This window comes from Massilia sp. ZL223, assembly GCF_018119395.1.
In the GTDB taxonomy this organism is placed as follows: domain Bacteria; phylum Pseudomonadota; class Gammaproteobacteria; order Burkholderiales; family Burkholderiaceae_D; genus Telluria.
In genome coordinates this window covers 1-57,671 of the sequence record NZ_JAGPWD010000019.1, presented here as the reverse complement: position 1 = coordinate 57,671, position 57,671 = coordinate 1, and the positions used below count along the sequence as shown (strand labels likewise).

The window sequence follows — 57,671 nt, the reverse complement described above, 5'->3', positions numbered from 1 at the left end:
CCGTCCCACCAGCTGGCCAGCACCGGCACGATGATGGTCACCATGAAGGCGCCGATCTTGGCGAAGAACAGGCGGTAGCCGTTGGCCGACAGGCGCTCCTGCGGGTCCGAGGTCAGGCCGCTGATCAGGGAGATGTAGGGAATGCCCACGCCCGCCGTCATCAGGGTCATCAGGATATAGGTCGAATAGGCCCAGAGCAGCTTGGCGTCGTAGTTCCAGTCCGGCGTCGAGAACACCAGGAACACGCTCAAGCCATAGGGCACGGCGAGCAGCAGCAGCCAGGGACGGTAGCGCCCCCAGCGCGTCAGGACGCCATCGGTGATCTGTCCCATGATCAGGTCGGCGATCGCCCCCACCACCTTCACCGCCACAAACAGGGCGGCCAGGTCCGCGGTCCGGAGTCCGTAGATGTCGGTGTAGAAGAAGGTAATGATCAGCATCATCGACGAGATCACCACGTTGAGCGCCATGTCGCCTGCGCCGAAACCCACTTTTTCGAGGGTGGAGAGTTTTTGTGTTTGCATATAGCCTTCCCTTCCGAACGACCCGGGGGCACTGCCGGATACCTCCGTGCAGTGCCCCCCTTCCACTTAGGCGCCCCTGTCGGGGCTTACATCTTCCACCGCAAGGCGACCGAGACCGAACGTCCGACCTGGACCGTACCGAAATTGGTCAACTGCTGGTTACCCGCTTCGCCGAAGTGGTAGTACTGCCGCTGCATTTCGTTCGTCAAGTTGATCGCAGCGATATCGACCGACGTCCTGTCGTTGATTTTGTAGGAAACCTGCATGTCCACGCTCTTTTCCGGGTGACGCCAGATACCGATCGGATTGGCGAACAAGGCGGCTTCGTTGGCGGCCAGGAAGCCGGAACGCCAGACATAGGACAAGCGCGCGCTGACCGGGCCCTTCTCGTACGCCAGGGTGGCGTTGTAGGAACGGTCGGACACCCCGAAGAACGGCGTCTCGAGCTGAGCGATGATCTCGCCGGCACTATTCGCCTCGGGAACGTTCTGCGACGAGCTGAGTCGGGTATAACTGCCCTGGAAGCCCAGGCCGTCCAGCGGGCCCGGCAGCCATTTCGGGAAGTAGATCAAACCAATCTCGACGCCTTTGATCGTGCCGTCGGAAGCGTTGACCGGCGAGTTGATGACGTAGTCATAGCCGTTCGTATGGTCGCCGCCCGAGGTCGAGTTGCGGAACGGGTCGTCCGCCGGGTCGACGTGAATCTTGCGGCGCAGGGGCACGACCAGGCCGTCGATCTTGCGCTTGAACACAGTGCCGTAGAGTGCGCTGTCTTTCTGGAAATACCACTCACCCGTCAGATCGAAGTTCGTCGAGAGCGTCGGTTTCAGGTCCGGATTGCCGCCGGTGCCCGAGCCATAACCCACCCGCGACACGTCGTCGGCGAGTTGCAGGACAGGATTCAGGTCACCGAAGTTTGGACGGCGCAGGGTTTTACCAAAATTGAAGCGCGTCACGACGTCCTTGGCCGGGTCGTAGGTCAGCGTCAGGCTGGGCAGGAACTTGCTGGTCGACTTGCTGGCGCCGGACGCAGTGACCGCCTTGGTGGTGGCATCGACCTTATAGAAGGTCATGTCGGTATCGACTTTGGTGTAGCGCACGCCGGCATTGGCGCGCAGGCGATTGCCGAACAGCTCGCTTTGGAAGTTCCCCATCAGGTAGAGATTGCTCGTCTTTTCCTCGATCTCGAAGGTCTTCTGCAGGCTCAGTTTGTCCGTGGTCAGGAAGTTGCTGTTGACCGAGTTATAGAGCTTGCGCCACTCGTCGATATTGTCGCGGATATAGTAGGCGTTGGGCTCCACCCACGAGCGCGGAACGTCCGAGATGTCCGTGCCGAAGTTCGAGTTGGTAATGGCATACTCAGGCCCCAGCGAGGCGAGGTTGCGGCCCAGGAAGGCCGATTGCGTCCGGTTGGCTTCCGACGCCTTGCGTATGTCGTGGCGCACGCCGAAGTTAAGCGTTTCCAGCGGACCCCAGCCGGCATCGAAGACGCCCGCCAGCGCGGCCGTCGCGGCGCTGCCCTTGTTGCGGTTGGCGTTATCGTAGAACTCCGCCACATTCCACTTGCTCGGGTCGGCCAGCTCGGCATTGTCGTTGAAACGGAAGGCCGTATCGCCGCCGGCATTGAAGTCGACGTCGATAGACGGGGCGACGCGATCGATCCGGGTGGCGGTGAATTGCGTGTCGAACTCGCTCGTCTGGTAGGACAGATCACCGTCCAGCTTCAGGCGGTCGCCAATATTCCACTTGCCGTTCAGGGCATACACGAAGGAATCGGTTTTCGACGTGGTGTAGTCGCCGCTGTTGAAGCCATAGACGTTATTGACCGAGCGGCTCTTGATGACGTTCGTTCCCGGGAAGGTCGTAATCGTCCCCGCCGGGTTGCTGCCGAGGTCGCCCCACCAGTCGACAAAGCTGAACAGCAGCTGATTGAAGGCCTTGTCGCGATAACCGTTGTACATCGATTCGAAGGTGTAGACCGCATCGCTGTTCGGTTTCCACTGCAGGGCGATATTGGCGGCGGGACGCTTCCGTTCACCCTGGACATCGCTCTGGAAGACGGCGTCGCGCGCCAGGTAGTAAGGATAGGCCTGGCCGTTGAAATTCAGCGTCGAACCCGCTGCCATCGGCAGGCCGGTACGGGTACCGGGCGCCCAGATATTGTTGTCGAAGATGCGCTGCAGGGGCACGTAACCTGGTGGAACTTCGGCAGCATTGGGGCTGGTGAACGGCACCATGGCGCCCGGCGTCACGCTTTCGTTGCGGTATTTCGTCTGGGTACCCGCCAGATTGACCAGGGCGCCGACTTCGCCGATGCCGGTTTCCCAGCGGTTGCTGAACATGGCGCTGAGCTGCGGGTTCCACCTTTTCGCCGGATCCAGATAGGTCTCGCGCGCTGAAATCGACACTTGCGAACCCTTGAAATCGAAGGGGCGCAGCGACTTCACGTCGATCTGGCCTGCAATGCCGGTTTCCAGCTGGCTGGCGTCGCGCGTCTTGTAAACGTCGATCTGGCGAACCAGGGTCGAGGGAATGTCCTGAAGCGCGACCTGCGTGCCCGACGCGGTAAAGATATTGCGGCCGTTCCAGGTGGTCTGGACGTCGGGGAGGCCACGGATGGACAAGGTTCCGACTTCGCCGCCGGCGCGGTTGGTGACCTGGATGCCCGTCACGCGCTGCAGCGCTTCGACGACATTGTTATCGGGGAGCTTGCCGATGTCTTCGGCAACGACCGATTCCACGACCTGGTCGTTGAGGCGCTTGTTCGTCAGGCTCTTGATGAGCGATGCCTTGACGCCCGTGACGACCACGGTCTGCGTGTCGCCCGGCGCCGTCGTTTCGGCGGCCGCGGCGGGGGAGATTTCCTGGGCGCCGACCGTGGCGGCGCTCATCAGTCCGGCGCCGGCGAGTGCGGCGACGGTGGCGCGCAACATGAAGGTACGGGTGGGCGCAGCTTGGCCCGATGCTAAGCGTTTCATACGTCTCCTCTGTCGTTATTTTGGTGCGCCGGCGCTGGCTGCTCGCGGCTGCTTTTTTACATGCTCGAGAGGAATGGTAGGCGCTGCACTGAGAACGATCCAATCAATTTTTCCGCCGTTCCGATACCGATTTTAGTATCGACAAAGCAGTATAAATATGTTAGCGCTATCGTATTAAAGACAAGACTAGCGGAAATTGTGTACAATTCGCAACGCTCATTTTGCGAAGACACAATCAGCATAAGTATAGTGCTAAGGGTTATTGGTAAAGCAAGTGCTCACCTGTTATGGTACGGGGCAGCGATGTTTCCTTTTCGCAACTAATCCTGCCTTTCTCCCGGGCGGGGCAATGACAAACCGCTATCCTTCGTGTAATGATGGATTGGCATTTCAAATTAACTACTGGAGAGACTCATCCATGAATAAGAAGATCCTGGCAGCTGCCCTCGTTTCGAGCCTGCCCCTGTTCGCGCAAGCCCAGACCTCGGTCACCATGTATGGCGTGGTTGACGCGTCGTTCGGCATCGAAGACCGCGACATCGCCGGCGAAGACCACGCAGTGGTGGTTCAGTCGGGCACCCAATCGACCAGCCGTATCGGTTTCCGTGGCACCGAAGAGCTGGGCAACGGCCTGAAGGCGCTGTTCAACCTGGAAGCTGGCGTCGCTGTCGACTCCGGCGCCGGCGATTCGACCCTGTTCCAGCGCCGCGCAGTCGTCGGCCTGCAGGGCAACTTCGGTACCGTGACCGTGGGCCGTGAATACAGCCCGATCGCTGCAATCGCTCAAGCGACCGACGCACTGGGCCATGGCTTCTACGGCAGCAGCCTGGCAGCCTTCGCTACCCCGGCCGGCGCACTGCCGCGCGCTACCCGCCGCCTGTCGAACTCGGTCAACTACAAGAGCAACCCGTGGAACGGCGTTGTGATCGGCGCAGCCTACGGCGCCGGCGAGCGCCAGAGCGGTCCGTCGAACGACGTGCTGGGCATCTCGCTGGAAGCTACCCAAGGCAACCTGTACCTGGGCGCCGCCTACCAGGAAGTCGAGCGCCTGGCCGCCGGCAACGACAAGGAATACGCATCGGGCATCGGCTACAAGTTCGGCGCCTTCGAAGCGCGCGCTGGCTACCTGGTCGCTGACCCGACCGGCGCCAACAACGCCTACGAGCAGATCAACGTCGGCGGAACCTGGACCACCGGCCCGAACAAGTTCTTCCTGCAATTCCAGCGCCAGGAACTGGGCAACGGCGGCAAGGGCAACGGCTTCACCCTGGCCTACACCTACACCCTGTCGAAGCGTACCAACCTGTACGGCACCTTCGCCACCCTGCGCAACAACGACGTCGGCAACTTCGGCCTGACCTCGGCTGGCGGCACCCTGCTGTCGCCGCTCGTCGGCGCGGATCCGAAAGCCATCAACGTGGGCGTGCGTCACTCGTTCTAATCGACGCGCTCCAACGAAAAACGGCAAGCCCTCGGGCTTGCCGTTTTTTTTAGTCCTCGCCGGACGCCTGGATCAGAACTCTTCCCAGTCCCCGGCGGTGGCGCTTGCCTTGGCCTTCGCCGGCGCACGCGCAGGCACAGGCGCCGCAGCAGGCTTCGGCAGCGCCGGCGTCTTCACCTGAGCCGCGACCGGCGCCGCCTGGGCCGCGCCGATCTGGAACACGGCCACCGCCTTGGCCAGCATCGCGGCCTGCTCCTGCATCTGGCTCGACGCGGCCGCCGCCTCCTCCACCAGGGCCGCGTTCTGCTGCGTGGTCTCGTCCATCTGCACCACCGCCTGGTTGATCTGCTCGATGCCCGAGGTCTGCTCCATGCTGGCGCTCGAAATCTCGGCCATGATGTCGGTCACGCGGCGCACGCTGTCCACGATCTCCTGCATCGTCGCGCCGGCTTCGGCCACCAGCTTGCTGCCGCTGGCCACCTTGTCGGTCGACGCGCCGATCAGGGCCTTGATCTCCTTGGCCGCGTTGGCCGAGCGCTGCGCCAGGTTGCGCACCTCGCCCGCCACCACCGCGAAGCCGCGGCCCTGCTCGCCGGCGCGCGCCGCTTCCACCGCCGCATTCAAGGCCAGGATATTGGTCTGGAAGGCGATGCCGTCGATGACGCCGATGATGTCGTTGATCTTGTTGGCCGAGTCGTTGATCTCGCCCATGGTGCCGACTACCTGGCCGATCACCTGGCCGCCGCGCGCGGCGACGTTAGCCGCCGCTTCGGCCAGCACGTTGGCCTGGCGCGCGTTGTCGGCGTTTTGCCTGACGGTCGAGGTCAGCTCTTCCATCGAAGACGCGGTCTCCTCCAGCGCGCCAGCCTGCTGCTCGGTGCGCGAAGACAGGTCCTGGCTGCCCGCCGCCACCTGGGCCGCGGCCACCGCGATGGTGTCGGTGCCGGTGCGGACCACGCCCACGGTGCGCGCCAGGTTCTCGTTCATGGCCTTGAGCGCCTGCAGCAGCTGGCCCATCTCGTCGCGGGTGTCGACCTGGATGCGGCTGGTCAGGTCGCCGGCGGCGACGGTGTTCGCCACCTCCAGCGCCTTGGCCACCGGACGCGTGATCGAGCGCGTGATCGACCAGGCCACTGCCGCGGCCAGCGCCAGCGCGCCAAAGCCCAGGCCCCACATCAGGATGCTGGTGCTGCGGTAGGTGCGGGCCGCCTCGGCGGCGGCGTCCATGGCGATCTGCTTCTGCAGCGCGCTCTGCTCGGCGGTGGCCTTCTTCAGGCGCACCAGCAGCGGGCGCAGCTCGCTCTTGAGCAGCGAGCGCGCGGCGTCCAGCTCGTCGAGATTGATCAGGCGGATCAGCTTGTCCTGGCCGCTCACGTAACCGGCGGTTTCCTGCTTCATCTGCGCCAGCAGTTCCTTGCCGCGCGCGCTCACGAGCGACTTGTCCAGCTCAGCGAGGATCGCATTCATGCTGCGGCGGTGCTCGATGACTTCCTCGGCCAGCTTCTGGCGGTCGGCCGGGTCGTCGGTCAGCATCATGTTGCGGATCGCGATGGCGATGTCGTTGATGTCGGCCTGCATCTGGCCGGTCATTTCGATCTTCGGCATGCGCCCGTTGACGATTTCGTCGGTGCCGGCGTTGACGCGCGCCAGCATGGCATTGCTCAGTGCGACCATCAGCACCAGCATGGCGCAGACGATGCCAAAGCCCAGCGCCAGGCGCTTGCCGATCTTGAGGTTGGCGAGTTTCATGTTCTTGTTTCCTCCGTGGCTTCAGGCGGCGTGCGGCAGCGACGCTACCAGCCCCAGTTCGTCGGACTGCATCAGCTTGTCGATGTCGAGCAGGATCAGCATGCGCTCGCCCACCGTGCCCAGGCCGAGCAGGCAGTTGGTCTCGACGCTGGCGCCCATGTCGGGGGCCGGGCGGATCTGGTCGCTCGCCAGCGTGACCACGTCCGAGACGCTGTCGACCACCATCCCGATCACATGCTGCGCGATGTTCAGGATGATCACCACCGTGAACGAGTCGTACACCGGCTCGCCCAGGCCGAACTTGATGCGCATGTCGACGATCGGCACGATCGCGCCGCGCAGGTTGATGATGCCCTTGAGGTAGGCCGGCGCGCTGGCCAGCCGGGTCGGCGCGTCATAGCCGCGGATCTCCTGCACCTTGAGGATGCTGATTGCGTATTCTTCTTTTGCAAGGCGGAACGACAGGACTTCCTGTTCTTCCGCCGTCTTTACCGATTCCATGTGGGCTCCAGATGCGTCAATGTTAAGTCTTGCTACTCAGCAAGATACATTACGGCCAAGCGGGCGCAAATTCGATGGAGAAATCACAATTTCGGGAAAATATTTCACGTTCGGGCTGCGCGCTATGGCGCGCCTGCAACGGATGAGCGTCCGCGCGCCCCAGGTGCAGGCGCACCTGTGGCCGTCCATGCAAGTGGCGCGTACTGAAATCGGCGTCTTGTCGGATTGCACGTAGAATTCCGCTGTCCAGCCCACCCCGGAAAACAATGTGAACGGTGACGATGTGTCGACCATCCGCAGACCGCTGCGGGCCTACCTGCTGTGGCTGGTGCTGGCCACCCTGCTGCCGGGGATCGTCGGGGCCTCGCTGCTGTTCGTCCACCAGTACCAAAAGGCGCGCGCCCAGTTCGAAAAGAACACCATGCAGACGGTGCGCGCCCTGGTCCATACCGTCGAGAGCAAGCTGCTGCGCGGCCAGGCCATCGCCCAGACCCTGTCGACCGCCGAAGCCCTCGAGCGGGAGGACTTCGCACGCGTGCACCGCCAGGCGCGCGAGGCCTTGTCGCTCACCGGCGCCAGCATGAACGCGGTCCTGCGCGACCGGCGCGGCCAGCAGGTCATGAACACCGCGGTCGACTTCGGCGCCGCGCTGCCGCTCGACCATTCGCCGCAGATCGACAAGGTGTTCTCGACCGGCAGGCCCTCGGTGGCGAACGTGTTCACCGGCGCCGTGCGGCGCCGCCCGACGGTGAGCGTGGACGTGCCGGTGCTGGTGCGCGGCGAGATCGCCTACGTGCTGAGCATCGGCCTGCGCCCGGACTACTTCGACGACGTATTGACGCCCAAGTCGGTGCCGGAGGGCTCGGTCGCCTCGATCTTCGACGCCGCCGGCGTGATCTTCGGGCGCAACGTGAGTGCCGACGTTTTCATCGGCAGGCGCGTGACCGAAAGCCTGTTCAAGACCATCCAGCGCTCGCGCGAAGGCGTGTTCGGCGCCACCACCCAGGAAGGCGTGGACGTGCTCACCTTTTATTCGCGCTCGGAGCTGACCGGCTGGGGCGTGGCGGTCGGGGTGCCGCGCGCCGCCCTGATCCAGTCGCTGCTGCAGCCGCTGGCGGTGCTGCTCACCGGCCTGGCGCTCTTGTTCGCCATCGGCTTGTGGCTGGCCTGGCAGATCGGCGGCCGCCTGGCGCGCTCGGTGCGCGGCCTGCACGAGGGCGCGGTCGCCCTCGGCCGGGGCGAGCCGGCCCCGCCCTTCCGCGAAGCCTATGTCAGGGAAGCCGCCGAAGTGGCCGAATCGATCGGCACCGCCTCGCGCCTGCTGGCCGAGCGCGCCCAGGCGCTGGCGGCCAAGGAGAGGAGCTGCGCGAATCGCACCTGTTGGCGCGCTTCGGCACCTGGCACTGGAACCTGGCCGACGACAGCATCGAGACCTCCGATTCGGTGCCGGCCATCTTCGGACGCCCGGTGCCGCCCTTCCCCCGGCTGCGCGGCTCCCTGCTGCCCGAGGCATCGTGGCAGCGCATGGACGGCCTGCGCCGCGAGCTCGAACGCAAGGGAGGCAGCGGGCGGCTCGAACTCGAGGTCAACCACGCCGACGGCCGGCACATCTGGATCGACTGGCGCGCCGACAGCATCGCCGCGCCCGATGGCCGCGTGAGCGCTTTGCGCGGCACCCTGCAGGACATTACCGAGCGGGTCAAGGCCGAGCAGGCGCTGCGCCAGGCGGACACCCGCAAGAACGAATTCCTGGCCATGCTGGCGCACGAGCTGCGCAACCCGCTGGCGCCGATCGCCTCCGGCGCCCAGCTGCTCGGCCAGGGACGGCTGGAAGCCGCGCGCATCAAGCAGATCAGCGAGATCATCGCGCGCCAGGCGCGCCACATGGCCGGGCTGGTGGACGACCTGCTCGACGTCTCGCGCGTCACGCGCGGCCTGGTGACCATCGCCAAGCAGCGCCTCGACATCAACGAGGTCGTGGCCGACGCCGCCGAGCAGGTGCAGGAAGCCGTGCGCCGCAAGGGCCACCGGCTCGAAGTCCGGCTGCTGCCCGAGCCGGCCTGGGTGCTGGGCGACCGCAAGCGCCTGGTGCAGGTGGCGGGCAACCTGCTGCACAACGCCGTCAAGTTCACCGCCGACGGCGGACGCATCGAGGCCGCGCTGAGCGCCGATCCTGAATCCGTCCGGCTGCGCGTGAGCGACAACGGGATCGGCATGTCGCCGCCCGAGCTGGAACGCGCCTTCGACATGTTCGTGCAGGGCGAGCGCACGCCGGACCGCGCCTTGGGCGGACTGGGCATCGGCCTGGCCCTGGTGCGCAGCCTGGTGCAGCTGCATGGCGGAACGGTGGCGGTGGAGAGCGCCGGCGCGGGGCTGGGGAGCAGTTTCACGGTCACCCTGCCGCGCTGCGCCGAACGCGGCGCCCAGGGACCGGACGCGGGCGCGGATGCCGGCGCCGCCGCCGAGGCGCGCCGGCTCAGGGTGATGGTGGTGGACGACAACCAGGACGCGGCCGAGGTGCTGTCCATGTACGTGGCCGCCAACGGCCACGAGGTGCTGGCCGAGAATGCCTCGCCGCGCGCCCTCGAGCTGGCGCCCGGCTTCGGCCCGGAAGTCTGCCTGCTCGACATCGGCCTGCCCGACATCGACGGCCACGAGCTGGCGCGCAGCCTGCGCGCGGACCCGAGGACGCGCGGCGCGATCCTGGTCGCCGTCACCGGCTACGGCCAGGACCAGGACCGGCGCGCCAGCGCGGCGGCCGGCTTCGACCATCACCTGGTCAAGCCGGTCGACATGGCGAACCTGGGCCGCATCCTGGAGCAGGCCGCGGCCCGCACGGTCAGCGTTTGACTTGACCGAAGCTGTCGCCCTTCTTCCACGTAGGCATGGCCGGCGCGTTGGCCACGGCGTAGCCGAGGTTGAGCGTGAACTGGGCCTGCTGCACCATGCCCGACAAGTCCCAGTCCGGGCGGTATTCGTCGCTGATCTGGTGGTAGTGCTGCTTGAAGCCCACCATCTTCTGGCTGGACGTATCCTGGCCGTGCTCGAACTCGAAGTGGCCGTCGCCCGAGAACACGGCCGAGCCGACATTAAAGGCCGGCACGCCGGCCTTGGCGAAGTTGAAGTGGTCGGCGCGGAAGTAGGCGCCGGACAGGTCGGGAATGGTCGGCGCCAGCTTCAGGCCCATCTTCCGCGCCACCGCCTTCGCCGTGTCGTACAGGCTGCTGCGTTCGGCGCCGGGCACGCCGATGTCCCTGGTGCGGCCGACGAAGTTCAGGCTGTCCAGGTTCAGGTCGGCGGCGGTGCGCGCCAGCGGCACTACCGGATTCCTGACGTAGGCGGCGCTGCCCAGCAGGCCCTGCTCTTCCGCCGCCGGCCACAGGAAGACCTGGGTGCGTCGGGTGGGCTTCTTCACCGCCTCGGTGGCCATCGCCAGCAGCGCCGCCGTACCCGAGGCGTTGTCGATGGCGCCGTTGTAGATGCGGTCTTTCTTGCGTTCGGCGGCGGGACCTTCGTCCATGCCCAGGTGGTCCCAGTGCGAGGAATACACCACCGCCTGTTCCTTCAGCCTGGGGTCGGTGCCGGGCACGATACCGACCACGTTGAACTGCTCGACCTGGCGGATCGCCGACTTGAGCTCGACGTGGGCGCCGATCTTCAGGTCCACCGGGCGGAAGTCGCGCCTTTCGGCTTGCGCGCGCAGCTGGTCGAGGTCGTGGCCGGCCGCCGCGAACAGCGCGCGCGCGGTATCCTCGTGCAGCCAGCCTTCGACGGGATTGCCGGCGCCGGCCAGGTGGAAGCGCTCGTGCGAGAAGCCGTTGGCCGGCACGCTCCACGGATAGGAGGACGACGGCAGGGTGTGGATCAGGAGCGCGCCGGCCGCGCCCTGGCGCACCGCTTCCTCGAACTTGTACAGCCAGCGGCCGTACCAGGTGTAGGCCTTGCCGGCGAAGCGGTTCGGTTCCTCGCTGGTGGGCTGCGGGTCGTTGACCATCATGACCAGGATCTTGCCCTTCATGTCCTGGCCCTTGTAGTCGTTCCACTGCTCTTCCCCGGCCGTGACGCCGTAGCCGACGAAGACCAGCGGCGCGTCGAAGGCCAGCGCGGTCTTGCCGCTGGCGGTGCCGAACACGATGCCCTTGCCGATCTCCGGGCTGATGCGCTTGCCGCCGGCCTCGAAGCTCACGCTGCTGCCCGGCAGCAGCCGGGTGCCCTCGATCCTGACCGGCTGGCGGTAGCCGCCCCCCTGGATCGGTTGCAGGCCTATCAGGGCCGCCTGGGTCTCGAGGTAGCGCACCGTGAGGTCGCCGCCGCGCTGGCCGGTGCCGCGGCCTTCCAGCAGGTCGTCGGCCAGGAAGGACAGGTGGGCGCGCAGCGCCGTCTCGGAGATCGCGGGAGCGGCCTGCTGGGCGTGAAGGGAATTGGACAGGGCGGCGGCGCCGGCGGCCAGGGCAAGGGAAGAAAGTCGCATCGCGGATTCGCAAGGGTTCGAAAAAATGCATCTTACTCCAGCATGCATATGTTCGCGAAAGCGCTTGGCCACGCGTGCGCCGCGTCCTATACTCCACCTTCACCTTCACCTTTCCACAAGGACGCGCCATGGCTGTTTCCCGACGCACCGCGGTGGCCGCACTGGCCGCCCTGCCGCTGGCGGCGCCAGCCGCCCTGGCCGCTCCCGCCACCAAGGACACGCCTCGCATGTACGGATTGATCGGAAAAATGCGCGCCCAGCCGGGCCAGCGCGACGCGCTCATCGCCATCCTCCTCGAAGGCACGGCCGCCATGCCGGGCTGCCTGAGCTATGTCGTCGCCAAGGACCTGGCCGACGCGGATGCGCTGTGGATCACCGAGACCTGGGACAGCCGCGAAAGCCACAAGGCTTCGCTCTCGCTGCATTCGGTGCAGCAGGCGATCGCCAAGGGGCGGCCGCTGATCGCGGGCTTCGGCGAGCGCTTCGAGACCGAGCCGGTCGGCGGCCAGGGACTGATGGGTAAATCGACAGCCTAGGCGGCCGTCGGCGCGCCTGCGAAGGGGCGCGCGTCGGTGGGGACGTCGATGACGAAGCTGGTGCCCTCTTCCTCGGAACTGGACATCAGGACGCTGCCGCCGTGGGCTTCGGCCACGCGCCGCACGTAAGGCAGGCCGACGCCCCAGCCTTCGCCCGCTTCCTGGTTGCCGGCGCGCCGGAACAGCTGGAAGATGCTTTCGCTGTCTTCGGGCGCGATCGGCTTGCCCTGGTTGTGCACCAGCACCTGCACGCGTTCCGTGGTGGTGGTGACGGCCAGGCGGATCGGCGCGTTCGAGCCGTACTTGATCGCGTTGTTGACCAGGTTCTCGATGGCGCGCTGCATTGCTTCACGGGACCACCAGCCCGTGACCGGTTCGACTTCGAGCTCCAGTTCCACTGCATGAAAATTCTGGGCGTATTGCGCCACTTCGCGCGCCACGTCGGCCATGTCGACGTGGGAGATGTCCAGCGTGAAGGGGCCGGTCTTGCAGAACGAGATCCGGTCCAGCAGCTCGCGCGTCATGACATCGATGCGCTTGGTGCTGGCGACGATCTTGTCCGCGTAGCGCTTGACCGTCTCGTCGTTCGAGGTATGTTCGATCATCTGGGCCGCCATTTGCGCGGTCGAGAGCGGCGTGCGCAGGTCGTGCGCGACCGCGGCCACGTACTGCTCGCGCAGCGCGGCTTGCACCACGGCGAAGGAATTGGCGCTTTCGCGGATGGTGGCGTCGATGCTGGCCACCAGGTTGGCGCGCTCGTCCTGGGTCAGCGCCACGCCGGCCTGCTCCAGCGCCGCGAACAGGGTATCGCGGAAGATCTGCAGCTCGTGGATCAGGGCGGTGGCGTCGTAGACCGTCATGCGGGCGCGCTCGCCTCCGTGCTCGCTGGCCACCGCGCCCAGGTCGTTGTGGGCGCGCGCCGAATAGCCCGGCGTGAGCAGCGCGGCCAGGGTGTCGTAGTAGGCCGGCAGCGTGTTCTCCAGGATCGGCACCGCCAGGGAGCGCGCCTGCAGCACGGTCTTGCGCACGTTCGCCATCCATTGTTCCATCACCTGGGCGCGCAGGGACAGCATGGCACGGGTGGAGGGAGACAGGTCTTCCTGGTCAGGCGACAGGTGTCCGGTCAGGTTGGCATTCACGCAGTGCTTCCTTAGTTAAAAAATGAACAACGAAGGTGAGCAGAGTCTACACGAGGGAGTGCGCGCACGGCGCGTGACTGGGCTTGAGGGTGGAATGCTGGGATGCAACTATTTGTGGGGAGAAGGCGAAAAAAAAGCCGCCCTCAGGCGGCCCTCCACGAAGATCAGCGCACCGGCTGCCCCTTCAACCACTCCATATACTTCGCCACCCCGCCCGCCACGTCGGTGAAGGTCTCCGCATACCCCGCCTCGCGCAGCGCGGAAATGTCGGCCTGGGTGAAGCTCTGGTACTTCCCTTTGAGCTTGTCCGGGAACGGCAGGTACTCCAGCAGCCCCTTCTCCACGATCTGTTCGAGCGACATGGGCGCCCCGCCCTCGTTGGCGAGCGCGTTGACGGTGGCCACCGCCAGGTCGTTGAAGGGCTGCGCGCGGCCGGTGCCCAGGTTGAAGATGCCGCGCTGTTCCGGGTGGTCCAGGAAGAACAGGTTCACCTTGACCACGTCCTCGATGAAGATGAAGTCGCGCATCTGGGTGCCCGCCTCGTAGCCTTCGTTGGCGCCGAACAGCTTGACCTTGCCCTCTTTCTGAAACTGGTGGAACTGGTGGAAAGGCACCGAGGCCATCGTGCCCTTGTGGCCTTCCAGCGGGCCGTAGACGTTGAAGTAGCGCAGGCCCACCACCTGCGGGCCGGTGTCCTTGCCGCGGCTGCGGCCCAGCCAGTGGCGGCGCACGTACTGGTCGAACAGGAACTTGGAATAGCCGTAGACGTTCAGCGGGCGCTCGTGCGGGCGCTCTTCCTTGAACACCGTGCCGCCGCCGTACACCGCCGCCGACGAGGCGTAGATGAAGGGGATGTTCTGGCGCTGGCAGAACTCGAACAGCTCGATGGTGTACTCGTAGTTGTTCGCCATCATGTAGCGGCCGTCGGTCTCCATGGTGTTGGAGCAGGCGCCCTGGTGCAGCACGGCGGTGAACTTGCGGTCGAACTGGCCGGACCGCAGGCGCGCGATGAAGTCTTCCTTGTCGAGGTAGTCCGCGATCTCGGCGTCGACGATGTTGTGGAACTTCTCCGGGCGCGACATGTTGTCGACGCCGAAGACGGAAAACGGCTGGCGTGCCGACAATGCGTGCACCAGGTTCGCGCCGATGAAGCCTGCTGCGCCTGTAACCAGAATCATGGTGGGTCCTTTTAAGTAGTCGTGACGCCCGCGCCGGCGAGCATGGGTTGCAAAGGCTGCCACACGGCGGCCGGCGGGATCTGCTTCATGCAGTTCTGGTGCCCCAGCGGGCACTCGCGCTGCTGGCAGGGCGAGCATTCGATGTGCAGCCACAGCACCTTGGCCAGCTCGGACAGCGGCGGCGTGTGGCGCGGGTCGGTCGGGCCGTAGATCGCCACCACCGGGCGGCGCAGCGCGGCGCCGATGTGCATCAGGCCCGAGTCGTTGGTCACCACCGCGGCCGCGCGCGAGATCAGGGCGATCGCTTCGCTCAGCGAGGTGGAGCCGGCCAGGTTGTGCGCCTCCGGCACCACGGCCGTGATCTCCTCGCACACCGCGCGGTCTTTCGGAGAACCCATCAGCAGGATGCCGACGTCAGGGCGCTTGGCGCGGATGGTCTGGGCCAGCTCGGCGAAATAGGCGGACGGCCAGCGCTTGGCCGGGCCGAATTCGGCGCCCGGCGCGAAGGCGACGTAGGGACCCGCCGGCAGGTTCAGGCGCGCCAGCGCGGCCTGGGCCTGGGCGCCGTCGACCCACATCACGGGCTCGGGCAGCTTGTCCGGGCGCGGCAGGTGGCGCACCGGCTCGTCCGCCAGCGCGGCGTAGAACTGGGCCATGGGACGCGGCGCGGCCTTGTCGTCGTGGTGCATGACATTCACCAGGCCGTAGCGCATCTCGCCCTTGTAGCCGACCCGCTTCGGGATGCCGGCCAGCCACGGGATCAGGGCGAATTTCAGGGTGTTGGGCAGCACGTAGGAATCGGCATAGCCGCGCGCCTTCAGCATCCCGGCAAAGGCGCGGCGCTCGCCGAGCTGGAGCTTGCCGTGCTTGAACGGCGCCTCGAGCACCGAGTCGACTTCGCGCATGGCCTGCCATACCGGCGCCACCCAGGTGGGCGCCAGCACGTCGATGGGCCGGTCCGGATGCAGCTCTTTCAGCCGGCGCAGCAGGGGCTGCGCCATCACGGCGTCGCCGATCCAGTTGGGGGAAATGACAAGGGTGCGCAACATCGTCGTTCTTCGTGGGAATTCGTAACCCCGGATTATAGCAATCGCCAGCCATCCGGCGCGGCCCGCAGGCGCTGCGTCAGTCCAATGCGCTCCAGGAAGACGGCATCGTGCGACACCACCGCCAGCGCGCCCTGGTAGGCGTTCAGCATCGCTTCCAGCGCGGCCAGCGAGGGCAGGTCGAGATGGTTGCCCGGCTCGTCGAGCAGCAGCAGTTCCGGCGGCTCGTCCGCGTACAGCACGCAGGCCAGGGCCGCCTTCAGGCGCTCGCCGCCGCTGAGCAGGCCGGAGGGGCGGCGCACGGCGTCGGCGTCCAGTCCCAGCTGGACCAGCCAGGTGCGCAGCATGTCCTCCCCTACACTGCGGTTGCGCTCCAGCAGCTGGTCCAGGGTCGAACGCGCCGGAGCGAGGATGCCGAGCTGCTGGTCGAGCCAGGCCACGCGCGCCGGCAGGCTGACTTCACCGGCCAGCGGGGCGAGCACGCCGCCCAGCACCTTCAGCAGGGTCGACTTGCCGCAGCCGTTCGGGCCTTCGATGCCGATGCGCTGGCGGCCCGTCACGCCCAGGCTGACGCGGTCCAGGGGCGCGCGTGCGAACGGCAGCACCACGTCCTCCAGCAGGGCCACGCGGCGCTGGGCGGGCGCCGCGCCGCCCGCCGCATGGATGCGCACCGCCGCGTCCTCGCGCAGCTGCAGGGCGGCCTCGCGCAGCGCCCGCGCCCCCTCCTCGCGCGCGGCCTCGTGCTGCACGCGCAGCCGGCCGGTGCTGCCTTCGCTGCGCTCCTTGCGTCCGCCCAGCAGGATGGCGGCCTGGTTGGCCGTTTTGCCTTCGCGCTTGCCCTGGGCCTGGCGGCGCGCCTGGCGCTCGCGCTGCTCGCGCCGCTCCTGCTCGTCGCGCCGCAGGGCCAGGCGCGCGTGTTCGAGCTGGCGCGCGGCGCTGTCCTGTTCCTGGCGCCGGACGGCTTCGTAGAAGGCGTAGTCGCCGCCGTAGCTGCGCAAACCCTGCTCGGACAGCTCGACGATGCGCTCCATGATGCCCAGCAGTTCGCGGTCGTGGCTGATCACGATCAGGCCCTTGCGCCATGCCAGCAGCTGTGTGGCGAGCGCCTGCCGGCCCGCCCGGTCGAGGTGGTTGCTGGGTTCATCCAGGATCAGGACATCCGGGTCGCGCAGGGCGGCGCCGGCCAGCGCCACCCGCATCGCCTGGCCGCCGCTCAGCGAGGCCACCGGCGTGCTTGGTGCAAGATGGCCCAGGCCGGCGCGCTCCAGTTCCTGCGCCAGGCGCTGGCGGATGTCCCAGCCCTCTCCCACCGCCTCGAAGTCGCCGGGCTCCAGGCTGCCGGCCTCGATGCGTTCCAGCGCCGCCAGCACCGGGCCGGCGCCGGCCAGTTCGGCCACAGTGCGCGCGCCGCCCTGCCCCGCGTGCTGGGCCAGGTAGTAGACGGAGCCCGGACGCAGGCAGCGTCCCGCCGCCGGTTCCAGTTCGCCCGCGAGCAGGCGCGCCAGCACGCTCTTGCCGGCGCCGTTGCGCCCGACCAGGCCGGTGCGGCGGGTGTCGAATTGTTCGGTGAGATCGGAAAACAGGTTCCTGCCGTCGGGCAGGACGAAGGATGCGCGGTCGAGCGCGAGTACGGTAGTCGTCATGGATGCTCCAGGATGCCGGCGAACTTCCCTGCGCGAGCGGGAAGGCGAAGAACGGGCCGTCAACTGACGGCGGCATCAATGGCGCATTGGACGAGTACCTCCTGGATGGAATGGATGCGATGTTAGCAGAGCGCGGCGGCCGCGCCAACCGGATCAGGGACGGACGTCGTAGGCGGCGAAGACCTCGACCGCCCAGTCGACGAACACGCGCGCCTTGCCGTGCAGGTGGCGGTTGGGCGGATACATGATGTAGAGCGGATGGCGCGGCTGGCGCCACTCGGGCAGTACCCGCACCAGTTCCCCGCTGTCGAGCTGATGCCGCACCGAGAATTCGAAACACTGGCCGATGCCCAGGCCCGCGATCAAGGCCCCGACCAGGGCCGTGCTTTCGTTCACGGCCATGTGGGCGCCGCCCTGGACCTCGATGGTCTCCCCGCCGCGCGTGAACACCAGCGGAAAGGGCTTGCCGGTGAGCGAAGAGAAGTAGCTCACCAGCGCGTGCCCGGATTCCAGCTCGCCCGGATGCGTTGGCAGGCCGCGCCCTTGCGCATACGCGCGGTGGGCGCAGACCAGCATCTCCAGCTCGCACAGCTTGCGCGCGACCAGCGAGGTGTCGGGCAGCGCGCCGCCACGGATCACGCAGTCGATGCCCTCGCCCACCATGTCGGCCGGACGGTCGCTCACGCCCAGGAACAGCTCGATGTCGGGATAGCGCTCGCGGAAGGCCGGCAGCGCCGGAATCAGGATCAGGTTGGCCAGCACCGAGCCGACGTCCACCCGCAGCCGCCCCTTGGGCTGGGCGCGGCTGCGGCGCGCCTCGGCGTCCATGTCTTCCAGCTCGGCCACCAGCTTGAGCGCGCGCTCGTAGTATTGCGCGCCTTCCGGCGTGACCGTGATGCGGCGCGTGGTGCGGTGGATCAGCTTGGTGCCCAGGTGCTCTTCGAGATCCTGGATGATCTTGCTGGCCGTCGAGCGCGGAAGGTTCAGCTGGTCGGCAGCCTTGGAGAAGTTGCCGGCCTCCGCAATACGCACGAAGGTCTTGAGCGCGAGTAATTGGTCCATGCACCGATTGTACAGATTGATGGATAGTCATTCCATCGAAACCGGATTTATCTACGCATATGGAGAATCTACACTTCTTCCATCAACCCACCACATGGAGGAAGTCATGAAGAAACTCGAAGGCAAAATCGCACTCGTCACCGGCGGCTCGGCGGGCATCGGCCTGGCAACGGCCCAGCTGTTCGCACAGGAAGGCGCACGCGTCTTCATCACCGGCCGCCGCCAGGCCGAGCTGGACGCCGCGGTCGACAAGATCGGCCCCAACGCCACTGCGATCCAGGCCGATTCCACCAGCATGGCCGACCTGGACCGCGTCTACGCCACCGTTGAGGACGCCGCCGGCCGCCTGGACGTGCTGTTCGCGAACGCCGGCGGTGGCGACATGATGCCGCTCGGCCAGATCACCGAGCAGCACGTGGACGACGCCTTCGATCGCAACGTCAAGGCGGTGCTGTTCACGGTGCAGAAGGCGCTGCCGCTGCTGTCCCAGGGCGCATCGGTGGTGCTGAGCAGTTCCGTCACCGGTGTGACCGGTACCCCGGCCTTCAGCGTCTACAGCGCCACCAAGGCGGCGGTGCGCAACTTCGCGCGCAGCTGGATCCTGGACCTGAAGGAGCGCCGGATCCGCGTCAACGTGGTGAGCCCGGGACCGGTGCGTACGCCGGGGCTGGTGGAACTGGCCGGCGACGATGCCGCCGCCCAGCGAGGCCTGCTGGACGCGCTGGCCAGCCAGGTGCCGCTGGGCCGCGTGGCCGAGCCGGAAGAGATTGCGAAGGCCGTGCTGTTCCTGGCCTCGAGCGACGCCAGCTACGTCAACGGCGCCGAACTGTTCGTCGACGGCGGCATGGCCCAGGCCTGAGGCTTACAGCGCCGTGACCCAGTGATCGGCCAGCAGCGCCGCGAACAGCAAGGCCAGGTAGACGATGGACCAGCCGAAGGCCTTGCGCGCCACCTGGTCGCTGTAGCGGCGGTGCACCAGCCAGGCGTGGCGCAGGAACACCGCATCGAGCGCCGCCGCGGCCAGCAGGTAGAGCAGGCCGCTCATTCCCACCACCCAGGGCAAGGCGGTGCCCAGCGCCAGCGCGATGCTGTAGCGCCACACCATGCGGCCCGTGTGCGCCATGCCGTGCGTGACCGGCAGCATCGGCAGCCCGGAGCGCGCATAGTCCTCGCGCCGGTACATGGCCAGCGCCCAGAAGTGCGGCGGGGTCCACAGAAAGATGATCAGGACCAGCAGCCAGGCCTGCAGCGGTGTCTCCCCCGCCACGGCCGCCCAGCCCAGGGCCGGCGGCATCGCCCCGGCCAGCCCGCCGATCACGATGTTCTGCGGCGTGTTCGGCTTGAGCAGGAGGGTGTAGACGAAGGCATAGCCGACAAAGGTCGCCAGGGTCAGCCACATGGTGAGCGGATTGACCATCCAGTACAGCGCGGCCATGCCGGCGCCGCCGATCAGGCTGGAAAACGCGATGGTGTGCAAGGGCGTCAGTTCGCCGCGCGCGGTGGCCCGGCGGGCGGTGCGCGCCATGCGCGCGTCGACCTTGGCCTCCAGCAGGCAGTTGACCGCGAAAGCGGCGCCGGCCAGCAGCCAGATGCCGGCCGCGCTCCAGAACAGCACGCCCCAGCCGGGGAAGCCGTCGGCGGCGAGCAGGCTGCCGATGACGGCGCAGAACACGGTCATCAGGGTGACGCGCGGCTTGGTCAGGGTCCAGTACTGGGCCAGGCGGCCGGGCTGCGTGGAGACGCGGGCGCAATCGGCGTCCGCAAGGGCGATTTCGAGATTCGGCATGGTGTTCGGTGGAAGGCGCCGCAGCCGTCGCTGGCGGCGAAGCTGCCATGCTATCGCAATCCGCAGCACGTTTGAGGTGGGCAAATCGTCCCAGTTGACGGACCGGCAAGCCGCACCAGCCCCTGAACCGCTTTCGAACCGGCCTCGCCAATCGTGACACAGTCTCGCCGGCAAGCTTCCATGTAGGATGCAAAACGAACAATGCACCAGGCAGGCTTCTGTCGGCATTTGCATCAAACAGGTAAGAAAATTGTCTGTTTAGCCGGCAAGACCAGATTTACAACAGCCCGCGCGCATTTACATGCATTAACGTTTTTTCAAGATTGTTTCAGGTAAGATCGGCTGGACGACCGTCCGGTTCCCTCTCCCAGCACTCTGCAAAGGAATGGCGCATGACAACTCAGACAAGGCGGTTCGGCGGCCCGGACAGGGACCCACGCGACGAGCTCGCAGGCATGCGCCAGGAACTCGAGGAACGCATCGCCTTCCTGCTGGCCGATGGCGAGCACCGCGGCCACGCCGACATGCTGAGCCTGGCCATGCGGGCGGGCGCGCTCAGCGCCGGCAAGCGCATGCGTCCCCTGCTCCTGATGCTGGTGGCGCGCGACCTGGGCTGCGCCTCGCCGGCCGTGATCGACGTCGCCTGCGCGGTCGAACTGGTGCACGCGGCCTCGCTCATGCTCGACGACATGCCCTGCATGGACAACGCCATGCTCCGGCGCGGCAAGCCGGCCGTCCACGTGCAGTACGGCGAGGACGTCACCATCCTGGCGTCCATCGCCCTGCTCAGCCGGGCCTTTTCCATCCTCGCCTCGATCCAGGACGTCGCCCCGCTCACCCGCACCCGGCTCGTGAACCGGCTGGCCGAGACGATCGGCGCGCAAGGCCTGGTGCGCGGCCAGTTCATGGACCTGCGCGGCGGCGCCCATTCGGTGGCCGAGATCGCGGCCACCAATGAACTCAAGACCGGCGTGCTGCTGGGCGTCGCAGTCGACATGGCGGCCATCCTGGCCCAGACCGAGGACAGCGTCGGCGACGCCCTGCGCGCCTTCGCGCTGGCGGCGGGCCAGGCCTTCCAGATCCGCGACGACTTCCAGGACGGCGCCGACAGCAGCCTGACCGGCAAGGACACCGGCAAGGATGAAGGCAAGAGCACCTTCGTCAATGCGCTCGGCAGGGACGAAGCCAGGCGCCGCCTGAGCATCCACCTGATGGAAGCCGACCGCCACCTGGGCGCCGCCCTAAAGGGCAGGCAGCGCACCCGCGGCTTCGTGCGCGCGCTGTTCTCGCAGGGCGTGCCGGATGCCTTCCACGCGCCCGGCATCGGCGCCCTGGTCCATGCCGAGGCCGGATCGACGCGCGACGCACGCATCGGCTGACCATGGCGCACTTCGCAGTCGTCACTCCTGCGTTCTATAGCCACTTCAACGCCATGTCGGCGCTCGCCGTCGAGCTGATCGACCGCGGACACCGCGTGAGCTTCCTGCACCGCCCGGACGCCGCGCAATGGGTGGCGGACGAGCGCATCGGCTTCCACGCCGTGGGCCTCGACACCCATCCGCCCGGATCGGTACAGGCGGCGCTGCGGCGCGCGGCCAATCCCGGGGGGCCGCTCGGGCTGCGGCGCGTGATCGAGGACATGGCCGACAGCACCGCCATGCTGTGCCGCGAACTGCCGGCCGCGCTGGACACCCTGGGCATCGACGCCATCCTCGCCGACCAGATGGAAGCGGCCGGCGGCCTGGTGGCCGAGGCGCTGCGCATCCCCTTCGTTTCGGTGGCCTGCGCCCTGCCCGTCAACCGCGAGCCGGGCGTGCCGCTGCCGGTGATGCCCTTCGAGTACGGCCAGAGCGAACGCCACCTCAAGATGGCCGAGGGCAGCACCCGCGTCTACGACTGGATGATGAGTCCGCACCGCCGCGCCATCGCCCTGCAGGCGCGCCTGCTCGGCCTGGGCGAGCGCGACAACCTGCAACACTGCCTGTCGCCGCTGGCGCAAATCAGCCAGACCACCTCGGCCTTCGATTTCCCGCGCCGCGCGTTGCCCGCGCATTTCCACCACGTGGGACCGCTGCGCTTCACGAAGCGCGCCGCCAGCGCCAGGGACCGCGACTACTTCCTGCCCGAGATCGCGAGCGATCGTCCCTTTGTATTCACCTCGCTGGGCAGCATGCAGGGCGCGCGCTTCGGCCTGTTCCGGCGCATCGTGCGCGCCTGCCGCGCGCTCGACGTGCAGCTGCTGGTGGCCCATTGCGGCGGCCTGGATGCTCACCAGGAGCAGGTCTTGCGGGGCGAAGGCGCCACCTGGGTGTGCGCCTTCGCCCGCCAGGAAGCGGTGCTGGCGCGCGCCGACGCCGTGGTCTCGCATGCGGGCGTGAACACGGTGATGGACGCGATCGCGGCGCGCACGCCGATGCTGGCGCTGCCGATCGCCTTCGACCATCCCGGAGCGGCGGCCAGGGTGGTCCATGCCGGCATCGGCCTGCGCATGTCGCCGCGCTTCGCCCGCGCCTCGGCCATCCGCCGTCAGGTGCGCAGGCTGCTGGACGAACCGGGCTTCCGCCAGCGCCTCGAACCGCTGGCCGCGAACCTGGCCCAGGCCGGCGGCACGCCGCGCGCGGCCGATATCGTCGAAGCGGCGCTGCACCTGCGGCGCACACCGGACAGCGTGGCCTGCCTTGGATAAGTCCTACGACCTGATCCTGGTGGGCGGTGGGCTGGCGAATGGCCTGATCGCCTGGCGCCTGCTGGCCCGGCGCCCGGAGCTGCGCATCCTGCTGCTGGAACAGGATGCGCAGATCGGCGGCAACCACACCTGGTCCTTCCATGACGGCGACCTGGATGCGGCCCAGCGCCAATGGATCGCGCCCCTGGTCTCGGCGCGCTGGCCGCGCTACGACGTGGTGTTTCCGCTGTACGCGCGCACGCTCGACAGCGGCTATGCCAGCATCGCCTCGCAGGATTTCGCGCGCGTGATCGCCCCGGCGCTGGGCGCATCGCTGCGCCTGAATGCGCGCATCGAGAGCCTGAATCCGACGCAAGTCGGCCTGGCCGACGGTTCCACCCTGCGTGCGAAGGCCGTCATCGACGGCCGCGGCATGCGCGCCAGCAGCCGCCTCAGGCTCGGCTACCAGACCTTCCTCGGCCAGGAAGTGCGCCTGAACTGGCCGCACGGCCTCAAGGCCCCGGTCATCATGGACGCCAGCGTCGCCCAGCAAGGCGGCTACCGCTTCGTCTACGTGCTGCCCTTCGGGCCCGACCGGCTGCTGATCGAGGACACCCATTACGTCGACACCCAGGTCTGGGAACCCGAGCGCCTGCGCGCCAATATCGCGGCCTACGCGCGCGAGCAGTGCTGGGACATCGCCGAGGTCCTGCGCGAGGAACAGGGTTCGCTGCCCATCGTGCTGGCGGGCGACTTCGAGGCCTACTGGAACGACCTGCAGGGCCAGCCCTGCGCCGGCCTGCGCGCCGGGCTGTTCCACTCCACCACCGGCTATTCGCTGCCGCATGCGGTGCGGCTGGCCGAGCGCATCGCCGGTTTGCGCGAGCTCGACGCGCCGCAGCTGTTCGCCGCCATCCGCGACGAAGCGCGGCAGGAATGGCGCCGCCAGCGCTTCTTCCGCATGCTCAACCGCATGCTGTTCCTGGCCGGCAGTCCGGACAGCCGCTGGCGCGTGATGCAGCGCTTCTATCGGCTGCCGGCGCCGCTGATCGCCAATTTCTACGCCGGCCGCCTGAGCCTCGGGGACAAGGCGCGCCTGCTGTCGGGCAAGCCGCCGGTTCCCGTGCTGCAGGCCTTGTCGGCCGTGTGCAAGACCCACCCTCGCCAATTCGGGAAGCAAGAATGAACGCCACCAAAAAAGCAGTCGTCGTGGGCGCCGGCTTCGGCGGCCTCGCGCTGGCCATCCGCCTGCAGGCCCGGGGCGTGCAGACCACCCTGCTGGAGAAGCGCGACAAGCCGGGCGGACGCGCCTACGTGTACGAAGACCAGGGCTTCGTGTTCGACGCCGGGCCGACCGTCATCACCGACCCTTCCGCCATCGAGGAATTGTTCACTGTGGCCGGCAAGCGCATGCGCGACTATGTCGAGCTGCTGGAAGTCGCACCCTTCTACCGCCTGTGCTGGGAAGACGGCAGCCATTTCGACTACGCCAACGACCAGGACGCGCTCGACCGCCAGATCCACGCGCGCAATCCGGCCGACGTGGCGGGCTACCACCGCTTCCTGGCCTATTCGAAGGCCGTGTTCGAGGAAGGCTACATCAAGCTGGGCGCCGTTCCTTTCCTGTCCTTCCGCGACATGATCCAGGCCGGGCCGCAGCTGGCGCGTCTGCAGGCCTGGCGCAGCGTGTACGGCATCGTGTCGCGCTTCATCCAGGACGAGCACCTGCGCCAGGCCTTCTCCTTCCACTCGCTGCTGGTGGGCGGAAACCCCTTCGCCACCTCGTCGATCTACACCCTGATCCACGCGCTGGAGCGGCGCTGGGGCGTGTGGTTCCCGCGCGGCGGCACCGGGGCGCTGGTCAGGGGACTGGTGCGGCTGTTCGAAGACCTCGGCGGGCGCATCGAGCTGAACGCGCCGGTGGCGCGCATCGAAACGGCGGGTGCGCGCGTGAGCGGCGTGCGCCTCGAGGACGGCCGCCTGTTCGCCGCCGACGCGGTGGCCTCGAACGCGGACGTGGTCCACACCTATGGCTCCCTGCTGGGCCAGCATCCGCGCGGCAGCGCCGAGGCGGACAGCCTGCGCAAGAAGCGCTTCAGTAATTCGCTGTTCGTGCTCTACTTCGGGCTCGATCATCACCACCAGCAGCTGCGGCACCACACGGTCTGCTTCGGGCCGCGCTACCGGGAACTCATCAAGGAAATCTTCCAGGGCGACGCCCTGGCCGAGGATTTCTCGCTCTACCTGCACGCGCCCTGCGTGACCGACCCGTCGCTGGCGCCGCCCGGCTGCGGCAGCCACTACGTGCTGGCGCCGGTGCCCCACCTGGGCAATGCCCCGATCGACTGGGAAGTCGAAGGTCCGCTGTACCGCGATCGCATCTTCGACTACCTGGAACGGCGTTACATGCCGGGCCTGCGCAGCCAGCTGGTCACCAGCCGCATCTTCACGCCGCTCGACTTCCGCGACCAGCTCAACGCCCACCTGGGCTCGGCCTTCTCGCTGGAGCCGATCCTGACCCAGAGCGCCTGGTTCCGGCCGCACAACCGCGATGCGGCGCTGCCCAACCTCTACCTGGTGGGCGCCGGCACCCATCCCGGCGCCGGCGTGCCGGGCGTGATCGGCTCGGCCAAGGCGACGGCCGGCCTGATGCTGGACGAGGTGGCGCCATGAGCGAAGTCCTGCTTGAGCACGCGACCCGGGCCATCGAGGTCGGCTCGAAGAGCTTCGCGGCCGCCGCCAGGCTGTTCTCGCCTGGAACGCGGCGCAGCGTGCTGATGCTGTACGCCTGGTGCCGCCACTGCGACGACGTGGTGGACGGCCAGGAACTCGGCTTCCACGCCGCCGCGCAAGCGCCGCACGACGCCAGGCGCGAGCTGGCCGAACTGGTCGAGCAGACCCGGCGCGCCTATGCGGGCGAACCGATGCGGGCGCCCGCCTTCGCCGCCTTCCAGGAAGTGGCGCTGCGCCACGCGATGCCGCAGCGCTTCGCCTTCGACCACCTGGCGGGCTTCGCGATGGATGTCGGGGAAACGCGCTACGAGAGCATCGAGGACACGCTGCGCTACTGCTACCACGTGGCCGGCGTGGTCGGCCTGATGATGGCGTCGATCATGGGCGTGAAGGATGCGGCGGTGCTGGACCGCGCCTGCGACCTGGGCCTGGCCTTCCAGCTGACGAACATCGCGCGCGACATCGTCGAGGATGCGGCGAATGGCCGCTGCTACCTGCCGGCCGCATGGCTGCGCGAGGCCGGCATCCCGCCGGCGGAGGTGGCGCTACCCAGGCACCGCGAAGCGCTGGCGCGGGTGGCGGCGCGCCTGGTCGACTACGCGGAACCCTATTACGACTCGGCCAACGCGGGCATCCGCGACCTGCCCCTGCGCTCGGCCTGGGCCATCGCGACCGCGCGCAACGTGTACCGGCAGATCGGGATCGAAGTGAAGCGGCGCGGCGCGCGCGCCTGGGACGAGCGCTGCGGCACCTCGAAGGCGGAGAAGCTGTGGCTGCTGGGGAAAGGCGGCGTGGCCGCGCTTACTTCGCGTCTCGGCTCTGCGCCGCCACGTCCGCCTGGCTTGTGGCAGCGGCCTGGCGCGGCGCACGCAGCGGTCCCGGATGCCGCGCTTGCAGTTGACGCTTGAGGGTCTCGACCGGCGGCGCGTACAGGAAGCCGAAGGACACCGCGCCGTCCTTGCCCTCCACCGCGTGGTGCATGCGGTGCGCCTGGTAGAGCCGCTTCAGGTAGCCGCTCTTCGGCACGTAGCGGAAAGGCCAGCGGCGGTGCACCAGACCGTCGTGGGCGACGAAGTAGAGGAAACCGTAGGCGGTCATGCCCGCGCCGATCCATTCGAGCGGATGGGCGCCCTCGGTGCCGAACCAGATCAGGGCGATGGCGACGCCGGCGAAGACCACGGCGTACAAGTCGTTCTTCTCGAACCAGCCGGTGCGCGGTTCATGGTGCGAACGGTGCCAGCCCCAGCCGAAACCGTGCATGATGTACTTGTGCGCGACGATGGAAAACAGTTCCATCATCACGACGGTGAGCACGACGATGAAGGCATTCCAGAGCATGGTGGTCGGTGGCGGATCGGCAGGCAATGGCGGAACTCCAGCCTACCATAAGCCCCCCGGGCGCACGGCTTCCTCTGCATGACAAACACGGTTCACCACTCGACAGGAGACGTATGACCCGCTATCTACTTGCCCTGCTCCTGCTGCCTGCCGCTTCAGCGGCCGTGGCGGCCACCATCGAAGTGCGCGTGTCGAACGTCGCCGGCGGCAAGGGAACCGTCAACGTGGCGGTCTGCGACAAGGAGCGCTTTCTGAAGCAGTGCGCCTACAGCGCTTCCGTGCCCGCGCAGGCGGGAGAAACCGTCGTGCTGGTCGAAGGCGTGCCGACGGGGACCTGGGCGGTGCTGGCCTACCAGGACGAGAACGGAAACAAGGAACTGGACCGCAATGTGATCGGCATCCCGAAGGAGAACTACGGGTTCAGCCGCGACGCCAAGGGCGCCTTCGGTCCCCCTTCGTTCGAGGCGGCGGCCATCCAGGTGGACGGCGAGCGTGCGGTCGCCGCCATCCGGCTGCATTAAGGCTGGGCGAGGAAGGGCAAGGCGCGCTCGAGCAAGGCGTCCGGCGCTTCCTCCGGGATGTAGTGGCCGCAAGGCAGCGCCTCGCCGCGCACGTCGTCGGCGATCCGGCGCCATTCCTTGAGCGGGTCGAAGCAGCGGTGGACCACGCCGTCTCCTCCCCAGAGCACCATCAGCGGCGTGGCCAGGCGCTTGCCGGCGTCGCGGTCGGCGCGGTCGTGCTCCAGGTCGATGGTGGCGGAGGCGCGGTAATCCTCGCAGATGCCGCGCGCGGTGTCGGGCAGCGCCAGGCAGCGCTGGTATTCCGCCAGCGCGCGCGGATCGAAAGGCGCCAGGCCGCTGCTGCGCCGGCCCATGACATCGGTGACGTAGGCGCGCGGATCGGCCTCGATCAGGCGTTCCGGCAGCGGCGCGGGCTGGATCAGGAAGAACCAGTGCCAGTAGGCGCGTGCGAAGGCTTCGCTGGTCTGTTCGTACATCGCCAGGGTCGGGGCGATGTCGAGCAGCACCATGCGCCGCACGGCGTCCGGATGATCGGCCGCAAGGCGGTGCGCCACGCGGGCGCCGCGGTCGTGGGCCAGGACACTGAAATTGTCGAAGCCGAGCGACTGCATGACGGCCAGCATGTCGGCGGCCATGCTGCGCTTGCTGTAGTTGCTGTGCGCTTCGTCGGCCGGCGGCTTGGACGAGTCGCCGTAGCCGCGCAGGTCGCAGGCGACGACCGTGAACTGCCGGGCCAGCCTTGGAACAACGCGGTGCCAGATCGCATGGGTCTGGGGATGGCCGTGGAGCAATAAGAGCGGTGCGCCGCTTCCCCCGATGGCCGCGCGAATCCGTATGCCCGGCGCGGTATCGACGTCACGTGGTTCGAAATCGGGAAGAAGCGTTGTTGTCATGCGCGAAGTTCCGGTTGGCAAGTTTAAGAAAAAACGTCCCAAACGGAACGCCATTCCTGTGTGAACGAGGCATACTGCCATCATGCGGCGTCACTGCCTTCGCTCGGCTTTCGCCACCATCATACCGTGCCTCCCCGAAGCAAGCATGTGATGAACAGCCCTGACCACTCCCTCGCCGTATCGCCGGATTTCGAGCTGCTGTTCCAGGCGACGCCGATGCCTTACCTGATCCTGCGGCCGGACCTGACGATCGTGGCCGTCAACGACGCCTACCTGAACGCCACGCTCACCACACGCTCGCACTTGATCGGGCGCTACATGTTCGACGCCTTCCCCGACAACCCTTCCGATCCGAAAGCCACGGGCGTCAACAACCTGCGCGCATCGCTCAACTGGGTGCTCGAGCACAAGACGCCGCATCGGATGGCGATCCAGAAGTACGACATTCCCATCCGCGACTCGCCGCATGGGGAATGGGAAGAGCGCTATTGGTGTCCGCTCAACAGCCCGGTGCTGTCCAGGTCGGGAGAACTCGCCTATATCATCCACCAGGTGGAAGACGTGACCGAGCAAACCCGCAGGCAGCAGGTGGCCGAAGCGGGGGAAGCCTGGTTCCGCCAGGTGGCCGACGCCATGCCGCAGATCGTCTGGTCCACGCTGCCGGACGGCTATCACGACTATTTCAACCGCCAATGGTTCGACTTCGTCGGGGTCGCCGAAGGCAGCACCTTGGGGAATGCATGGAGCGAGCTGTTTCATCCAGCCGACATGGAGGAAGCTTGGAAACGCTGGGCGCACAGCCTCGCCACCGGCGATCCTTATGAAGTCGAATACCGGCTGCGGCACCGGTCCGGCCAGTACCGGTGGGTGCTCGGACGCGCCCTGCCCATCCGTAACGAGGCCGGCCAGATCACCCGCTGGATGGGAACCTGCACCGATATCCATGAGTGGAAGCTGACCCAGGCCGAGCTGGAGGATGTGCGATACCGGCTGGAAGCGGCGCTGACCGCCGCCGAGATCGGCACCTGGACCTGGGACGTCCGGGAAGACCGGGTCTATGCCGACTGCAATTTTGCGCGGCTCTTCGAAATGAGCGCCGGCGACGCGAACGGCGGGCCGATTTCGGCCTACCTGAACAAGATACATCCGGACGACGTGGAGGAAGTGCGGGCGGAGATTTCTTCCATCCTCGCCAGCGGCGGGCCTTATCAGCGCGCCTATCGCCTGGTGCGCGCCGACGGAGGCGTACGTTACGTGCAGGCGCGCGGCAAGGTCCACCTCGACGCCGACGGCAAGCCGGCCTGGCTGCCTGGCGTGGTCCTGGACATCACCGAGCAGAAGCTGGCGGAAGAAGCCCGCGCCAAGACCGAATCGAAGTTCAGGACGATTGCGGAATCGAATACCATCGGCATCGTCCAGCACCGCGAGGACGGCAGCCTCGCCGAGCCGAACGAGGCCTTCCTGCAGATGGTCGGACTGACACGACAAGGCTTCGAGGACAGTCACCTGTCCTGGACCGCATTGACCTCCTGCCAGCCGGAGGTATTCCAGCGCAAGTGGGCCGAACTGCGCTGCAAGGGACTGATCGAAGCCTTCGAGGCCGAGTTCTGCCGGCCCGACGGAACGCGCCTGCCGGTCTACATCGGGGCGGCGAACTTCGACCGCACGCGGGGCGAAGGCATCGCCTATATCCTCGACATCAGCGAAGTGAAGCAAGCCCAGCAGGCGGTGGCGGAAAGCGAGACCAAATTCCGCACCCTGGCCGACAATATTCCCCAGCTGGCGTGGATGGCGGCGACCGACGGCCGGATCTTCTGGTTCAACAGCCGCTGGACCGCCTATACCGGCAAGGGCATCGACGAAATGCGCGACTGGGGCTGGGAGACGGTGCACCACCCCGACCATGTGGACTCGGTGAAGGCCAGGTATGTCGACATGATCGTGAACCGGCAGGTGGTGTGGGAAGACACCTTCCCCTTGCGCAGCGCGAGCGGCGAGTACCACTGGTTCCTGTCGCGGGCGGTGCCGGTGCACAATCCGCAGGACGAGATCCTGTACTGGCTCGGCACGAATACCGACGTCACCGTGCAGCGCGAAGCCGAAGCCGCGCTGGAGCGGGCCAACCGGCGCAAGGACGACTTCCTGGCGATGCTCGCGCACGAGCTGCGCAATCCCCTTGCGCCGATCAGCACGGCGGCCCAGCTGCTCAAGCTGCCGGGACAGGATGAAAAGATGGTCAAGCGCGCCAGCGAGATGATCGGGCGCCAGGTCAAGCACCTGACCGAACTGGTGGACGACCTGCTGGACGTGTCGCGGGTCACGCGCGGCCTGGTGTCGATCGACAAGAAGGACGTCGATATCAAGACGGTCGTCAACAATGCGGTCGAGCAGGCTTCGCCGGTGATCGAGTCGCGCCAGCACACCCTGACCATGCGGCTGGCCTCGGCCCATCCCTATGTGCTGGGCGATGACACGCGCCTGGTGCAGGTGCTGACGAATCTGCTGAACAATGCGGCCAAGTACACGCCGCAAGGTGGCGAGATCCAGCTGTCCGTGGAGATCCAGGGGCTGCAGGTGTGCATCTGCGTGAGCGACAACGGGATCGGCATGGATGCGGCCTTGCTGCCGACCGTGTTCGATCTGTTCACGCAGGCGGAACGCACGCCCGACCGGTCCCAGGGCGGGCTGGGGCTCGGGCTGGCGCTGGTCAAGAGCATCGTTCACTTGCATGGCGGCGAAGTGACGGCGCACAGCGATGGGCCGGGAAAAGGGAGTACGTTCACAGTGTGCCTGCCTTTGCTGGACCGGCAGCTGGCCGACAGCGGGCCGGCGGCGCGTGAGCATGGCCCGAGCGATGGAGCGCCCTTGCATATCCTGCTGGTCGACGACAACCAGGATGCGGCGCAGTCGTTGGCGGCGGTGCTGCAATCGTACGGACACGAGGTGACGGTGAAGTCGGATGCCAACGATGCGCTGGAGGAAGCGCATGCCGCGCCTCCGGATGTGTTTCTGCTGGATATCGGTTTGCCGGATATGGATGGGTATGAGCTGTCGCGGCAGCTGCATGCCCGGCCGGAGAACAAGGATGCGACCTATGTGGCGGTCACGGGGTATGGGCAGGCGCACGACAAGGTGCTGGCAAAGCAGGCGGGGTTCGATCATTACTTTGTCAAGCCGGTGGACTTGCCGGCATTGCAAAGTGTTCTGGCGGCGAAACATCATCGCCCCTGACAGCACTGAGCTGTGCAAAAAAGAAAAGGCCCTTGTAAACAAGGGCCTTGGAATTTTGGCGGAGAGAGGGGGATTCGAACCCCCGATAGGCTATGAACCTATACACGCTTTCCAGGCGTGCGACTTAAACCACTCATCCATCTCTCCTGATGGGGTTTCGTGGGTATCCCACGAAGCCGCCTATTATAGCAAGGATTTCCAGCTCTACAAGGCCTGTCACGCGCCAGGAGCAACTTGCCAGCGCCGGCGCCACGGGCGCAGGACGTGGCGGACCGGGTTGACCTGGGTGCCGACCTCCTCTTCCCCGATCAAACCGCGGCGCTTCAGGTGGCGCAGGGCGACCTGGACGGCCGATTTCGACAGGCCCGTTTTGACGGCGATCGTCTGCAGGCTGGCCGGTACCTGGTCGCGGCCCAGGGCGTGCGCACTGTGCAGCAGGTAGAGGTAGACGACAAAGGCAGCCGGACGGCGGTCGTGGCCGACCAGGTCGGGCATCAGCACGTCGAAGACGTAGGCGTCCATCTCGGACTGGCGGGTAGTCATGGATACTATAGTTTTTAGAATCACACAGCCAGTGATGGTGCCACGATAATGGTGCATCTCGCAACTACGGCAGGCATGCCTACTCATGATTACTCAACTGAAATTCGTCAGCGTCCCGGTGGCAGACCAGGACCGCGCCCTCGCCTTCTATACCGAAAAACTGGGCTTCGACATCGCGACCGACCAGCCGATGGGGCCGGGCAAGCGCTGGATCGAGCTGCGGATTGCGAACTCGGGGACGCGGGTGGTGCTGTTCACCATGGATGGGCAGGAGGACCGGATCGGGACCTTCTTCAATGGGGCGTTTGCCTGCGATAACGTGGAGGCGACGTATCGGCAGCTGAGCCAGCGGGGGGTGGAGTTCCTGGAGCCGCCGACCTCGCAGCCGTGGGGGTCGTTTGCGAAGTTTAAGGATTCGGAGGGGAATACCTTCGTGTTGTCGTCGTCCTGAGCGCTGCTCGGCACTGCTGGCGTTACGGCTGTGCTGAGAACATAAAAAATGCCCACCCCTCTTGCGAGGGCGCGGGCATTTTTCCGCCGAATGCGGCGAACGAAGCTTAAGCGCTTTCCTTCAACTGCTCCAGAATCGCCGGATTCTCGAGCGTCGACACGTCCTGGGTGATCGTCTCGCCCTTGGCCAGCACGCGCAGCAGGCGGCGCATGATCTTGCCGGAGCGGGTCTTCGGCAGGTTGTCGCCGAAACGGATCTCCTTCGGCTTGGCGATCGGACCGATCTCCTTGGCCACCCAGTTGCGCAGTTCGGCCGCCAGCTTCTTGGCTTCCTCGCCGGTCGGGCGCGCCTGCTTCAGCACCACGAAGGCGCAGATCGATTCGCCGGTGGTCTCGTCCGGCTTGCCGACCACCGCGGCTTCCGCCACGATCGGGTTCGCCACCAGCGCCGACTCGATCTCCATCGTGCCCATGCGGTGGCCCGACACGTTCAGCACGTCGTCGATGCGGCCGGTAATCGTGAAGTAACCCGTGTCCTTGTTGCGGATCGCACCGTCACCGGCCAGGTAATACTTGCCGCCCAGTTCTTCCGGGAAGTAGCTGGTGCGGAAGCGGTCCGGGTTGTTCCAGATGGTGCGGATCATCGATGGCCATGGACGCTTGACCACCAGGATGCCGCCCTGCCCGTTCGGCACGTCGGCGCCCGCTTCGTCCACGATCGCGGCCATGATGCCCGGCAGCGGCAGGGTGCAGGAACCCGGCACCAGCGGGGTCGCGCCCGGCAGCGGGGTGATCATGTGGCCGCCGGTCTCGGTCTGCCAGAAGGTGTCGACGATCGGGCAGCGCTCCTGGCCGACATTCTTGTGGTACCACATCCAGGCTTCCGGATTGATTGGCTCGCCGACCGAACCCAGCAGGCGCAGGCTGGACAGGTCGAAGCTCTTCGGGTGCACCTTGGCGTCCGCATCCGAAGCCTTGATCAGCGAACGGATCGCGGTCGGCGCGGTGTAGAAGATCGAGACCTTGTGCTTGGCGATGGTTTCCCAGAAGCGGCCGGCGTTCGGATAGGTCGGCACGCCTTCGAACACGATCTGGGTCGCGCCCACGGCCAGCGGACCGTAGGCGATGTAGCTGTGGCCGGTCACCCAGCCGATGTCGGCGGTGCACCAGTAGACGTCGTCGGGCTTGATGTCGAAGGTCCATTTCATCGTCATCGCGGCCCACAGCAGGAAGCCGCCGGTCGAGTGCTGCACGCCCTTCGGGGTGCCGGTCGAACCGGAGGTATAGAGGATGAACAGCGGATGCTCCGCATCGACCCATTCCGGCTCGCATTCCGCGCTCTGGCCTTCCAGCACCTCGTGCAGCCAGATATCGCGGCCTTCCTTGAAGGCGATGTTGCCGCCGGTGCGCTTGTAGACGATCACGTCCTTGATGGTGTCGCAGCCGCCCAGCGCCAGCGCTTCGTCGACGATGGCTTTCAAAGGCAACGATTTGCCACCACGCAGTTGTTCGTCGGCGGTGATGACAGCCACGGCGCCGGCGTCGATGATGCGTTCCTGCAGCGACTTGGCCGAGAAACCGCCGAACACCACCGAGTGGGTGGCGCCGATGCGGGCGCAGGCCTGCATGGCGGTCACGCCTTCGATCGACATCGACATGTAGATGACGACGCGGTCGCCCTTCTTGATGCCGCGCGATTTCAGCGCGTTGGCGAATTTGCAGACGCGCTCGTGCAGCTCGCGGTAGCTGGCCTTGGTGACGGTGCCGTCGTCCGCCTCGAAGATGATGGCGGTCTTGTCGGCGTTGCCGTTCTTCAGGTTGCGGTCCAGGCAGTTGTACGAGGCGTTCAGCTGGCCGTCGGGGAACCACTTGTAGAATGGTGCGTTGGATTCGTCGAGGACGGTGTTGAAGGGCTTGTGCCACTCGATATGCTCGCGGCCCTGGCGGCCCCAGAAACCTTCGTAGTCGCTTTCCGCCTCGGCGCACAGCTTCTCGTACTCGGCCATGCCCTTGATCGCCGCCTTCTCGGTAAACGCCGCCGGCGGCGGGAACACACGGTTTTCCTGAAGCGTGAATTCTTCGTGATTCGTCTCGTGCTCAGCCATTCCAGTCTCCATAGTTAGTAGTAAGTTTTATCAGACACCTTAGGGGTGCTCGCTTACTGAGCCCTTACAGGCCCTTCGTCCACTGTCATTCTACCAACGCCCGCCGGGAACAGATCAAGACCCGGCAAAAGAGCCCAGCTTTACGAGCGCGCCGCTTCCATGTCCCGGCGCAACAAAGCCTCTAACTGATCCGCCGGCACCGGACGGCTGTACAGGTAGCCCTGCATCTCGTCGCAGCCGTAGCCTTGCAGGATGTGCGCCTGCTCGCGGGTTTCGACCCCTTCCGCCACTACCGAGAAATTGAAGGCGCGCGCCAGCCGCGTGATCGCGTCGACGATGGCCGATTCGGTGTTACTCTCCTTTAATGCGCGCACGAAGGACTGGTCGATCTTGATCGCGTCGAAGGGAAAGCGCTGCAGGTAGCCCAGGCTCGAATAGCCGGTGCCGAAGTCGTCGATCGCCACCTTGACGCCCAGCGCGTTGATGCCGCGGATCAGGGTTTCGAACAATTCGGTATCGTGCAGCATCTGGCTTTCGGTCAGCTCGATCTGCAGGTAGCCTGGCGCCAGCCCGGTGCGCCGCAGCACGCTCGCCAGGTAAGCCGGGAACTGCTCGATCTGGGCATTCGCCGCCGACAGGTTGACCGCCACCGGCACCGCGGGCAGGCCGGCATCCTGCCAGGCGCGGTTCTGGCGGCAGGCGGTCTCCAGCACCCAGCGGTCGATGCGGCCGATCAGGCCGCTGTCCTCGGCCACTTCGATGAACTCGCCCGGCATGACCAGGCGGCCGCCCGGCTGCTGCCAGCGCACCAGCGCCTCCATGCCGGTCAGCGCGCCGGTACTCGGCGCCACCTTGGGCTGGTAATGCAGCACCAGTTCGTCGTTGCGCAAGGCCTGGTGCAGCGCGCTCTCGATCGCCAGGCGGCGGTCGGCGCGCTCGCTGATCTCGCGGGTGAAGAAGTGATAATGGTTGCGCCCGCTCAGCTTGGCGCGGTGCATGGCCGCGTCGGCATGCTTGAGCAGCACGCCGGCTTCGGCGCCGTCGGCCGGATACAGGGCGATGCCGACGCTGGCCGTCAGGTTCAGTTCCGCGTCGCCGATGTGGAAAGGCTGGCCGACCGCCTGCAGGATGTGCTCGGCCACCCGCACCGCGTCGCTGCTGCTGCGGATCTCCGGTTGCAGCACGGTGAATTCGTCGCCACCCTGGCGGCTGACCGTGTCGACCGAGCGCACGCTGTCCAGCAGGCGCTGCGTGACTTCCTGCAGCAGCAGGTCGCCCACCTCGTGGCCGAGCGAGTCGTTGATGTGCTTGAAACCGTCGAGGTCGATGTACAGCAGGGCTAGTTCGCCGTGCCGGTCGCGCGCCTGGCCGATGGCGTGCGCCAGGCGCTCGTGCAGCAAGGCCCGGTTGGGCAGGCCGGTCAGGTGGTCGTGGCGGGTCAGGTGCGACATCTTCATGTGCATGGCGCGCGACTCGCTGACGTCGTGGAACACCACCACGCCGCCAACCACCTCCCCTGCCCGGTCGTGCACCGGCGCGGCGGCATCCTCGACCGCGCGCCGCGCGCCGTCGCGCCGCACCAGTTCGGTGTCGATGCCCAGCCCGACCCGGCGGTTGCCCTGGATCGCCAGGGTCAGCGGACAAGGCAGCGGCGCGCCGCTGGAATGGGCAACCAGCCGGAACACGTCCGTGACCGGCTTCCCTTCGGCCTGCATCAGGTACCACCCGGTCAGGACCGAAGCGGCCGGATTGAGATAGGTGACCCGCCCCGCGGTATCCGTGACGATCACCCCGTCGCCGATCGAGTTGAGCGTGACCTGGGCGCGCTCCTTTTCTTCGAACAGCGCCGCTTCCGCACGGCGCCGCGCCACGAACTGGCCGAGCAGGCTGCCGACGGTCTCCATCATCTTCAGCAGGCCCTCGTCCGGCTCGGCGACCCGGCGCGAGAAGAATTCGACCACGCCCAGAAGGTCGCCGCCGGCCGTCACCGGGAAGGCGAAGGCCGCGTGCAGGTCCGCGCCCAGGGCCTCGCGCACGCGCGGGAAGCCGCCGTCGGTCGCGATGTCGGTGATCCACTCGGGCTGCCGGCTGTTCCATACCCGGCCGGGCAGCCCTTCGCCGCGGGCCATGCGGCGCACCCGCGAGACGCCTTCGAAGGCCGCGGTCTCGTGCTCGCGGCTCCAGAACTCGCAGCAATGCAGGTCGTCGCGCTCGGTGTCGAGCATCCAGATCGCCCCCACGCACCAGCCGATCGCCTCGCAGATGGCCTGCAGCACCTTGGGTCCCGCTTCGGCCAGGTTGTCCGATGCGACCAGCGCGGCGGCGGCGGCTTCCTGCGCGGCCAGGCGCCGCATGGCCGCGCGGCGGCTGCTGATGTCGTGCAGGAAGGCGTGGAAACGCCGCTCCTGCCCGTGCCCGGTGGTCCAGACGGTGAGCTCCACCGGCAGCTGCTGCCCGTCGCGGTGCCGCACCATGGTTTCGATGCGGCGGTTGAGGAAGCGCGTGCGCCCGCTGGCGAGCTGGCGGATCAGGCGGCCGGCGCGCGGGCGGTGAGGACGCGCCGGCAGCAGCAGCTCGGGCAGGTTGCGGCCGATCGCCTCGTCGCGCGGCCAGCCGAAGGTGGCCTCGGCCTCGCGGTTCCAGGCGACCACCGTGCCCTTCACATCCATTGCGATATAGGCGTCGCGCGCGGTCTCCAGGACGCTGCGGGCCTCTTCCTCGCTCTGGCGCAAGGCCTGCTCGCTGCGTTCCAGGTCGGCGTTCAGGCCTTTCAGCGCGGCGTTGCTGTCGCGCAGTTCGGCGGTGCGCTCGCGCACCTGCCGTTCGATGGTGACGGTGCGCCCGACCATGACCAGCAAGAAGGTGCTGAGCAGGCCGGTGAACATCAGCGCCACCACCCGTGCGCTCCAGGCCATCGGCGAGCGGTAAGGCAGAGGGTTGTTGCTGTCGAGCGTAAAGGTGAATTCCCAGGGCCGGCCGCCGACCCCCATCGTGACGCGGTGGACCATGCCGACACGCTCGGCGGCGAGCTCGGTATAACCGGAGGAGGAAGCGCCCGCGGACGGGCGCGGGGTTTCGACCAGCAGGCGCCCGCCGGGCGTGCCGCGGTCGGTGAGGCGGATCCGGATCCCGGTCAGGTCGATGCCGCGCAACAGGCCGCTCAACATCTGCTCGACGCGCAGCGCGGCGCATACATAGCCGCGCAGCGCCGCGCGGCGCTCCTCGACGGTGGCAAGCGGTTCGCCGGCCAGGTAGGCGGGCGCCAGGATCAGCACGCCGCTGCGTTCGCTGGCCAGGTCCACCAGGCCGATGCTGACGCTGGCCGTCGCGCGGCCGCTGTCCCGCGCCTGCTGCAGGGCCGCCAGGCGCGCCGGGTCGGAAGACAGGTCGAAACCAAGGACGCTGTTGCGGACCGGCTCCATGAAGGTGACCGGCGTGTACTCCGCACGCCAGTCCGCCGGCACCAGCGCTCCCTGCGGGCCGAGCACCCGGATGCCGGCCGGCGCGTAGCCCTGCATGCGCATCGAGGCTTCGTAGTCCGGGCGCTGCGCGGCCGTGATGCGCGGGACCCAGGAAATGGCGTGCAGGTTCGGGTGGCGCCTGAGCAGGTCGCCCACCAGGCGGCGGAAGCTGTCGCGGTCGAGCGGCGCCTCGCTGAGCGTCAGGAAGCCAGCCACCGCATGCAGGGCCTCGGTGTATTCGGTCAGCTTCTGCTCGAGGTTGTTCGCGATCAGTTCGCTGCGCCGGGAGAATTCCGCCTGCGCCTGCTCGCGCTCGAGCGCGCTGGTGCGCGTGAACAGCAGCGAGATCACGGCCAGCAGCACCAGCATCGGCAAGGTGGCCAGCATGCGGCTGCGCGGGGTGATCGAGCGCGGATCGGCGGTCCAGAGCAGGTACAGGGGCAGCCCGATCAGCACGCCGATGGCGTCCGCCACCCACCAGGTGAACCAGTTGAAGCCGGCGTCGCCGCGCGCCAGGACGCCGGTCGCCCACAGGGTGGCGATGCCGGCCGAGGCGCCGATCAGGCAGGCGAACGGCCCGCCGAGCGCAAGCATGGCCGCGATGCGCCCCACTCCCGCCGCCTCGCCCCCCAGGCTGCAGCGGCGCACCAGCGCCGCCCCGGCCAGCGCCTGGACGGTGGCGCCGGCCGCGATGCCGGCCGCGGTGAGCGCCGCGGGGACCAGGTCGCCGGTGGTACCGAAGGTGACTTGCAGGCTGAGGAGGAAAGAGCCGAGCGCGACGCCCGGCCAGGCGCGGTAGCCGAAATGCAACAGACCGACAAGCGCGATCCCCGCGGACGGCCAGACCGATGCCGCGTAGCTCGGCGGAACCGCCGACAGCAGCGCCAACCACCCGAGCAGGTAGTATTCCGCTGCCAACATCACGATGGCAGCGATCCGCTGCGGGGTCGAGGAGGCCATGGCCTTTCGATTGCGTGAAGGTGACAGCCAGTATAACGCTCCCGCTTAGGAAGGATGATTTGTTTGCAAATCGCTATCGTGCGGGCACCTCTCCCTCGCCGCGCCCCGGCGAAGGCCCTCGTTCGACGTTGCTAAGCAGCAATAAGCACTTTCCGAAGCCGGGGAAACGGGTCCCGGCCCCGGACATGAATGCACTTGCCGGTGTAGAATGCTCAGCTGTTTTGTCGCATTCCTGGAGTCCTTGCCTCGATGTCCCAGCTTTCACCGAACAACCAAGCCCCCAAGCTGACCCCGCTGAACAACCTGATCTTCGCCAGCCGCTGGCTGCAGCTGCCGCTGTACCTGGGCCTGATCCTGGCGCAGTGCGTCTACGTGTTCCATTTCTGGGTCGAGCTGGTCGACCTGATCGGCGCGGCCATGGGCAACGCCGCTTCGCTCCAGCACATCCTGGACGCGGTCAGCGTGCCGAACGGCCCGCGCCCGACCAAGCTCACCGAAGTGACCATCATGCTGGTCGTGCTCGGCCTGATCGACGTGGTCATGATCTCGAACCTGCTGATCATGGTGATCGTGGGCGGCTACGAGACCTTCGTGTCGCGCATGAACCTGCATCTGCACCCCGACCAGCCGGAATGGCTGTCGCACGTCAACGCCTCGGTCCTGAAGACCAAGCTGGCGATGGCGATCATCGGCATTTCGTCGATCCACCTGCTCAAGACCTTCATCAATGCCTCGGCCTACGACGAGAAGACGCTGATGTGGCAGACCATCATCCATTGCGCCTTCCTGGTGTCGGCGCTGGCGATCTCTTACACCGACCGCATCACGACGATCACGCATCACCAGCAAAAGCATTAATCCTTTACTAGAGAACCAACATGGCAACCGTCATCAAACAGGAAGACCTGATCGAATCCGTCGCTGCCGCGCTGCAGTACATCAGCTACTACCACCCGGCCGACTACATCCAGCACCTGGCCCGCGCCTATGAAGCCGAGCAGAGCCCGGCCGCCAAGGACGCGATCGCCCAGATCCTGACCAACTCGCGCATGTGCGCCGAAGGCAAGCGCCCGATCTGCCAGGACACCGGCATCGTCAACGTGTTCCTGAAGGTCGGCATGGGCGTGCGCTTCGAAGGCTTCACCGGTTCGGTGACCGACGCCGTCAACGAAGGCGTGCGCCGCGCCTACAACTTCGCGGACAACAAGCTGCGCGCCTCGATCGTGGCCGACCCGCACTTCGAACGCAAGAACACCAAGGACAACACCCCGGCCGTGGTCCACATGGAACTGGTCGAAGGCGACACCGTCGACGTCAAGCTGGCTGCCAAGGGCGGCGGCTCGGAGAACAAGACCAAGTTCGTCATGCTGAACCCGTCCGACTCGCTGGTCGACTGGGTCATCAAGACCGTGCCGCTGATGGGCGCCGGCTGGTGCCCGCCGGGCATGCTGGGCATCGGCATCGGCGGCACCGCCGAGAAGGCGATGCTGATGGCGAAAGAGTCGCTGATGGAAGACATCGACATGTACGAGCTCAAGCAGCGCGGTCCGCAGAACAAGCTGGAAGAACTGCGTATCGAGCTGTGCGACAAGATCAACGCGCTGGGCATCGGCGCCCAGGGCCTGGGCGGCCTGACCACCGTGCTGGACGTGAAGATCAACATGTACCCGACCCACGCGGCCTCGAAGCCGGTGGCGATGATCCCGAACTGCGCCGCCACCCGCCACGCCCACTTCGTGCTGGACGGCTCGGGCCCGGCCTACATCGAACCGCCGGCGCTGTCGACCTGGCCGGATGTGCACTGGACCCCGGACACCGAGAAGTCCAAGCGCGTCGACCTCAACACCCTGACCAAGGAGGAAGTCGCTTCGTGGCAGCCGGGCCAGACCCTGCTCCTGAACGGCAAGATGCTGACCGGCCGCGACGCCGCGCACAAGCGCATCCAGGACATGCTGGCCAAGGGCGAGTCCCTGCCGGTGGACTTCACCAACCGCGTGATCTACTACGTCGGCCCGGTCGATCCGGTGCGCGAGGAAGTCGTCGGCCCGGCAGGCCCGACCACCGCGACCCGCATGGACAAGTTCACCGACATGATGCTGGAGAAGACCGGCCTGATCGCGATGATCGGCAAGGCCGAGCGTGGCCCGGCGGCGATCGAATCGATCCAGAAGCACAAGTCGGCCTACCTGATGGCGGTGGGCGGCTCGGCCTACCTGGTGTCGAAGGCGATCAAGTCGGCGAAAGTCGTGGGCTTCGAGGACCTGGGCATGGAAGCGATCTACGAGTTCGAAGTCACCGACATGCCGGTGACCGTGGCCGTCGATTCGACCGGCACCTCGGTGCACATCACCGGTCCGAAGGAATGGGCCGCCAAGATCGAGTCGCTGAAAGGCATCCCGGTCGCCACCGTGTAATGTAGGGTGGACGGCTGCGCCGTCCACGCGTCCAACTTCACTTTGCGCCGCCCGAACATGACCCCCATGCTCTCCCCTGACGCCCCGATCGGCATCTTCGACTCGGGCGTCGGCGGCCTGTCGGTACTGCGCCACATCCAGGCGCAGCTGCCGCACGAACACCTCCTCTACTTCGCCGACTCCAGCTTCGCCCCCTACGGCGACAAGCCCGAGGACGTGGTCGTCGCGCGCGTGCTGTCGATCGCCGACTATCTCGCCACGCACGGCGTCAAGGCGCTGGTCGTGGCCTGCAACACGGCCACCGTGGCGGCCGTGCGCGAGCTGCGCGAGCGCTATCCGGCGATGCCCATCGTCGGCGTGGAACCAGGCCTGAAGCCTGGCGCCGCGAGCACGCGCAACGGCAAGGTCGGCGTGCTGGCCACCGAGCGCACCCTGCTCGGCTCCAAGTTCCTGGCGCTGCGCGACCAGATTCACGAAGCGACCGGCGCGGACTTCCTGCTCCAGCCCTGCGTGGGCCTGGCCGACCAGATCGAGTTCAAGGAACTGGATTCGGGCGAGACGGCGGCCATGCTGGAGCGCTACATCCATCCGCTGCTGGACCAGGGCGCCGACACCCTGGTGCTGGGCTGCACCCACTATCCGCTGGTGCGCGCCTCGATCGAGCGCGTGCTGGCCAGGGCGGGCCGCGCGGACGTGGTCTTGATCGACACCGGCGACGCGGTGGCGCGGCAACTGGCGCGTCTGCTGGAAGCCGAACACCTGCTGCGCCCGGCGGGCGAGCAGCCGGCCAGCCTGACCGGGTTCACCAGCGCCAGCAGCGCGGCGCTGACGGCGGCCTTCACCAGTTTGCTGGGGATCGATCCGCCGGTGCACGAGGTCGAGATTGCGGTGCCGGTGGTGAGTCAGTAAGCGCTGGCGGTACGCGCGCAACTTAGGTTCCGGCCTTCGCCGGAACGACGTATAAGAGTAGCGGGCCAACGGAGTTGGTTGTGACCCGCCCCTTCGCCCGTCGTTCCGGCGAAGGCCGGAACCCAAGTTTCTCACTCCACCACCACCCTCCGCTCCCCCACCCACATTTAAATTTGCCACTTTGCCGAGGAGTTTGTATAATCTTGTTCTGTCTCGACAACGACGAGACAAAAAGCAAGTCAGTGGTGGCTGTAGCTCAGTTGGTAGAGTCCAGGATTGTGATTCCTGTTGTCGTGGGTTCGAGTCCCATCAGCCACCCCAAGAATTCCATGAAAGCCCAGTTTTCGAACTGGGCTTTTTTTGTTTTTGGACCATACGACCTGCCTAGGGACGCTGTTCTTATGAAAGCACTGACTCTCACGGAAGCGTTTTCCAAACGACAACACACACATCCAGCCCCCTGCCGCCGCTGCGGGTGATATGCTTGACGCGTCCCGCCCACGATGGCCTCTCCATGCCTCCCGACCGCTCATCCGACCCGCACATTTCGCGTCTCGCCGCAAAAAAGCGCCCTGCGGTCCGCTACGTCATTGCCTTCCTGAGCGTGTTCTGCCTGCTCCTGGTCGCCTTCATCACCTGGGACGCCTGGCAGGCGCGCAAGCAGCGCCTGGCGGACACGGCCACCGTCACCTCGAACATGGCGCTCGCGCTCGCCGCACAGGGCGAAAGCACGATCCGCGTGGTCGATACGGTCCTGGCCGGCGTGGTGGAGCGCATCGAGCACGACGGCCTGGACAAGACCGACCGCCAGCGCCTGCGCACCCACCTGCGCAACATGGTGTCGCAGGTCGACGAACTGCACGGCCTGTTCGTCTACGGCGCCGACGGCAGCTGGGTAGTGACCTCGCTCGACCAGCCGATGGGCGGCAATAACTCGGACCGGGCCTACTTCCGCCATCACCGCGTCAGCAAGGACCGCGGCGTGTACGTCGGCCTGCCCGTGCGCAGCCGCTCCACCAACGTGTGGATCCTGCCTGTGTCGCGGCGCCTGAACAATCCCGACGGCTCCTTCGGCGGCGTGGTCCTCGGCAGCATCCGCGTGGATTACTTTTCGCAGCTGTACGAGCGCTTCGACACCGGCCAGTCCGGCACCATCCTGCTCATGCACGACAACGGCACCCTGATCTACCGCCATCCCTTCGACGAACAGCTGGTCGGCAGCGACGTCACCAAGGGTTCGATCTACCGCATTTACCAGGAACAGGGCCCGGTCGGATCGGCGATGCTACGCTCCTATATCGACGGCGTCGAGAGGCTGTACAGCTACCGCCATTTCGACGGCTTCCCGCTGATCGTCGGCACCGCCATGGCGAAGGACGAAATCCTGGCCAAGTGGTGGCGCTCGACCATGGTCCTGGTCGGGGTGATCACAGTGATCATCGCGGCCCTGGCCGGCTTCGGCTGGCGCCTGGCGCGCCAGTTCGTCATCCGCGACAACCTCGAAAAGGAACTGGTGAGCGCACGCGCGGTCCTGCAGCAGGACAACCGCGAGCTTGCCCACCTGGCCGACAACGACGTCCTGACCGGGATCGCCAACCGGCGCCGCTTCGAGTACGAGCTGGAACTGGAGAAGAAGCGCGCGGGCCGCAACGGCAGCCCGCTGTCGCTGGTGCTGGTGGACGTGGACTACTTCAAGAGGTACAACGACACCTATGGCCACGTGGCGGGCGACGACTGCCTGCGGCGGGTGGCGGCCGTGATCCGCGACAGCCTGGGCCGCCCGACCGACCTGGCGGCGCGTTACGGCGGCGAGGAATTCGCAGTGCTCCTGCCCGGCACCGATGCGCATGGCGCGCGCAATGTGGCGGAACACGTGCGGCTGGCGGTGATGCAGGCGGCGATTCCCCATGCGTCCAATCCGCCCGGCGTGGTCACCATCAGCGCCGGTGTATGCACGATGCGCTTCACCAGCGGCGACGACACCGATCCGACCTTGCTGGTCGAACGCGCCGACGCGCTGCTCTACCGCGCCAAGCAGTCCGGCCGCAACCGGGTGCGCAGCGACGACGAAGAAGAAGAAAAACACGACAGCGCGCAGCCCGGACAGGCTGCGCGCCACGCTTGAGGCTTAATAGCGGTTCGGGTTGCGCGGACGCGCGTCGAAGCGGTTCGGCACGCCGTCGCCATCGCGGTCGCGGCGGGCGGCGACCCGTTCGCCGTGGCGCCAGCCGCCGCGCTCCAGGTACCAGCCACTGCTGTCGCGGCGCCACTCAGGACGCTGGTAGGCATAGCCCGGACGATCGCGCTCCCAGTGGCCGCTGACCCACACATGGCGGCGGCCGTTCCAGTCCCAGTAACCCGGCACCCAGTCGTAGCCGCGGCGTGCGGCCGGCACGGCCTCATGGCGCGACGCCGGCGGGGCCTTGTGGACCACCACGACTTCGGTGTGGATCGCAGCATCGGCCTGAGCCGGTGTGAAGGCGGCGGTGCCGATCAGGACGGCGGCGGTGGCGGCGAGAATGCTTTTCATGGTGCTCTCCTTTCGGTTGGTGTGAGACCACTATAGCGAGCCGGGCCGGCGGGATGGGCGAATGAAGGAAGTTATTACAGCCGATACATGAGGCCACAAACCTGTAACAGCGGCGACGAATGTAAAGCGGTGTAAAGCGGGCCGGGCGGCCGGGGGATCGTGCGGGAGGGATACTGCGAGGGTGAGGCGGAAACGACAACCGGCCCCTGAAGGGCCGGCTGCGGAGAACAACAGATTAGTCCAGCTTCCAGGCGTAGTCGACCTTGGTCCAGGTCTGGGCCGGTGCGCCGTCCTTGGTGCCCGGCTTGAACTTGCAGCCGGTCAGGCCTTTGATCAGGGCCTTGTCCAGGTTCTTGAAGCCACTCGACTTGTCGACCTTCGAATCGGCCACCGTGCCGTCGGCGTTGACCAGGAACGACGCCGAGGTGGTGCCCTGCTCTTCGTTCATCAGCGAGGCCTTCGGGTATTCGATCGCGCACTTCTTCGGGTCGAACGATGCCGGGACTTCAGCGGCGAAGGTGGAGGCGCAAGCGCCGGTCAGGGCCAGGGCTGCGAACAGCTTCACGGACAGGTTTTTCATGTTGTTTCCCCAAAAAGTTGATATATGTTTTTCAGTCTCTAGCCGGCTCTCGGGCCGGCCTTTCTTAAAATCCTAGAACTCTTCCCACTCGTCGTTGCCGACGGTGGCGGTGCTCTTCTTCGGCTTGGCGACGGTCTCCTCGTCACCCTTTTCCGCACTCGGCGCGGCAGCCTTGGCGGCCGGCTTCTTCAGCGCCGGCGGGGCCGTGCGCTTGGCTGCGGGACGCGGCACCACGGCAGTCGTGGCGGCCGGCGCCGGTGCAGCCGGTTCGAACTGGAACTGCTCGCCTTCTTCCAGCTTGAAGATGCTGACCACGCGGGCCAGTTCGCCGGCCTGGTCCTGCAGGCTCTGGGCGGCGGCGGCGGCTTCTTCCACCAGCGCGGCGTTCTGCTGGGTCATGCTGTCCATCTCGATGATCGACATGTTGACCTGCTCGATGCCGGCGCTCTGCTCGGCGCTGGCGTTGGCGATCTCGCTCATGATGTCGGTCACGCGGCGCACGCTGGCCACCACTTCGTCCATCGTCACGCCGGCCTGGCCGACCAGCTTGGTGCCGCGCTCGACCTTCTCGACGGAGTCGCCGATCAGGGTCTTGATCTCTTTCGCCGCCGCTGCCGAACGCTGCGCCAGGTTGCGCACTTCCGAAGCGACCACCGCGAAGCCGCGGCCCTGTTCGCCGGCACGTGCCGCTTCCACCGCGGCGTTCAGCGCCAGGATGTTGGTCTGGAAGGCGATGCCGTCGATCACGCCGATGATGTCGGCGATCTTGCTGGCCGAGTTGTTGATCTCGCCCATGGTGCCCACCACTTGCGACACCACGTCGCCGCCCTTGCGGGCCACGTCCGAAGCGGTCGCCGCCAGGGCGTTCGCTTCACGGGCGTTGTCGGCGTTCTGCTTGACGGTCGAAGTCAGTTCTTCCATCGCCGACGCGGTCTTCTCCAGCGAGCTGGCCTGCAGTTCGGTACGCGAGGACAGGTCGATGTTGCCGGCCGCGATTTCACGCGAGGCGGTGCCGATGGTCTCGGTGCCGCGGCGAACCTGCTCGACGATGCCGACCAGGCTGTTGCGCATTTCCTTCATTTCGACCAGCAGGCTGCCGCGGTCGGATTCCTTGGTCTCGATCGCGATCGACAGGTCGCCGTGGGCGATGCTGCCGGCGATCTTGGCGGTGTAGCCAGGCTCGCCGCCGAGCTGCTTCAGCAGGCTGCGGGTGATGAACCATGCCGCGGCGACGCCCAGCACGAGGGCGGCCACCAGCATCACCAGCATGAAGTTACGGGCGTTGGCGAAGGCGGTCTGGGCATCGACGGCGCTCTGCGCGTTCTGCTTCTCTTCCAGGGCGGCCAGCTGGTCCAGGGCCTCGGTCCACTTCTTCTGCACCGGGCGCACTTCCTTGATCATCACGCGGGTCGCGTCCATGGCGTTGTTCGCCAGGTAGAGTTCCGCGGCCTTGGCGATCGCCGGCATGGCGGCGCCTTCGTATTCCTTGATCTGGGCCAGCAGCTTCTTCTCGCTGTCGCTGGCGTGCTGGGCGAAGATCGCCGACAGCTTGCGCTGCGATTCGTTGTACTTCTCGGTCTGGGCCTTGAACTTGTTCATTTCCGGCTCCATGTCGGCCGGATCGGTCATCAGGGTCAGGACGCGCAGCGAAGCAACACGGTCGCCGACGTTGTTGCGCATGTCGACCACCAGGCCGGTCGAGACGTTGTTCACGCTCACCACCTGCTCCAGACGGTCCTGGATCTGCGCCATGCGCAGGACACCTACCACCGTCACGGCTACCAGCAGAACCAGCACCAGTGCAAAACCGAGGGCCAGCCGGCTGCCGACCTTCATGTTGTTCAAATTCATACGCAGTTTTTCCCTGTAACTATTGATCGGACTCGCCCGGAGTGGATGGCGCCGTGCGACGCATCACGAAGCCTTGCTTTGCGGCTTCGCATATTTCCGACAGGATAAATCAAAACCTTGACCCAAAAGTCAGAAATTGTCCTGCCTACCCGGTCTGTTTCGACCGAACAACAGCGTTAATGTCATGCAACCTCTGGGAATGAAGCGATTATCAAGCCTGACTTGCCGCTGAGCAAGCTTTACGAAACATTGCGTAGACTAAATGCTAAGAAACTGTGGCAATTTGCCGACAGGCAACAAAAAAGAATGAGCGTGCGTGTTTTGTTTCGATAACTAAACGCAAATACATTTCGGCTAAACACCGCAAGACGAAAGCTCAGGGGATGGATGAGTGAACGATGCGGCACGAAGCGGGTTCGCGAAACGGCGAAGTTTCCGTTACAGTCTGTCTGGACGGACAAGCCTCAAGCATGAGCGCGCCCCCGTGAAAAGTTGACAAATGGAAACTCGTGATGCAACGTAGCCGGATGTCACCGGGCTTCCCGCTGTCCACCACTACCGCCGAGGAATGAACGCGATGGAATCCTTCACCACCACGCATATCAAGACGAGCTTGACTGCGCTGGGCATCCCTTTCGAGTCGAACGAGGTCGAGCTCGATCATCTCCGTTTCAAGAGTTTCAGGCGGATCGAACCGCACGGTATTTATTACGCCGAGGGACGCAGCCATGCCGGGATCAGGGAATCCCTGGTCCTGTGCACCGACACCGAAGGCTTCGACGCCTCGAACTGCCTGATCCGGCTCAGCCACCCGCAGCTGGCCTTCTACAAGCTGATGCGCCATTTCCACGGCAAGGAAGGCAGCGCGGGCGTGCATCCCAGCGCCATCGTCGATCCCGATGCCGTGATCGCCCCCGGCGTCGAGATCGGCCCCTATTGCGTGATCGGCAAGGCGGAGCTGCACGCGGGGGTCAAGCTGAGCTCCCACGTCGTCATCGCCGACAACTGCATCCTGGGCGAGAACACGGTGGTCGAGCCGCACTCGACCATTGGCGCCAGCGGCGTGGCCTGGGTCTGGGATGTCGAGACGGGCGAGCGCGTCGTCCAGCCCCAGATCGGCGGCGTGGTGATCGGCAAGAACTGCTTCCTGGGCAGCGACGTCTCGATCGTGCGCGGCTCGGTGAACGAAGACACCCTGGTCGGCGACGGGACCGTCATCGCGCACGGCACCAAGGTCGGGCACGGCTGCACGATCGGCGCCCACAATCACTTTGCCAACAACGTCAGCCTGGCAGGCAATGTCAGCACGGGCGAGCGCTGCTTCTTCGGCTCGGCCGCGGTGGTCAGGCCGATGATCAGCCTGGCCGCGGACACGACCGTCGGCGCGGGCGCGGTGGTGGTCAGCAGTGTCGACGTGCCGCACCAGCTCCTGATGGGCGTGCCGGCACGCAGCACGGAACCCGCGAAGGACAAGCTCAGCGGCGTGCCGAAGAAAAACTCGAACAGGACGGAACAAGCATGAACGCTCACAACCTCAACAGCATCTCCCCCAGCGCCAGGATCGCCGAAGGCGTCGCCATCGGCCGCTTCGTCATCATCGAGGACCAGGTCGAGATCGCGGCCGGCTGCGTGATCGAGGATTTCGCGCTCATCCAGGCCGGCTCGACGATCGGCGCGAACACGAAAGTGGGGACTTATTGCAAGGTAGGAAAGAAAGTCACGATCGGCAGCAACTGCTCGTTCACGGCCTACTGCGAAATCCGCGACGGTTGCGTGCTTGGCAACAAGGTCTCGATGGGCAGCAGGTGCACGCTCTCGGCCGGCACCATCGTCGAGGACGAAGTCATCATGAAATATGCGTTCGTCGTGACCGACACGCCGGTGCTCAGCAAGAACAACGAGAAGGTGGTGGGACGACTGAAGCGGGGATCGAAGTTCGGGGCCAGCGTGGTCATCATGCCGGGCGTGACCATCGGCGCCAACGCGGAAATCGGGGCCTGCTCGCAGGTGCGGCACGATGTGCCCGACAACGAGGTCTGGTTCGGCACGCCTGCGAAGTTCTACCGCAAGAGCGCCTAGCGCGCCCTGCCCCGCCGCGGCCGCGGCCGCCGCAGGGCAGAACGGAACAGGATCAGGCGCGCGCGTCCACCAGCGCCGCCGCCTCGAGCAGCAGGCGCGGATCGCCCGATGCCAATTTCTTAGGATCCGACAGCAGCTGGCGGAAGGCGCGCGCGCCGGGCAGGCCGGCCATCAGGCCAAGCATGTGGCGCGTGACGCTGTTCAGGCGCATTCCCTGGGCGCCATGCTGAGCGAGCTGGGCCGCCGTATAGGCCACCATGGCTTCCAGCACTTCCGCGCGCGACCTGGCCGAAGACGCTTCGCCGTAGAAGCGCTGGTCCCAGTTCGCCATCACATAGGGGTTGTGGTAGGCCTCGCGGCCGAGCATGACACCGTCCACGTGCTCCAGGTGCAGGGCGATTTCCTCGTCGGTCTTGACGCCGCCGTTGATGATGATCTCGAGCTCGGGGAATTCGCGTTTCAGCTGGTAAGCCACCTCGTACTTCAGCGGCGGAATCTCGCGGTTTTCCTTGGGCGACAGGCCTTTCAGAATCGCGTTGCGGGCGTGGACGATGAAGGTCTGGCAGCCTGCCTCGGCGATGGTGCCGACGAAATCGCGCACGAAGCCATAGTCCTCGTTCTTGTCGATGCCGATCCGGTGCTTGACCGTGACGTCGATCGAGACCGCGTCGCGCATCGCCTTCACGCAATCGGCCACCAGCTGCGGCTCGGCCATCAGGCAGGCGCCGAAGGCGCCCTTCTGCACGCGCTCGGACGGGCAGCCGCAGTTCAGGTTAACTTCATCGTAGCCGTAGTCCTGGCCCAGCTTGGCGCTCTTCGCCAGGTCGGCCGGGTCGCTGCCGCCCAGCTGCAGGGCGACCGGGTGCTCCAGCTCGTCGTAGCGCAGGTGGCGCTCGACGTCGCCGTAAACCAGGGCGCCGGTGGTCACCATCTCGGTGTACAGCCAGGTATGACGGGTAATCTGGCGGTGGAACACGCGGCAGTGGCGGTCGGTCCAGTCCATCATGGGTGCTACGCTGAGTGTTCGCTTTCCATACTTCATTGATTACCTGCTAAGCCTTGTTCGGGAATTCGGGGTCCGGCGTCCGGCGCTCGCGATCGGACTTTTGCAAAATTAATTTGCCGCAATGCAGAGGTTCCCGCAGTGGCGGGATGATTGCAGGAGTCGGTGGATCGATGCGAAGTGGCGAGGACTGGCGCGGAAAGCGAGATCTTACCTGAAAAGGCGGCGACGGCTGATACCAAAAAGAAAATACCTCGCTACAGATTGCAAACTTTCAGTTGCGTCTGCACGACAAAAATTTCCCCACGGCACATACGGCGAGTACAATTCCTCGATCTCCTTTTCGCGACGAACCATGAACGCGATGCGCTCTCCGGCAGCCCGGCTGCCCCACCAACTCTTCTCCGCCAGGACGGCTTCATGACCGACAAGCTTGCCGCGCAAATCGACCACCACCGCCGCGCGATCCGCGCCAACCCGCGCGACGCCCGCGCCCATGCCATGCTCGGCCTGGCGCTGCTCAAGCGCGACCGGCTCCAGGACGGGGTCGCCAGCCTGCAGCGCGCGCTCGAACTCCAGCCCGGCCTGGCCGACCTGCACCCGGTGCTGGCCGGCGGCCTGAGCGCGCTTGGCCAGCATGAAGCCGCGGCCGACAGCTACCGCCGCGCGCTGCAGTTCCAGGCCCAGGATGCGGCCCTGCACAAGGGCCTGAGCGTCGTGCTGCGCGAGCTGAAGCAGTTCGACCCGGCCCTGGCCAGCGCCCGCCGCGCGGCCGAGCTGCGCCCGAACGACGCCGAGATGCTGCTGTGCGTGGCGGCCGCCGAGAACGGCCTGGGCGATGTCGATGCCACCGCCGCCACCTTGCGCCGCGTGTGCGAACTCGCGCCCGGCCATGTCGACGCCACCTATGACCTGGGCACCACCCTGATGCGCCTGAAGCAGTTCGAGGAAGCGGCCGCTTGCTTCCGCCGCTTGCAGGAACTCAAGCCGGACCACCAGGAAGGCGCGCTGCGCCTTGGCTTCTGCCTGCTCGAACTGAAACAGCTCGAAGCGGCCGAGCTCAGCTACCGCCAGGCCCTGGCGCTGGCGCCCGACCACCCGGCCGCGCTGCGCGAACTGGCCCTGGTGCTGAAAAAACTTCAGCGGCCGGAAGAAGCCTTCGCCTTGCTGGAGCGCGTCCTCGCGCTTAATCCCGACGACGCCGACGCCCAGCGCTACATGTCGACCGTGTGCTTCGACCTGAACGACTGGCGCCAGGGCCTGCACTGGGGGCATCTTGCGCTCGCCCACAGCGCGGAGCCGGCGAGCACGCACAGCGCCATGCTGTTCATGCTGAGCCATGCCTGCAACGATCCCGAAGTGCTGTTCGCGGAACACCGCAAGTTCGCCGAACGCTGGGAAGCGCCCTGCCTGCCGCAGTGGACCCCGCATGCCAACGACCGCCATCCGCAGCGCAGCTTGCAGGTCGGCTTCGTGTCGGGCGACTTCTTCAACCACGCGGTCGCTTCCTTCATCGAGCCCATCCTCGACGTGCTCAAGCACAGCAACCAGGTCTGCCTGCACGCCTATTCGAACTCGCGCAAGGAAGACAGCCACACCCAGCGCCTGCGCGGCCATTTCGCCCACTGGCACCTGATCGCCGGCCTGGACGACGACACGGTCGAGCGCCAGATCCGGGCGGACGGCATCGATATCCTGATCGACCTGTCCGGCCATACCGCGAACAACCGCCTGACCCTGCTCGCCCGCAAGCCGGCGCCCATCCAGGCGACCTGGATCGGCTACGCCTGCACGACCGGCATGCAGGCCATCGACTATTTCCTTGCCGACCAGTTCCTGCGCCCGAAGGGCCGCTTCGACGACCAGTTCACCGAACAGATCGTGCGCATGCCGCTGGCCATGCCCTTCGCGCCGGACCCGCACGCACCCGCGGTGAACGAGCTGCCGGCGCTGGCCAACGGCTACCTGACCTTCGGCAGCTTCCACCGTGCGAACAAACTCGGCCGTGAAGTGATCGCCCACTGGGCCCACCTGCTGCGCTCGGTGCCCGATTCCAAGCTCCTGCTGGGCGGGATGACGCCGGGCGCGGACACGCGCCTGCTCGCCTGGTTCGAGGAAGAAGGCATCGCGCGCGAACGCCTGCTGCTGCGCCCGCGCGTCGGCATGGGCGAATACCTCAAGATGCACCACGAGGTGGACGTCTGCCTCAGCCCCTTCCCCTACACCGGCGCGACCACGGTCAGCCATGCGCTGTGGATGGGCGTGCCGACCCTGACCACGCTTGGCCCGACCGCCCCCAACCAGGGCGCCGCCTGGGTGCTTGCCCATCTCGGACTGAGCTCCTTCATCGCCGAGGACGCCAAGGCCTATGCGGCCCTGGGGCAGTTCCTTGCCACTAACCCCGCGGCGCTGGCCTCGCTGCGCTCCACCATGCGCGAGCGCTTCGCCAACTCCCTGCTCGGCTACCCAGGCGTCACCGCCGCCGGCGTGGAACTGGCACTGCGCCACATGTGGCAGCGCTGGTGCGCCGGCCAGCCCGCCGCCCCCATCGAGGTCCGGCTCGCCGACCTGTCCAACGAAGAGGAAGCCGCATGAAAACCATCCGCCAAGCCCAGGACCTGGCCATCCACGGCGCCGCGCCGGCCTTCGACCAGCAGCTGCACGTCGGCCGCCCGAACATCGGCGACCGCGAAGCCTTCATGCAGTACGCGGCCGACATCTTCGATCGCCGCTGGCTCAGCAACAATGGCCCGCTGGTGCAGGAACTCGAAGACAAGGTGGCCCGCCACCTGGGCGTGAAGCATTGCGTAGCGATGTGCAACGGCACCATCGCCCTGGAGATCGCGATCCGCGCCCTCGGCCTGGAAGGCGAAGTCATCGTCCCCTCCTACACCTTCGTGGCGACCGCCCATGCCCTGCAGTGGCAAGGCATCACCCCGGTGTTCGCCGACATCGACCCGGCCACCCACAACCTGTCGCCGGCCGCGGTGCGCCGCATGATCACGCCGCGCACCACCGGCATCATCGGCGTGCACCTGTGGGGCCGCGCCGCGCCCGCGGCCGAACTGCAGCAGATCGCCGACGAGCATGGCCTGAAGCTGATGTTCGACGCCGCCCACGCCTTCTCGTGCACCTCGGGCGGCAAGATGATCGGCAGCTTCGGCGCCTGCGAAGTGCTGAGCTTCCACGCCACCAAGTTCTTCAACACCTTCGAAGGCGGCGCGGTCGTCACCAACGACGACGACCTGGCCGCGACCATGCGCCTGATGCGCAATTTCGGTTTCGAAGGCCTGGACCAGGTCAGCCATCCTGGCACCAACGGCAAGATGATCGAGATCGCCGCCGCCATGGGCCTGGCCAACCTGCCGAAGCTGGACGAGGTCATCGCCGCCAACCGCCGCAACTACGAGACCTATGCCGAGGCCCTGCGCGGCATTCCCGGCCTGTCCCTGCTGCGCTACGACGAGAGCGAACGCAACAATTACCAGTACGTCGTGCTCGAAGTGGCCGAGGACTGCCCGGCCTCGCGCGACCGCCTGGTCGAGGCCCTGCGCGCCGAGAACATCATGGCGCGGCGCTACTTCTGGCCGGGCTGCCACCGCATGGAGCCCTACCGCTCGCTGTTCCCGCATGCGGGGCTGGTGCTGCCGGCCACCGAGGCCGTCGCCAACCGAGTGGTCGTCCTGCCGACCGGCCAGACCATGGATGCCGAGATGGTCCAGACGGTCGTCCAGGTGATCCGCACCGTGGTCCAGCACGGGGCCTGAAAAATCCCGCTTTGCGTATGTCTGGAGGAACGCTTGGCTCCTCCAGAATTCACCTGACATCGTCGTGCACGGGTGATATCGCCTGTCTGGCCAGCGCGGACGCGGCCCGAACTTTCGGGCCGGATTCGTGCCCCCTGCCGCCCCTACCTGCCTGCCAGCCAGTTTGCAAGCAAATAGTGCACTCCGAACTATTAAGCCAGGCAAAGTTTCCCGTAGTGCATACTGATCACCCGACTTTTCCCAGTCTGTTGTCGTGATCATTTCCTCCGCCACCGATTTCCGCGCCGCGGCGCAACGCGTCCTGCCGCCCTTCCTGTTCCATTACATCGACGGGGGCGCCGGCGCGGAGGTGACGATGCGCGCCAACGTCGATGACCTGCAAGCCGTCAAGCTTCGCCAGCGCGTACTGCGCGGCTCGGAGGCGCTCGACCTGGGCGTCGAGTGGTTCGGCCAGCCTTATGATTTGCCGATCGCGCTCGCCCCGGTCGGGCTGACCGGCATGTACGCGCGGCGCGGCGAAGTGCAGGCCGTGCGGGCCGCGGACCGCCGCAACATTCCCTTCATTCAATCGACGATGTCGGTGTGCTCGCTGGCCGAAGTCGCGACCCAGGCCTCCAAGCCGCAGTGGTTCCAGCTCTACGTGCTGAAGGACCGAGGCTTCATGCGCGACGTCATGAAGCGCGCCAGCGATCCGGGCGCTTCGACCCTCGTGTTCACGGTCGACACGCCTTTGCCGGGCGCGCGCTACCGCGATGCGCACAGCGGCATGAGCGGTCCGCATGCCGGTAGGCGGCGGATGTTCCAGGCCATGCTGCGTCCGCGCTGGGCGCTCGACGTGGGCCTGTTCGGCCGCCCCCACGATCTCGGCAATATTTCGGCCTACCTCGGCGGCGCCACCGGACTCCAGGACTTCATGGGCTGGATCGGCGCGAATTTCGATCCCGGGATCAGCTGGCAGGATCTCCAATGGATCCGTGACGAGTGGAAGGGAAACCTCGTCATCAAGGACATTCTCGACGAGGAAGATGCGCGCGATGCGCTGGCGTTCGGCGCCGACGGTATCGTCGTGTCGAACCATGGCGGACGGCAGCTCGATGGTGCGCTGTCGACGGCCCGGGCGCTGCCATCGATCGCCGACGCGGTCAAAGGCCGGATGACCGTCTTCGTCGACGGCGGGGTCCGCACCGGCACCGATGTGTTCCGCATGCTCGCGCTGGGCGCCGACGGCGTCCTGATCGGGCGTGCCTTCGTGTACGCCCTGGCGGCCCAAGGGCAGGCCGGCGTCGAACGCCTGCTGGCGATCATGGAGAAGGACATCCGCACGAACATGGTGCTGACCGGCGTGAAGTCTCTACGGGATGTCGGCCCCGATTTGCTTGCCGCATGCGCTACGCCAACCGGCCCGCACACCAGCTCCTGAACCACCCACAGCCCCAAGCGCGCCAAAGCGCCCGTGCGCTGCCGAACCGGCCGACGCCGGCCTTTTCCCCATGCCGTGAGCAATCCGACAAGACCTGAGCCCGGCGGACCATGCGCGCCAGAGGAAAATGCTGCGCTTTTACATTTTTTCGTTTCTTTGAAAAAATTTTTCCATACGGCACTTAATGAACCCGCTCAAGCTGTCGCCTTGTACTGATGAGAGCGCGAAAGCACTCGAGACCCGACCCCCAAATACCAGGAGTTTATAATGCTGAGCCTTCACACCAACGCCGCCGCCCTGTCCGCGCAAAATTCGATCAGCCGCACCCAGAGCTCGCTGTCGACCTCGATGACCCGCCTGTCGACCGGCTTCCGCATCAACTCGGCAATGGACGACGCAGCCGGCCTGCAGATCGCCACCCGCCTGAAAGCACAAAGCTCCGGCATGGCCGTTGCAATGCGCAACACCCAGAATTCGATTTCGATGCTGCAGACCGCCGAAGGCGCGCTGGACGAAGTCACCAACATGCTGGTTCGCATGAAAGACCTGGCCACCCAGGCAGCCGACCAGTCGTCGACCAGCGACGACAAGATCGCAATGCAGGAAGAATTCAACAACCTGGGCCAGGAACTGGGCAACGTCCTCAAGAACACCAAGTTCGGCGGCGAAACCCTGCTGGTCGGCGGCACCGTTGCCAGCGCCATGACCTTCCAGATCGGCGCCGAAACCGCCGAAACCATGAGCGTCGACCTGTCGGCCGCCATGTCGGCAATGGAAAGCGCCGTCAGCACCGCGACCTCGAACTACGCAGCCGCTTCGACCGGCGCATCCGAGCTGACCGCCACCGCCAACGCCACCATCGACCTGCTGAAGACCGCAATCGCCGATGTCGGCACCGTCCGTTCGGGCCTGGGCGCTGCAGCGAACCGCCTGAACCACGTGTACAACAACCTGGCCAACATCAGCACCAACACCAAGAACGCAACCGGCCGCATCATGGACGTCGACTTCGCCAGCGAAAGCGCGAACATGACCTCAAACCAGATGCTGCTGCAAGCCGGCACCGCCATGCTGAAGCAGTCGAACAGCATGTCGTCGATGGTCATGTCCCTGCTGCAGTAATGGCTGCCTCCTGGGCTTAGCTCAGGTTATCATCAAGGGCCAGCCCGCAACGGTTGGCCCTTTTTCTTTGTGGATCCGCTTTTGGAGCCGCTATGGCCAGCATTCCTTCCATCGTCCCCCTTCTCCCCGCGGTCACGCCCTCGCTCCAGGTGGGCGCGGTCGCCGCCGCGGCGCCCGTGGCCCTGACCGCCTTCGAGGCCGGCGACCTGCCCCTGCCCGTCGCGCAAGCCCTGTCCCCGGCGCCGGCGGCGCCCCCTGCGGCCGACGCCGGCCCGGACGGCGCGGCAATGCGGCCGGACCAGGTCTTCATGGCGCGCCAGCTGCATTTCACCCAGGCCGACGGCCCGGCCCTGGCCGCCTCGTGGCGCGCGATGGTGCGCAACTACGGCACCCAGCTGATGAACCGCGAGCTGCGCGCCCACGCTGGCCAGCTGCCGCCCGCCGTCCTGGTGGCGAACCAGGAAGGGCGCGTGCTGCGCCAGGCCGACAGCGGGCAGCTGCCGGCCGACGCCTGGCGCTTCACGGTGCATGCCGGCGGGCCGCGCGACCAGCACCTGCGCGTCATCCAGGAAGGCGCCGACGCCCCGCCCGGCCGGCGCCGGCGCGCACGCGCGGCGCTGCGCCTGGAGCTCGAACTGGCCGACGGCATGGCGGTGGTGCTGCAGGTGGAGCCGATGCCTGGCGGCGTGGCGCTGGAACTGTGCGCGCCGGACGCGCCGGCACTGGCGCGGCTGCGCGAACTGCAGCCGATGCTGGAACAGGCGGTGGCGCGCGCGGGGCTGACGGTGCTGCGCTGGACCTATCGCGACCGGCTGCCGGCCGGGCCGGTGCATGCGCGCATGGCCTCGGGCGACGCGGGCCAGGTGCTGACGCTGCCGGTGTTCCGCGCGGCGGCGGAACTGGCGCTGGTGCTGCCGATGCAGGGAGAGGCTGCGGAAGAAACTGTCACGCGGGCACCCTTAAAGCCGTCCAACTAGCCGAAAACCGTGGGGGCCCCCCCCGGGGGGCCCCCCCGGGTTTGGGGGGGGGTGTTTACCCCCCG

43 protein-coding genes and 2 tRNA genes (1 of these 45 running past the window's edge) are annotated in these 57,671 nt (G+C 66.6%); 24 read left to right on the top strand and 21 right to left on the bottom strand.

What is annotated here, in order from left to right:
- A protein-coding gene (locus tag KBW95_RS13305; protein WP_211525699.1) for an MFS transporter crosses the window boundary here: on the bottom strand, positions 1 to 524 show its start. Its footprint begins 829 nt before the window's first position; the window shows 524 of its 1,353 coding nt (coding positions 1-524); its start codon is at positions 522 to 524; its stop codon lies off the left edge, out of view.
- An 86-nt stretch (positions 525 to 610) separates the two neighbouring features.
- Entirely contained in the window at positions 611 to 3,457 is a 2,847-nt protein-coding gene (locus KBW95_RS13300) for a TonB-dependent receptor (protein ID WP_229429734.1), read from the bottom strand.
- Positions 3,458 to 3,920: 463 nt separating this feature from the next.
- Between KBW95_RS13300 and KBW95_RS13295 the strand changes: the two genes are divergently transcribed.
- The gene (locus KBW95_RS13295) at positions 3,921 to 4,943 is read left to right on the top strand and encodes a porin (RefSeq protein WP_211525697.1); all 1,023 of its coding nucleotides are present in this window, start codon (positions 3,921 to 3,923) and stop codon (positions 4,941 to 4,943) included.
- Positions 4,944 to 5,015: 72 nt separating this feature from the next.
- Here KBW95_RS13295 and KBW95_RS13290 read toward each other — a convergent pair whose 3' ends face one another.
- Together KBW95_RS13290 and KBW95_RS13285 are read right to left on the bottom strand one after the other, a co-directional pair.
- Complete coding sequence (locus tag KBW95_RS13290) at positions 5,016 to 6,692, bottom strand: methyl-accepting chemotaxis protein (RefSeq protein ID WP_211528476.1); 1,677 nt, start codon at positions 6,690 to 6,692, stop codon at positions 5,016 to 5,018.
- Between the two features lie 21 nt (positions 6,693 to 6,713).
- Positions 6,714 to 7,193: a chemotaxis protein CheW gene (locus tag KBW95_RS13285; RefSeq protein WP_211525695.1), complete on the bottom strand. Its 480-nt coding sequence runs from the start codon at positions 7,191 to 7,193 to the stop codon at positions 6,714 to 6,716.
- 1,380 nt (positions 7,194 to 8,573) lie between these two features.
- On the opposite strand from KBW95_RS13285, the gene KBW95_RS24585 reads away from it, so the two are divergent.
- Positions 8,574 to 10,043: an ATP-binding protein gene (locus KBW95_RS24585; protein ID WP_229429733.1), complete on the top strand. Its 1,470-nt coding sequence runs from the start codon at positions 8,574 to 8,576 to the stop codon at positions 10,041 to 10,043.
- Here KBW95_RS24585 and KBW95_RS13275 read toward each other — a convergent pair.
- The gene (locus KBW95_RS13275) at positions 10,033 to 11,664 is read right to left on the bottom strand and encodes a M28 family peptidase (RefSeq protein WP_211528475.1); all 1,632 of its coding nucleotides are present in this window, start codon (positions 11,662 to 11,664) and stop codon (positions 10,033 to 10,035) included. The two genes, KBW95_RS24585 and KBW95_RS13275, sit on opposite strands and share 11 nt — an antisense overlap.
- Before the next feature lie 128 nt (positions 11,665 to 11,792).
- On the opposite strand from KBW95_RS13275, the gene KBW95_RS13270 reads away from it, so the two are divergent.
- Positions 11,793 to 12,200: a putative quinol monooxygenase gene (locus KBW95_RS13270; protein ID WP_211528474.1), complete on the top strand. Its 408-nt coding sequence runs from the start codon at positions 11,793 to 11,795 to the stop codon at positions 12,198 to 12,200.
- On the opposite strand, the gene KBW95_RS24580 is transcribed toward KBW95_RS13270, so the two are convergent.
- From KBW95_RS24580 to KBW95_RS13245, 5 genes are all read right to left on the bottom strand, one after another.
- Positions 12,197 to 13,339: a HAMP domain-containing sensor histidine kinase gene (locus KBW95_RS24580; RefSeq protein ID WP_211528473.1), complete on the bottom strand. Its 1,143-nt coding sequence runs from the start codon at positions 13,337 to 13,339 to the stop codon at positions 12,197 to 12,199. The genes KBW95_RS13270 and KBW95_RS24580 overlap by 4 nt on opposite strands.
- Positions 13,340 to 13,503: 164 nt before the next feature.
- Entirely contained in the window at positions 13,504 to 14,517 is a 1,014-nt protein-coding gene (rfaD, locus tag KBW95_RS13260; protein WP_211525691.1) for an ADP-glyceromanno-heptose 6-epimerase, read from the bottom strand.
- An 11-nt stretch (positions 14,518 to 14,528) separates the two neighbouring features.
- A complete protein-coding gene (waaF, locus tag KBW95_RS13255; protein ID WP_211528472.1) occupies positions 14,529 to 15,566 on the bottom strand; it encodes a lipopolysaccharide heptosyltransferase II in 1,038 nt (345 codons plus the stop codon).
- 32 nt (positions 15,567 to 15,598) lie between these two features.
- Positions 15,599 to 17,206 carry an ABC-F family ATP-binding cassette domain-containing protein gene (locus tag KBW95_RS13250; protein ID WP_211528471.1) on the bottom strand — a complete coding sequence of 536 codons (1,608 nt, stop codon included), beginning with the start codon at positions 17,204 to 17,206 and terminating at the stop codon, positions 15,599 to 15,601.
- 153 nt (positions 17,207 to 17,359) lie between these two features.
- Positions 17,360 to 18,268, bottom strand: a complete 909-nt coding sequence (locus KBW95_RS13245) for a LysR family transcriptional regulator (RefSeq protein ID WP_211528470.1) — start codon at positions 18,266 to 18,268, stop codon at positions 17,360 to 17,362.
- 106 nt (positions 18,269 to 18,374) lie between these two features.
- Between KBW95_RS13245 and KBW95_RS13240 the strand changes: the two genes are divergently transcribed.
- A complete protein-coding gene (locus KBW95_RS13240) occupies positions 18,375 to 19,127 on the top strand; it encodes an SDR family oxidoreductase (RefSeq protein ID WP_373888797.1) in 753 nt (250 codons plus the stop codon).
- A 3-nt stretch (positions 19,128 to 19,130) separates the two neighbouring features.
- On the opposite strand, the gene cyoE is transcribed toward KBW95_RS13240, so the two are convergent.
- Positions 19,131 to 20,054, bottom strand: coding sequence for a heme o synthase (gene cyoE / locus KBW95_RS13235; RefSeq protein WP_211528468.1), 924 nt, complete (start codon positions 20,052 to 20,054; stop codon positions 19,131 to 19,133).
- Positions 20,055 to 20,446: 392 nt separating this feature from the next.
- Here cyoE and KBW95_RS13230 point away from each other — a divergent pair, with 392 nt between their 5' ends.
- From KBW95_RS13230 to crtB, 5 genes are read left to right on the top strand one after another with little or no spacing between them, the layout of a single operon-like run.
- Positions 20,447 to 21,433, top strand: a complete 987-nt coding sequence (locus tag KBW95_RS13230; RefSeq protein WP_211528467.1) for a polyprenyl synthetase family protein — start codon at positions 20,447 to 20,449, stop codon at positions 21,431 to 21,433.
- A gap of 2 nt (positions 21,434 to 21,435) precedes the next feature.
- Positions 21,436 to 22,740, top strand: a complete 1,305-nt coding sequence (locus tag KBW95_RS13225) for a glycosyltransferase (RefSeq protein WP_211525684.1) — start codon at positions 21,436 to 21,438, stop codon at positions 22,738 to 22,740.
- Positions 22,733 to 23,905 carry a lycopene beta-cyclase CrtY gene (gene crtY, locus KBW95_RS13220; protein WP_211525683.1) on the top strand — a complete coding sequence of 391 codons (1,173 nt, stop codon included), beginning with the start codon at positions 22,733 to 22,735 and terminating at the stop codon, positions 23,903 to 23,905. The genes KBW95_RS13225 and crtY overlap by 8 nt, the downstream gene beginning before the upstream one ends.
- On the top strand, positions 23,902 to 25,392 hold the full coding sequence (locus KBW95_RS13215) for a phytoene desaturase (protein WP_211528466.1): 1,491 nt from the start codon (positions 23,902 to 23,904) through the stop codon (positions 25,390 to 25,392). Before crtY ends, KBW95_RS13215 begins: the two co-directional genes overlap by 4 nt.
- Positions 25,389 to 26,360, top strand: a complete 972-nt coding sequence (gene crtB, locus KBW95_RS13210; protein WP_211528465.1) for a 15-cis-phytoene synthase CrtB — start codon at positions 25,389 to 25,391, stop codon at positions 26,358 to 26,360. Before KBW95_RS13215 ends, crtB begins: the two co-directional genes overlap by 4 nt.
- On the opposite strand, the gene KBW95_RS13205 is transcribed toward crtB, so the two are convergent.
- The gene (locus tag KBW95_RS13205) at positions 26,254 to 26,817 is read right to left on the bottom strand and encodes a sterol desaturase family protein (RefSeq protein ID WP_229429732.1); all 564 of its coding nucleotides are present in this window, start codon (positions 26,815 to 26,817) and stop codon (positions 26,254 to 26,256) included. The genes crtB and KBW95_RS13205 overlap by 107 nt on opposite strands.
- An 86-nt stretch (positions 26,818 to 26,903) precedes the next feature.
- Between KBW95_RS13205 and KBW95_RS13200 the strand changes: the two genes are divergently transcribed.
- Entirely contained in the window at positions 26,904 to 27,311 is a 408-nt protein-coding gene (locus KBW95_RS13200; RefSeq protein ID WP_211528464.1) for a DUF2141 domain-containing protein, read from the top strand.
- Here KBW95_RS13200 and KBW95_RS13195 read toward each other — a convergent pair.
- Positions 27,308 to 28,204: an alpha/beta fold hydrolase gene (locus KBW95_RS13195; RefSeq protein ID WP_211525678.1), complete on the bottom strand. Its 897-nt coding sequence runs from the start codon at positions 28,202 to 28,204 to the stop codon at positions 27,308 to 27,310. The two genes, KBW95_RS13200 and KBW95_RS13195, sit on opposite strands and share 4 nt — an antisense overlap.
- Before the next feature lie 150 nt (positions 28,205 to 28,354).
- On the opposite strand from KBW95_RS13195, the gene KBW95_RS13190 reads away from it, so the two are divergent.
- Positions 28,355 to 31,435, top strand: a complete 3,081-nt coding sequence (locus KBW95_RS13190; RefSeq protein WP_211528463.1) for a PAS domain S-box protein — start codon at positions 28,355 to 28,357, stop codon at positions 31,433 to 31,435.
- Between the two features lie 56 nt (positions 31,436 to 31,491).
- On the opposite strand, the gene KBW95_RS13185 is transcribed toward KBW95_RS13190, so the two are convergent.
- Both KBW95_RS13185 and KBW95_RS13180 read right to left on the bottom strand, forming a co-directional pair.
- Positions 31,492 to 31,582 (bottom strand) — tRNA-Ser (locus tag KBW95_RS13185).
- Between the two features lie 69 nt (positions 31,583 to 31,651).
- Positions 31,652 to 31,978: a helix-turn-helix domain-containing protein gene (locus KBW95_RS13180; RefSeq protein ID WP_211528462.1), complete on the bottom strand. Its 327-nt coding sequence runs from the start codon at positions 31,976 to 31,978 to the stop codon at positions 31,652 to 31,654.
- An 85-nt stretch (positions 31,979 to 32,063) separates the two neighbouring features.
- Here KBW95_RS13180 and KBW95_RS13175 point away from each other — a divergent pair, with 85 nt between their 5' ends.
- Complete coding sequence (locus tag KBW95_RS13175) at positions 32,064 to 32,429, top strand: VOC family protein (protein ID WP_211525675.1); 366 nt, start codon at positions 32,064 to 32,066, stop codon at positions 32,427 to 32,429.
- A gap of 106 nt (positions 32,430 to 32,535) precedes the next feature.
- Here KBW95_RS13175 and acs read toward each other — a convergent pair whose 3' ends face one another.
- Together acs and KBW95_RS13165 are read right to left on the bottom strand one after the other, a co-directional pair.
- A complete protein-coding gene (gene acs, locus KBW95_RS13170; RefSeq protein WP_211525674.1) occupies positions 32,536 to 34,533 on the bottom strand; it encodes an acetate--CoA ligase in 1,998 nt (665 codons plus the stop codon).
- A 140-nt stretch (positions 34,534 to 34,673) separates the two neighbouring features.
- Positions 34,674 to 38,954, bottom strand: a complete 4,281-nt coding sequence (locus tag KBW95_RS13165; RefSeq protein WP_211528461.1) for an EAL domain-containing protein — start codon at positions 38,952 to 38,954, stop codon at positions 34,674 to 34,676.
- Positions 38,955 to 39,203: 249 nt separating this feature from the next.
- On the opposite strand from KBW95_RS13165, the gene KBW95_RS13160 reads away from it, so the two are divergent.
- The 5 genes from KBW95_RS13160 (at position 39,204) to KBW95_RS13140 (ending at position 44,402) form a co-directional block, all read left to right on the top strand.
- On the top strand, positions 39,204 to 39,812 hold the full coding sequence (locus KBW95_RS13160; protein ID WP_211528460.1) for a TIGR00645 family protein: 609 nt from the start codon (positions 39,204 to 39,206) through the stop codon (positions 39,810 to 39,812).
- Positions 39,813 to 39,832: 20 nt separating this feature from the next.
- Complete coding sequence (locus KBW95_RS13155; protein WP_211528459.1) at positions 39,833 to 41,368, top strand: fumarate hydratase; 1,536 nt, start codon at positions 39,833 to 39,835, stop codon at positions 41,366 to 41,368.
- 57 nt (positions 41,369 to 41,425) lie between these two features.
- Positions 41,426 to 42,277, top strand: a complete 852-nt coding sequence (murI, locus tag KBW95_RS13150) for a glutamate racemase (protein WP_211528458.1) — start codon at positions 41,426 to 41,428, stop codon at positions 42,275 to 42,277.
- Between the two features lie 245 nt (positions 42,278 to 42,522).
- Positions 42,523 to 42,598, top strand: a tRNA-His gene (locus KBW95_RS13145).
- Between the two features lie 193 nt (positions 42,599 to 42,791).
- Positions 42,792 to 44,402 (top strand): sensor domain-containing diguanylate cyclase, encoded by a 1,611-nt coding sequence (locus tag KBW95_RS13140; RefSeq protein WP_211528457.1) that lies wholly within the window; start codon positions 42,792 to 42,794, stop codon positions 44,400 to 44,402.
- 3 nt (positions 44,403 to 44,405) lie between these two features.
- On the opposite strand, the gene KBW95_RS13135 is transcribed toward KBW95_RS13140, so the two are convergent.
- The 3 genes from KBW95_RS13135 to KBW95_RS13125 form a co-directional block, all read right to left on the bottom strand.
- The gene (locus tag KBW95_RS13135; RefSeq protein ID WP_211526556.1) at positions 44,406 to 44,807 is read right to left on the bottom strand and encodes a YXWGXW repeat-containing protein; all 402 of its coding nucleotides are present in this window, start codon (positions 44,805 to 44,807) and stop codon (positions 44,406 to 44,408) included.
- Positions 44,808 to 45,042: 235 nt separating this feature from the next.
- Positions 45,043 to 45,387 carry an energy transducer TonB gene (locus KBW95_RS13130; protein ID WP_211526555.1) on the bottom strand — a complete coding sequence of 115 codons (345 nt, stop codon included), beginning with the start codon at positions 45,385 to 45,387 and terminating at the stop codon, positions 45,043 to 45,045.
- 72 nt (positions 45,388 to 45,459) lie between these two features.
- Positions 45,460 to 47,238: a methyl-accepting chemotaxis protein gene (locus KBW95_RS13125; protein ID WP_229429731.1), complete on the bottom strand. Its 1,779-nt coding sequence runs from the start codon at positions 47,236 to 47,238 to the stop codon at positions 45,460 to 45,462.
- A 577-nt stretch (positions 47,239 to 47,815) separates the two neighbouring features.
- Here KBW95_RS13125 and KBW95_RS13120 point away from each other — a divergent pair.
- Together KBW95_RS13120 and KBW95_RS13115 are read left to right on the top strand one after the other, a co-directional pair.
- The gene (locus KBW95_RS13120) at positions 47,816 to 48,760 is read left to right on the top strand and encodes a DapH/DapD/GlmU-related protein (protein ID WP_211528456.1); all 945 of its coding nucleotides are present in this window, start codon (positions 47,816 to 47,818) and stop codon (positions 48,758 to 48,760) included.
- Complete coding sequence (locus tag KBW95_RS13115) at positions 48,757 to 49,317, top strand: hypothetical protein (RefSeq protein ID WP_211528455.1); 561 nt, start codon at positions 48,757 to 48,759, stop codon at positions 49,315 to 49,317. The genes KBW95_RS13120 and KBW95_RS13115 overlap by 4 nt, the downstream gene beginning before the upstream one ends.
- A 52-nt stretch (positions 49,318 to 49,369) precedes the next feature.
- Here the strand turns inward: KBW95_RS13115 and dusA are convergent, their stop codons facing one another.
- Positions 49,370 to 50,359 (bottom strand): tRNA dihydrouridine(20/20a) synthase DusA, encoded by a 990-nt coding sequence (gene dusA / locus KBW95_RS13110; RefSeq protein ID WP_211528454.1) that lies wholly within the window; start codon positions 50,357 to 50,359, stop codon positions 49,370 to 49,372.
- 381 nt (positions 50,360 to 50,740) lie between these two features.
- Between dusA and KBW95_RS13105 the strand changes: the two genes are divergently transcribed.
- From KBW95_RS13105 to KBW95_RS13085, 5 genes are all read left to right on the top strand, one after another.
- Positions 50,741 to 52,915, top strand: coding sequence for a tetratricopeptide repeat protein (locus KBW95_RS13105; RefSeq protein WP_211528453.1), 2,175 nt, complete (start codon positions 50,741 to 50,743; stop codon positions 52,913 to 52,915).
- Positions 52,912 to 54,087 (top strand): DegT/DnrJ/EryC1/StrS aminotransferase family protein, encoded by a 1,176-nt coding sequence (locus KBW95_RS13100; RefSeq protein ID WP_211528452.1) that lies wholly within the window; start codon positions 52,912 to 52,914, stop codon positions 54,085 to 54,087. The genes KBW95_RS13105 and KBW95_RS13100 overlap by 4 nt, the downstream gene beginning before the upstream one ends.
- A gap of 253 nt (positions 54,088 to 54,340) precedes the next feature.
- Positions 54,341 to 55,507, top strand: a complete 1,167-nt coding sequence (gene lldD / locus KBW95_RS13095; protein ID WP_211528451.1) for an FMN-dependent L-lactate dehydrogenase LldD — start codon at positions 54,341 to 54,343, stop codon at positions 55,505 to 55,507.
- A 267-nt stretch (positions 55,508 to 55,774) separates the two neighbouring features.
- Positions 55,775 to 56,629, top strand: coding sequence for a flagellin (locus tag KBW95_RS13090; RefSeq protein ID WP_211528450.1), 855 nt, complete (start codon positions 55,775 to 55,777; stop codon positions 56,627 to 56,629).
- Between the two features lie 92 nt (positions 56,630 to 56,721).
- Complete coding sequence (locus KBW95_RS13085; RefSeq protein ID WP_211528449.1) at positions 56,722 to 57,606, top strand: hypothetical protein; 885 nt, start codon at positions 56,722 to 56,724, stop codon at positions 57,604 to 57,606.
- Positions 57,607 to 57,671 lie beyond the last annotated feature (65 nt).

What these genes read in the sequence shown, in the direction of transcription:
- KBW95_RS13300 (WP_229429734.1), bottom strand. Translation starts at nt 3,457, where the DNA reads ATGTTGCGCGCCACCGTCGCCGCACTCGCCGGCGCCGGACTGATGAGC.
- KBW95_RS13295 (WP_211525697.1), top strand. Translation starts at nt 3,921, where the DNA reads ATGAATAAGAAGATCCTGGCAGCTGCCCTCGTTTCGAGCCTGCCCCTG.
- KBW95_RS13290 (WP_211528476.1), bottom strand. Translation starts at nt 6,692, where the DNA reads ATGAAACTCGCCAACCTCAAGATCGGCAAGCGCCTGGCGCTGGGCTTT.
- KBW95_RS13285 (WP_211525695.1), bottom strand. Translation starts at nt 7,193, where the DNA reads ATGGAATCGGTAAAGACGGCGGAAGAACAGGAAGTCCTGTCGTTCCGC.
- KBW95_RS13275 (WP_211528475.1), bottom strand. Translation starts at nt 11,664, where the DNA reads ATGCGACTTTCTTCCCTTGCCCTGGCCGCCGGCGCCGCCGCCCTGTCC.
- KBW95_RS13270 (WP_211528474.1), top strand. Translation starts at nt 11,793, where the DNA reads ATGGCTGTTTCCCGACGCACCGCGGTGGCCGCACTGGCCGCCCTGCCG.
- rfaD (WP_211525691.1), bottom strand. Translation starts at nt 14,517, where the DNA reads ATGATTCTGGTTACAGGCGCAGCAGGCTTCATCGGCGCGAACCTGGTG.
- waaF (WP_211528472.1), bottom strand. Translation starts at nt 15,566, where the DNA reads ATGTTGCGCACCCTTGTCATTTCCCCCAACTGGATCGGCGACGCCGTG.
- KBW95_RS13250 (WP_211528471.1), bottom strand. Translation starts at nt 17,206, where the DNA reads ATGACGACTACCGTACTCGCGCTCGACCGCGCATCCTTCGTCCTGCCC.
- KBW95_RS13245 (WP_211528470.1), bottom strand. Translation starts at nt 18,268, where the DNA reads ATGGACCAATTACTCGCGCTCAAGACCTTCGTGCGTATTGCGGAGGCC.
- KBW95_RS13240 (WP_373888797.1), top strand. Translation starts at nt 18,375, where the DNA reads ATGAAGAAACTCGAAGGCAAAATCGCACTCGTCACCGGCGGCTCGGCG.
- cyoE (WP_211528468.1), bottom strand. Translation starts at nt 20,054, where the DNA reads ATGCCGAATCTCGAAATCGCCCTTGCGGACGCCGATTGCGCCCGCGTC.
- KBW95_RS13230 (WP_211528467.1), top strand. Translation starts at nt 20,447, where the DNA reads ATGACAACTCAGACAAGGCGGTTCGGCGGCCCGGACAGGGACCCACGC.
- KBW95_RS13225 (WP_211525684.1), top strand. Translation starts at nt 21,436, where the DNA reads ATGGCGCACTTCGCAGTCGTCACTCCTGCGTTCTATAGCCACTTCAAC.
- KBW95_RS13215 (WP_211528466.1), top strand. Translation starts at nt 23,902, where the DNA reads ATGAACGCCACCAAAAAAGCAGTCGTCGTGGGCGCCGGCTTCGGCGGC.
- crtB (WP_211528465.1), top strand. Translation starts at nt 25,389, where the DNA reads ATGAGCGAAGTCCTGCTTGAGCACGCGACCCGGGCCATCGAGGTCGGC.
- KBW95_RS13200 (WP_211528464.1), top strand. Translation starts at nt 26,904, where the DNA reads ATGACCCGCTATCTACTTGCCCTGCTCCTGCTGCCTGCCGCTTCAGCG.
- KBW95_RS13195 (WP_211525678.1), bottom strand. Translation starts at nt 28,204, where the DNA reads ATGACAACAACGCTTCTTCCCGATTTCGAACCACGTGACGTCGATACC.
- KBW95_RS13190 (WP_211528463.1), top strand. Translation starts at nt 28,355, where the DNA reads ATGAACAGCCCTGACCACTCCCTCGCCGTATCGCCGGATTTCGAGCTG.
- KBW95_RS13180 (WP_211528462.1), bottom strand. Translation starts at nt 31,978, where the DNA reads ATGACTACCCGCCAGTCCGAGATGGACGCCTACGTCTTCGACGTGCTG.
- KBW95_RS13175 (WP_211525675.1), top strand. Translation starts at nt 32,064, where the DNA reads ATGATTACTCAACTGAAATTCGTCAGCGTCCCGGTGGCAGACCAGGAC.
- acs (WP_211525674.1), bottom strand. Translation starts at nt 34,533, where the DNA reads ATGGCTGAGCACGAGACGAATCACGAAGAATTCACGCTTCAGGAAAAC.
- KBW95_RS13165 (WP_211528461.1), bottom strand. Translation starts at nt 38,954, where the DNA reads ATGGCCTCCTCGACCCCGCAGCGGATCGCTGCCATCGTGATGTTGGCA.
- KBW95_RS13160 (WP_211528460.1), top strand. Translation starts at nt 39,204, where the DNA reads ATGTCCCAGCTTTCACCGAACAACCAAGCCCCCAAGCTGACCCCGCTG.
- KBW95_RS13155 (WP_211528459.1), top strand. Translation starts at nt 39,833, where the DNA reads ATGGCAACCGTCATCAAACAGGAAGACCTGATCGAATCCGTCGCTGCC.
- murI (WP_211528458.1), top strand. Translation starts at nt 41,426, where the DNA reads ATGACCCCCATGCTCTCCCCTGACGCCCCGATCGGCATCTTCGACTCG.
- KBW95_RS13140 (WP_211528457.1), top strand. Translation starts at nt 42,792, where the DNA reads ATGCCTCCCGACCGCTCATCCGACCCGCACATTTCGCGTCTCGCCGCA.
- KBW95_RS13135 (WP_211526556.1), bottom strand. Translation starts at nt 44,807, where the DNA reads ATGAAAAGCATTCTCGCCGCCACCGCCGCCGTCCTGATCGGCACCGCC.
- KBW95_RS13130 (WP_211526555.1), bottom strand. Translation starts at nt 45,387, where the DNA reads ATGAAAAACCTGTCCGTGAAGCTGTTCGCAGCCCTGGCCCTGACCGGC.
- KBW95_RS13125 (WP_229429731.1), bottom strand. Translation starts at nt 47,238, where the DNA reads ATGAATTTGAACAACATGAAGGTCGGCAGCCGGCTGGCCCTCGGTTTT.
- KBW95_RS13120 (WP_211528456.1), top strand. Translation starts at nt 47,816, where the DNA reads ATGGAATCCTTCACCACCACGCATATCAAGACGAGCTTGACTGCGCTG.
- KBW95_RS13115 (WP_211528455.1), top strand. Translation starts at nt 48,757, where the DNA reads ATGAACGCTCACAACCTCAACAGCATCTCCCCCAGCGCCAGGATCGCC.
- dusA (WP_211528454.1), bottom strand. Translation starts at nt 50,359, where the DNA reads ATGAAGTATGGAAAGCGAACACTCAGCGTAGCACCCATGATGGACTGG.
- KBW95_RS13105 (WP_211528453.1), top strand. Translation starts at nt 50,741, where the DNA reads ATGACCGACAAGCTTGCCGCGCAAATCGACCACCACCGCCGCGCGATC.
- KBW95_RS13100 (WP_211528452.1), top strand. Translation starts at nt 52,912, where the DNA reads ATGAAAACCATCCGCCAAGCCCAGGACCTGGCCATCCACGGCGCCGCG.
- KBW95_RS13090 (WP_211528450.1), top strand. Translation starts at nt 55,775, where the DNA reads ATGCTGAGCCTTCACACCAACGCCGCCGCCCTGTCCGCGCAAAATTCG.
- KBW95_RS13085 (WP_211528449.1), top strand. Translation starts at nt 56,722, where the DNA reads ATGGCCAGCATTCCTTCCATCGTCCCCCTTCTCCCCGCGGTCACGCCC.